Below are 56,313 nucleotides of genomic sequence, written 5' to 3'. Positions count from 1 at the left end.
TGGATCATCCTGCAGTGCGGACATATTGCCAGCAGGCACGTTTAATAGATGGTGTGGGCTACTCGTCCCGTATGCTAAACCGCGCGCCATTTTGCCAGAACGATTTACCAGTATTAATTCTGCTCCTTGCGGAGCATGTCTCATGAATTCAACCGCAGCTACAGTGCCACTGAATCCCGCGCCGATGATCACCACGCGCCTCATACATATTCCTCGACCTGATTTGCAGCTAAGTTCCACCAAAGGCAAAACAAGATTCGGTACCGACTGCCGCGGTTGGACCCCGCACGTCCCTTGGCCCCATATGAACAAATGACTCGTATTCCGGGCACATCAATCATCATGGCTGGTTTTCTCTTCCGATGAGGACCTCAGGATTTAAATCTACTTCCAGCCACAATTGATCCGACACATGCCAGCGTGAAGGCGATCTGGTCGCGGCGACGGCGGCGACACTTGCGGGCGGTCAACGCCAGCCATAGTCGTGAACTGGTATGTGGCGCACCATCGGGGTGACTATCTAGAAGCGATCCAACTATTGACACCTGAGCGAACCACCAACCGTTCAGGGCTTTCTTCGCGCGGGCGATTGCTGTGCTGAATCCAGCATTCACCCCAACCTGATTATCCGCATGCTGCCGATAATCCATCCCAGGCACTGGATCGATAAACCACGTAAACCCATGACTGCGCGCGTACGCATAACAAAACCAGTCATGCAACGCGACGTCCTGCACCCTCTCCCACTCATCCACGATCAGCTTCTTGAACCCCGCTGCGAGCCCAGGCTTGAGCACATACGTGCATCCCGGCCCCGCTGCTTCGAAGAGGTGATCCCATTGCACCTGAGGCTGGGCTTTGTCGACAAGCATTCTTCGCCCATCGGGCCAGAAGGCGACGACGTTACTGGAGTAACCGTCAACATCGTCCGAACGCAGTTTTGCAACCGCACGCTCAAGCTTGTCGGGATACCAGATATCGTCTTGGTCGGAGAAGGATACGAAGTCGAACTCACTCAAATCGACATCGCGTATCAGGCGGAAGAAGTTGCGTGCAGCGCCCTTGAATGGGCCTGCAGAAGGGAGCAACGTTACGTTCGGGTGAGTCGCCGCGTACTCGGCGCACCAGCCTTCGGTACCATCGGTCGAGGGGTCGACGCTGACGTAGATGCTGACGTGCACATTGGTCTGCGCGAGGATAGAGGCAATCTGCTCCTCTATCCACGACATGCCGTTATAGGCAGCCAACAGCACAGCGACTTCGGGTAACTCAAAAGACATGCTGTTGGCAGCCTATTCGTTCAAAGGTCTATCACGCGTTGCCGTGGTCAAGCATCTTTTGCAAGTACTGTCCGTACCCGGTTTTCTTCAGCTTTTCAGCTTGGGAAGCGACCTGCTCTTTGGTGATCCAGCCGTTGGTGTAACCGATCTCTTCGAGGCATGCGACTTTCCAGCCTTGGCGCTGTTCGATGGTGTGGACGAAGTGGCTGGCCTCCAGCAGCGATTCGTGGGTACCAGTGTCCAACCAGGCGAAGCCGCGACCCAGCATTTGTACAGTCAGGCTCTTTTGCTCAAGGTAGACACGATTAACGTCGGTAATTTCAAGCTCGCCCCGCTCGGACGGTTTGATGTTTTTCGCGATCTCGACAACCTGGTTGTCGTAGAAATACAGACCGGTCACCGCATAGCTTGATTTCGGCGCTGCTGGCTTTTCTTCGATGCTCAGTGCGCGGCCGTCCTTGTCGAACTCAACCACCCCAAAACGCTCCGGATCGTTGACGTGGTAGCCGAACACAGTCGCGCCTTCGGTCTGCTCGCCGGCGGCGCGCAGGTTGTCCGAGAAGTGTTGGCCGTAAAAGATGTTGTCGCCCAGGATCAGGCAGCAAGGGTCTTTGCCGATGAACTCTTCGCCAATGATAAAGGCTTGGGCGAGGCCATCCGGGCTAGGCTGTTCGGCGTAGGTCAGTTCGATGCCGTATTGACTGCCATCGCCGAGCAACTTGCGGAAGCTCGGCAAATCGTCGGGCGTCGAAATGATCAAAATTTCGCGCATGCCGGCCAGCATGAGCACCGACAACGGGTAGAAAATCATTGGCTTGTCGTAGATCGGAAGCATCTGCTTGGAAACGCCCAGCGTCAGCGGGTGCAGGCGAGTGCCCGAACCGCCGGCCAGAATGATTCCTTTACGATTGGTCTTGTTCATTTGTTCAGAGCTTCCATAAGCATGCGGGTTACGCCACTTTGCCAATCCGGCAAGTGTAGAGAAAAGGTCTCGCGTAGCTTGTCCGTCGCAAGGCGCGAATTCAACGGACGACTAGCGGGTGTAGGGTATTCGGTGGTTGCGATCGGGCTGATCGTCTCGACCGCCAGTACCTCGCCATGAGCGCGCGCGAAGTCGATGACATAGCTTGCGTAGGCGTGCCAAGTGGTCTCGCCGGCAGGAGCGAGGTGGTAAATGCCGCACAGCTCAGGGTTGACCAGCGCTTTCTGAAGCGCGGCCACCGCCACGTCCGCCAGCAGATCAGCGCCAGTCGGCACCCCGATCTGATCGGCGATCACGTTTAACGAGGTGCGGTCTTTGGCCAGGCGCAGCATGGTTTTCGCGAAATTGTTGCCACGCGCCGCATACACCCAGCTGGTGCGGAATATCAGGTGCTTGCAGCCCGAAGCGGCAATCAACTGCTCGCCTTCCAGCTTGGTGGCGCCGTAGTAATTGACCGGCGCGACGGCGTCCGTCTCTTTCCACGGCTTCATGCCACTGCCGTCGAACACGTAGTCGGTCGAGTAGTGCACCAGCAGCGCGTCGAGACGCTTGGCTTCTTCGGCCATCGCCTGGCTCGCCATCGCGTTGATGGTGTGTGCCAGTTCGCGCTCGCTTTCGGCTTTATCCACTGCGGTGTAAGCAGCCGCATTGACGATGACCTGCGGCGACACGCTACGGATGGCTTCGCGCAGACCGGCGAGGTCAGATAAATCGCCTACCAGCGTGCCGTAGGGAGTGGCGGCCGGATGGCGATCAAGTGCAATCACTTCGCCCAACACACTCAAGGCGCGTTGCAGCTCCCAGCCGACCTGGCCGTTTTTACCGAGCAGGAGGATTTTCATTCTTTGTCTTCGCGCTCTGCGTAATTCTTGTCGATCCACTGTTGATAGCTGCCGCTTTTAACGTGCGAAACCCACTCAGGATTATCGAGGTACCACTGCACGGTCTTGCGGATGCCGGATTCGAAGGTTTCTTCGGGAACCCAGCCTAGCTCACGCTGAATTTTGCTGGCGTCGATCGCATAGCGCAGATCGTGGCCCGGACGGTCCTGAACATACGTCAGCAGCTCAACGTGGGGACGGAACGCTGAATCAGGACGCAATTCGTCGAGCAATGCACAAACAGTGCGCACGACTTCGATGTTCTGTTTCTCGTTGTGACCACCGATGTTGTAGGTCTCGCCCACTTCGCCTTCAGTAACGACTTTGTAGAGCGCACGGGCGTGATCTTCGACAAACAGCCAGTCGCGGATCTGATCGCCTTTGCCATAGATCGGCAGCGGCTTGCCTTCCAGCGCGTTGAGAATGACCAACGGGATCAGTTTCTCGGGGAAGTGGAACGGCCCGTAGTTGTTCGAGCAGTTGGTGACCAGCGTCGGCAAGCCATAAGTGCGCGCCCAAGCGCGGACGAGGTGGTCAGAGCTCGCCTTGCTGGCCGAGTACGGCGAGCTTGGCTGATACGGGGTGGTTTCGGTGAAGAGGTCTTCCGGCCCATGGAGATCGCCGTACACTTCGTCGGTTGAAATGTGGTGAAAGCGGAAAGCAGATTTACGGCTCTCGTCCAGCGCTGACCAATAACCGCGTGCGGCTTCGAGCAACACGTAAGTGCCGATGATGTTGGTCTGAATGAACTCGGACGGCCCGCTGATGGAGCGGTCAACATGGGACTCGGCCGCCAGGTGCATCACGGCATCCGGCTGATGTTCGCGGAACACACGATCAAGGTCTTCGCGATTGCAGATGTCGACGTGTTCGAAGGCATAGCGCCCGTTCTGGTCAACTGTTTGCAGCGACTCAAGGTTACCCGCGTAAGTCAGCTTGTCGACGTTGACGACCGAATCGGTGGTGTTGGCAATGATGTGCCGTACGACTGCTGAGCCGATGAAGCCTGCGCCGCCAGTAACTAAGATCTTCACGCGAAATTCATACCCTGATTGTTGGCAACTTTGCGCGCTGCCGGGTCCATGGAAGCGAGGGTGCCAGAAATGGTCAGCCTCTTGTGCGAATCAACTGTCGGATAGGTCCGAAAACAGGTACCGACGATCAACGAAATGAACAGACCGCATTTTAACGGCAACGTCCATTATTACTACAGGGTGTTCAAGGCGCCTTAAGGCTTGCGCTTACGCGGCCCGGTATTAAACACCGGCACCTTCCGCACTGGCTTGACCGTCGGCACGTCTGCCGCTGCTTCGCCGCTATCGACCCATTTGCCCAGATTGCGTTTTCCACCTCCGCCGCTGGTTTTGGGTTTCTTTGGCTTTTTCGGCTTTTTCAGAATCTGCCCGGTCGCGTCGGTGGCCGGCACGCGGTGTTCCGGGATGAAATCTGGTTCTTCGCGGCGTTGCAGCGTCTGACGGGTCAGCATTTCGATGGCGCTGAGCAGGTCGACTTCGTCGGCGCACACCAGGGAAATCGCTTCCCCGGTCTGGCCGGCGCGACCGGTGCGGCCAATCCGGTGGATGTAGTCTTCGGCAACGATCGGCAGGTCGAGGTTGACCACGGTCGGGAGGTCGTCGATGTCCAGGCCGCGAGCCGCCACATCGGTCGCAACAAGGATCTGCACGTCGCCGCTCTTGAAGCGATCCAGCGCGCGCTGGCGAGTGGCCTGGGGTTTGTCGCCGTGAATGCCGTCTGCGTTGAGGCTCAGGCCTTGCAGGCGCTCTACCAATTGGTCGACGCCGACGCGGGTTTTCGCGAAGACCAGCACCTGACCCCAGCGATGCTTCTTGAGCAGATGAATGAACAGCTCGCTCTTGCGCTTTTTGTCGACGGTGACGATCCACTGCTTGACCGACGACGCCGCCACGTTGCGCGGGCTGACTTCGATGGTCAGCGGGTTGTCGAGCATCTGCCCGGCCAGCGCACGGATCGCATCGGAGAAGGTCGCGGAGAACAGCAGCGTCTGGCGGCGTTTCGGCAGCGCGGCGTAGATATCGCGCAGTTCTTCGGAGAAGCCAAGGTCGAGCATGCGATCGGCTTCGTCGAGGATCAGGGTCTGCAACTGCGAGAACTTCACCGCGTTCTGGCGATACAGGTCGAGCAGGCGGCCCGGCGTGGCGACCAGCACGTCAACGCCTCGGCGCAGTTTCATCATCTGCGGGTTGATGCTGACGCCGCCGTACGCCGCGTAAGTGGTGAGCGGCAGGTGCTCGGCGTATTGCGCGATGGCTTCGTGAACCTGCTCGGCCAGTTCGCGGGTCGGCACCAGCACCAGCGCGCGCACGGAGTTGGCGGCGACCTTCGGGCCTTCCATGGTCAGGCGTTGCAGCAATGGCAGCGCGAAGCCTGCGGTCTTGCCGGTGCCGGTCTGGGCGGCGGCCATGAGGTCGCGGCCTTCGAGCACGGGCGGAATCGCCTGGGCCTGAACGGGGGTGGGAGTCTGGTAGCCCAGTGTTTCGAGGGCACGCAGCAGGGGTTCGATCAGGCCGAGGGAGGCGAATGTCATTTCAGTACCGTTGGAAAAAGGTCAGCGCACAAGAGTCTGTAGAAGACAATGGCGCGCAGTTTACCCTTTCTACACCGGTTTCTGCTTGCGCCACTGCGGCAGGCCGATGAGCACGACGGCGCTGATGATGACCGCCATCGCCGCACCTTCCGCCCAGCCGATGTGTTCGCCGGCGAACAACACGCCCAGCAACACCGCCACCGCCGGGTTGACGTAGCAATAGCTGGTCGCGGCGGCGGGCCGCACGTTCTTCAGCAGGTACATGTAGGAGCTGAACGCGACGATGGAGCCGAACACCACCAGATAGGCCATGACCAGCCAGCCGGACAGGCCGGGAGACTGGGTCATGCGCTCGCCGCTGATGAAGCTGCCAAGCAACAGCACGGCGCCGGCCACCAGCATTTCGCAGGCGCTGGCCATCGGTCCGGCGGGCAATGGCAGGTAGCGGCTCCACACCGAACCGAACGCCCAGGTCGCGGCGGCGAAGATCACCAGCGCGGCGCCCATGGGGCTGGCCTGCAGGTTCGAGCCGAGGTTGAGCAAGGAAATGCCGACGAGACCGAGCAGGATGCCGGCCCATTCCAGACCGGTGTTGCGATGGCCCCAGAACAGGCCGAACAACAAAGTGAACAGCGGCACTGAGGCCACCGCCAGTGCAGCGACACCTGAAGCAACGCCTGCATGTTCCGCCAAGGTGACGCCGCCGTTGCCGCAGGCGAGCAGCAGAAAGCCGATCATCCCTGCGGCCTTCCACTGTTTCCAGGTGGGCATCGGCGCGCCACGAAAGCGCATGAAGGCAAACAGGATGGAGCCGGCGATGGTGAAACGCACCCCGGCCATCATCAGTGGAGGCCAGGTTTCAATACCGATGCGGATGGCGAGATAGGTTGAGCCCCAGATCACATAAAGCGCGAAAAAGGCCCCGATGAGCAGCAGGGGAAAACGGCGGGCGGCAGGCATGAAGGGCTCTAGTACAGTCGTTTATTGTGGGACTGATTCTAGAAATGTCAGGGCCGCTGGCGTCAGTTACAAATGAGGTTTATTCGACCCGTACACTTTCTCGGGGGCTGAAGCGGGGGTTTAGTGCGGCTGGCTGAAGCCAGTCCTTATGAACGCGTACACCCGTAGGACTGGCTTTAGCCGGGAAGGCGTCGGTTGTCACGCTGCAAATTTGATGTCGAGCACGCTGGCCTCTTCCCGGCTGAAGCCGGTCCCACTAAGGGCACGCGTTCATCCAGTAGGACTGGCTTTGGCCGGGAAGGCGTCGGTTGTCACGCTGCAAATTTGATATCGAACACGCGGGCCTCTTCCCGGCTGAAATCGGTCCTACTGACAGCACGCGTTCATCCGCCGCCCTACCGACCCGCCGCCAGCCCCCGGTGCTTGCTGATCGCATCCGCAATTTTCTTCGCCGGGACTTTTTGCAGGCTGCACAGCAACTGGTGGGAAACGCCGGCAAGGCCGTGCGTGTCGCGCAGTTGGTGACCCAGGTGCAGCGTGAGGTTGGCGGCCATTTCGGCATCGGCCATGGCCCGGTGAGCCTTGCCGGTGTGGGGCAAGCCGGCCCAGCTGGTGAGGGTGCCGAGCTTGTGGTTCGGCGCATGGGGCAGAAGACGTCGCGCCAGCAGCATCGAGCAGGCGAAGCTTTGCACGCGATTGCGCTTGATGCGCGACAGCTCGAAATCCCAGAACTTCTGGTCGAATGAGGCGTTATGCGCCACCAGGGGTGTCAGGCCGACGAACTCGGCGACTTCGTTCATGACCCGTTCAGCCGGGGGCGCGGTGCGCAGCATGCTGTTGCTGATGCCGGTCAGGGACTCAATGAAAGACGGGATGCGCACGCCAGCGTTCATCAGGCTTTGATAGCGCTCGACCATAACGCCCTGCTCCACGATCACCACAGCGATTTCCGTGGCGCGGCAGTAGCTGCTGGGGGAAATGCCAGTGGTTTCGAAGTCGATGACGGCGATACGTTCTTGCATGGAGGTGGCCTTAACAGTGACGATTTTTTTCGGAAAACGCGTGATGTTCAGACATCACACTGTTCTGCAGCAAACTCAATTCCTGTGGGAGCGAGCTTGCTCGCGAATAGTGCATTTCAGCCACGGAAGTTCTGGTGCGCATACCTGCCTCTTCGTGAGCAAGCTCACTCCCACAAGTCATTCGTCGTCAGTTGCATAGGCGACACAGACGCTCCTGCACCGAGGCGGTGCATCAGGTCTTGAGCAGCAACCCGCCCTCGATTGGCACATAACGACTGGCCGCGCGGATCAACGAATTGGCGGTCAACCCGGGCACGCCGTAGGCAATCGCTTCGACACCGTGCTTGCTGATGATGCGCTCCAGCAGGAGGTCAAAATCGCCATCGCCCGAGGCCAGCACAACCTCATCGACATTCGGCGCCACGTCCATGATGTCGATGGTGATGCCCACGTCCCAGTCGCCTTTGGCCGAGCCGTCGCTGCGCTGGATGTAGGGCTTGAGTTTGACGGTGAAACCGAGGTTGCGCAGGATCTGCTGGAATTGCTGCTGCTTGCTGTCGCCGCGGTCGATGGCATACGCATAAGCCTCGACGATCTGCCCGCGCTGGCTGATGTCAGCCCACAGGGCGGCGTAATTGAAGTGGCAACCGTGAGCCTGACGCACTGTGTAATAGAGATTCTGTACGTCGGCGAAGACCGCGATTCTTCTCACCCAAATTCCTCGATGCGCTGACAAGCGACAAGGGCCCGAAAACCGGACCGGCGCTCAGTATGCCAGTTTGGGGAAGGGATTGAAGGATTGGGTGCGAAGGCCCGCTAGTCAGCAACGCTGCAGATGCACGGGCCACGCTGGAATTAACTGTGGGAGCGAGCTTGCTCGCGAAAGGGCCGGGGCACACGCTGGATATTTAGCGTCTGATTCGTCGTCTTCGTGAGCACGGTGGAACGCCACCCCGGTCACTCCCACAGAGAGGGCATTAGTTAGGGGGTCTCAGACGAACGAATCGTCGTCGTCAAACATGCCACCACTGGTGTCGCTGCCGTAATCGGTATCGGCGAAGCCATTGGAATCACTGCCCCAGGCGTCATTGCCGGTACTGTCATTACCCGTCACGCGCTGCTGGTCGTCACCCCAACCGCCGCTGCCGCCCTGATCATGCTCGGCAGCAGGCTGGGCCGGCTGTTCCTGGATGATCTCGACGATTTCCTGCGGTTGGCTGTTGTGGTGGAACAGGCTGCTGATGCCTTCCGCCAGCATCACGCCGCCGGCCACGCCCGCTGCGGTTTTCAGCGCACCGCCGAGGAAACCACTGCCGACCGGTGCAGCCGGTGCCTGTTGCGGCTGGGCGTAATTTTGCTGTGGTTGAGCATAGTTTTGCTGCGGTGCGCTCGCCGGACCACTTTCACGCCAGCCGCCCGAGGAAGGCTGCGGACTGGAAGGACGGGAGAACGACGAAGCCGGCTGCTGAGCCTGTGGCTCGCGGGAACCGCCGCCAAAGATGCTCGACAGAAAGCCACCGCCATTGCCGGACTGCGCGGGTGCGCCGGATTTGGCCCGTTCCAGTTCAGCCCGCAGTTGTTGAATCTGCTCGTCGCGCTGCCGGCTTTGAGCCTCCAGCTGCTTGATTGCGACTTCCTGCACCAGAATCGACTGCGCCATGTAATAAGGCGCGGCAGGCTGGCGAGTCAGGTGCTCCTTGATCAGCGCTTCGGCCTGCGCATCACGGGGGGCCGATTCGGTTTCTGCTTGTTTGAGCTTGCCAAACAAGCCGTCGATCAGGGTTTGTTCTTCGCTGTTCATGGCGACCTCGTTAGATTGCCGTAGGAATTCTGTTCTGGGCCATTGTCCGGACACATCCAGTAATGGGGCTGTTCAAGGGCGTTTCAATAGGATGTACAAAAAGTTAAGAAGGACGGTCCGACGCCTCCGGTTGGCCCGTTTTACAGCTCTACGTTACAGTGTCGGCCTGCTTATCCTTGTGATCCGTTCATGAATCCGCTGACCATTCTGCAAGACTCGTTTTATTTCTTCCGACGCAACTTCGGCAGCATTCTTACGCTGTGCCTGCCACTGGTGGTGCTGGAGGCCCTGGCTAAACAGCTCATCGGTTTCGGCCAAAGCACCGGGGCCGCGCCACTGTTGATCGGGTTGCTTTTCTACCCGCTGTACACCGGCGCGCTCATTCTTTTTATGGACGCCAAAACCCGTGGCGAAGAGCCGGTCAAATCCAACCTGTGGGCCGTTGCGTTGCGCTTGTGGCCCACCTTCGCAGTGCTGACGGCGCTGAGCACGCTGCTGATCATGGCCGGCATGTCGCTGTTCATCCTGCCGGGCGTGTGGGTGATGATCAAACTGGTGCTGTCCGAATATCTGCTGGTGTTGCGCGGGATGGGGCCGCTGGAAGCGATGCGCGAAAGCTTCAGAATGACCCAGGGCCACGTCATGCGGATTTTCGCCTGCGTGCTGTGCGTTTACATCCCGCTGTCGCTGCTTGAGGCGCTGAGTTATTACGTGCTGCCGGACCAGCAAAGCCCGATGCTGTCGATTGCGGTGAACAGTGTTTCCAGCTTCCTGCAGTTGTTTATCAGCGTGGTGATGTTCCGGTTGTTCATGCTCATCGACCCACCCGCCCGGTCGGCCTGAATAGATGGCACGCCCGATGCGGTATCTGCTTTACCTCACGGTGGGTGCCGGGCTGTTCGCGGTATTGCTCTATGACATGACCTGGCACCCCGCCCGACAGGAGAGGGCGGCGGTGTCTTGCAACGCGAAGGACGGAAAGCCACCGGTATTGGCGCCCGGTCAGACGCTGAAAGTGATGACCTGGAACATTCAACACCTGGCCGGCAAGCGCTATGTCTTCTGGTACGACCTGCCCGACGGCACTGGCCCGGACGAGCGCCCGACGCCGGAAGACCTGGCCTTCAACCTTGATGAAGTGGCGCGGGTCATTCGCGATGAGCAACCGGACATCGTGTTGCTGCAGGAAGTCGACGACGGCGCGAAGAACACCGACTACGGCAACCAGCTCGCCCTGCTCCAGGCCCGTGTCGCCGACCTCTACCCCTGCAGCAGCGAAGCGTTTTACTGGAAGTCCGACTTCGTGCCGGATCGCCACATTTTCGGCAGTGTCGGCCGCAAACTGGCGACACTGAGCCGCTATCAACTGGACAGCGCCGAACGCCTGCAACTGCCCTCGCCTTCCGGGCTCTTCATTAGCCGTCTGTTTCAACCTCGGCCTGCAATGCTCGTCAGCTACCTGCCGTTGAGCGATGGCCGACGTCTGGCGGTGACCAATACACAGCTAAGCGATGCCCAATCAGGCGGCGACGTGCAACAGCGCCAAGTCGCGGCGGTTCTTGAGTTGCAGCAAGCCTTCGAACAGAACGGCACGCTGTGGATAAGTGGCGGGGATTTCAATCTGCTACCGCAGGGGCAATATCAGCGGCTGCCCGCCGAACAGCGCGCGCCGTATTCGGCAGAGAGCGAGCTGCGTGGCTTGTGGGAAAGCTTCCCGATGATCCCGAGCAATGAAGACGTGACCGGTGAGGATCGTCGCAAGTGGTACACCCGCTTCCCCAACGACCCCCGCATCAGCGGCCCGGACCGGACGCAGGATTTTCTGTTCTACAGCCCGAAGCTGCAGCGGATCGAAGCGAGGGTGAGGCAGGCGGACACGTTATTGATTTCTGATCACATGCCGGTGATTGCGCGATTGCAAGTGACCATGCCGGGCGAGTAAATGCTTAAGAAACCCTAGTGATCGCCGATAGCTTTTTCAAGAATGCCAGGGACCGAAGGCGTTTGACTCCCACTGGCGAACTATCATGCAGCTGCTCCCCTTTCAAAGCCTGCGGGCGAAGTTCGCAGTGGTTGTCGCGCTCGCCGTGCTGGTCATCACTTGCATCTTCGGCAGTGTGATTGGCGCGTCCGCCATATCCAGACACAAAGAGCAGACCGGACATCAGCTGGCGGAATATGCGGCCTCGATGATCGATCGACTTGATCGTGACATGCACAGCCGCGCCAAGGAGCTCAGCGTGCTGAGTGATCTGGAGGCACTGCGCAACCCCGCAAACGTCGCCGAAGCGCGAAGCCTGCTTAATCACCTCAACGCTCAGTTCCCGAGTTATTCATGGATCGGCCTCACCGACACCCAGGGCACGGTGGTCGCGTCCACGGGCCGTTTGCTTGAGGGTCTCAGCATCGCGCACAGGCCCGTATTCATCGAGGGGCAGGACAAAACCTTTGTAGGTGACGTGCATGAAGCCGTCATGCTCGCCAAGCTCTTGCCCAACCCATCGGGCGAGACGATGAAGTTTGTCGATATCAGCATGCCGGTAAAGGACAAGGCTGGAAACTTCATCGGCGTGTTGGCCAGCCACCTCTCATGGCAGTGGGCGGCAGAAATTGGGCGGACCATGTTCGAGCCGCTGAAGAAAAGCCTTCCGGGGCTGGAGTTTCTGGTCGTGAGCAAAGACGGCATCGTCTTGCTCGGCCCCAAACAGCTCATCGGCAAGCCCAGTGAGGCCGGCATCGACCATAACAGCGAGGCCCGCTGGACGGTGCGCGAGTGGCAGGACGGCAGAACATATGTGGTGGGCGCTGCCGAAAGCGCCGGTATCGATGGTTACCCCGGGCTGGGCTGGACCGTTGTGACGCGTCAGCCAGCAGAGGTGGCTTTTGCCGAGGCAAACGGGCTGCGGGCGGAAATCTTGCTGTGGGGCAGCTTGTTGTCCATCGCCTTCGCGGTGTTGGGATGGTTCGTGGCCGGCGTTATCACCCGTCCCCTCAACCAGATCACCGATGCCGCAATGCGCCTGTCCGAAGGCGATGACGTCGCCATTCCGCTCATAAAAGGCAGCCTTGAGGTTGAAAAGCTGAGCATGGTCATTCGACATCTGGTCGAGAGCCTGACTCAAAAGAAGGGTCAGTTGGCGCTTATCAAGGGCGTCGCCTACCGCGACACGGTCACAGGTCTGCCCAACCGTGCTGCGTTGGAAAACTACGTCAAGAGTGTGCAAGACGAGCCCGGGCCGCCGCCTGCTTTCGGCGTGCTATGCCTGGACCTCGATGGGTTCAAACCGGTGAATGACCGTTTCGGCCATGCGGTGGGGGACGCCCTGCTTCATTCAGTCGGCCTGCGCCTTTCCAGTACCGTGCGCGATGGCGACATTGCAGTACGCCACGGCGGTGACGAATTTGTGCTGCTGCTGCGATTGAAGACCGGCGAATCATTGGCCAGCGTGCAAGGCGCTGCTCAGCGCATCATCAAAAAGATTGCCGAGCCGGTCATACTGGCCGGCAAGGAAATCAGGATTGGTTGCAGCATTGGCGGGGCAGTGTGGACCGAGGGGGACTTTGCGGACGCGCTGGGCATGGCGGACAAAGCCCTCTATCGCGCCAAACGCGCGGGCAAATCCCAGGCGCAGTTTTGACCTCGCCGCGAACCTGACCTTCCTGACTGCTCCCCCTGTGCGGAAAAATTCCCCCGCCGGTCCATCGGCGGGGTAAGGCATCTTAATGCTGGTAGATCGTGGCCGAGTTGCCGCTGCCGCCCGTCTGGCTGACGTTGGCGACCATGTTGTTGCCGGTCTGAGTGACAGCGACCAGGTTGGTGGTGCCAGACAAAGCGCCGCCCAGGCCGGTCTGGCTGACCACGGCGCGGTTGTTGTTGCCGCTCTGTAGCAGGGTTTCTTCGTTAAAGGTGCCGGTCTGGGTGCTGGACGAATAGTTGTTGTTACCGCGCTGCTGGAAATCACCTTTCATGCCGCTGCCGGTCTGATACAGGCTGGCGGTGTTGAAGTTACCGCTCTGCAACATACTGGCGGAGCTCAACTGATTGCTGGTCTGCTGAATAGAACCACTGTTGCTGTTGCCGTCCTGCTGCAGAATGGCCGATACCCGATTCGAGTTGTACTGCTGCGAAATGGTACCGGTGTTGCCGTTGCCCGACTGTGTAACAGAACCGGTCACCGTATTGTTGTTGTTTTGTTGGGTAAGGTTACCAACGTTGTAGCTACCGGACTGAGTAATGCCGCCCCCGACGATAGTACTGTTATGTGCCTGATAAAGACTCGCTGTGTTATTACTGCCGCCGCCTTGAGTAATGCTGGCGCTTGTGCGGTTATTGCCATCCTGGGCGATAGTGGCGGTACTGTAGCTGCCGGACTGGTCTAGCTCAGCGACTTGAGGCAGCGAACTCCCGCCGCCCTTCTGCGTCACGCTTGCCGTATTATTGTTTCCGGCCTGCTTGGCCGAAGTGAAGTTGGAGAAACCATCCTGTTTGATGCTCAGAGTGCTGTAGGTCGCACTCTGGCGTACGCCTGTGCTGTTCCGGGTTCCCGTCTGATCAATGTTGACCTTTGACTGGGTCGCGCCTTGCTGCTCGGCATTCAAACTGTTACTTGTGCCGTCCTGGGTGGTATTGACGGTGCTGGAGTCCGCCACGGCGGCCCCCGATAGTGCAGCGAGGACTGCGAGGGACAGAAGTGTTTTACGTGCGTGCATGAAAAATCACCTTTATTTCAGCTTTATGATGGTTTGCGCGTTGCGACCCATGGCAGGGTCGCCAAAGAACGGAGAGCGTTGATCATCGAGAATGGCCCGAAACATCTGTGCTGCGGCATCAGCTTCAATATCAGGGGAGAACGTGCAGTGCGTATGCCGTTGCAGCAAACGAATGATCGGAAGGCCCTGAGGCCAGGGCCTCGGATGCTGGCTGTTATAAGCTCCCAACAGAATGGAGCTCTCGCTAGTTATATACGAGCTATCGCGCTTTGCCAGTCAATACAGCAAATATAAGTTCTCTATTTATTGGCGCCAACGATCAACTTTAATTGGCCCGACCGACTGACAAAAAAGTTATTTGGTCAGTGATCGGAAACATGACGCCACTTTCCTGCCTAGCGCCATTACCCCACATTCAAAAAGTTAATAACGAGTTGTCGAAAGACTTTGCATCGACGCCAGGCATATAACAGTCCTTGATTGGTCCGATTGATCCGCTAAAGAACTTGAGTCTTGTAACCCCGTTCATCCTTGAGACCAAATAAGCTAAAAATGTGTGCGCCGCCTCGACCCCAGAAATCATTTCCTTGGCTTCACCCGCGCGGTCGGTTCGGCGATCAACGGATCGTCCGGCCAATAGTGCTTCGGATACCGGCCCTTCAGATCCTTCTTCACCTCGGCATAGGTGCTGCGCCAGAAGTTGGCGAGGTCCTGGGTGACTTGCACCGGGCGGCGTGCGGGGGACAGCAGGTGCAGCTTGACGATCTGCCGGCCGTTGGCGATGCGCGGGGTGTCGGCCAGGCCGAAGAGTTCTTGCAGGCGCACCGCCAGAATGGGCGGGGACTCGCTGTAATCCAGGCGCACCGATGAACCCGATGGCACGGTCAGGTGGTGCGGCGCCAGTTCTTCCAGCCGCTGGGGCAAAGGCCAGGGCAGCAGATTGTGCAGGATCGATGACAGGTCGAGATTGCCGAAGTGGCTCAGTCGCGTGACCTTGCCCAGGTACGGCAGCAGCCAGCGGTCCAGCGTCTCCAGCAGCGCATCGTTGCTCACATCCGGCCACTCGCTTTCGCTCTGCGTTTGGAGATCCATCTGACGCAACAGACCAACGCGCGCCTGCCACTGACGCAGCTCCGGCGTCCACGGCAGTAACTCCAGCCCTTTGCGCCGCACCAGCGCCAGCAGCGCCTGCCCCCGCGCCGAATCGTCCAGTCCGGTGAGCGGCTCGCGGCTGATGATGAGCTCCCCGGCCTTGCGCTGACGTTCGGCGCGGAACACGCCCTCACGCTCGTCCCAGTCCAGTTGATCGAACGCGGTCACCTGTTCGGCGAGCACCGAGTCGAACAGGTCGGGATCGAACTCGGCGGCCAGATAGATCCGCTCTTCGCGCTGGCCCTGACGGCTGCCCAGATCAGCCACCACCAGCCACGGCTGCTTCATCAACGCGTCTGGCTCGGCGAATAGGGCAGCGCGACCGTTGGCGAGTCGATACTCCGCGCCGCCAGCACGGCGTTGCTGCGCGACGCGGTCGGGATAGGCCAGCGCCAGCAGCGCGCCAAGCCAGCGCGGGTGATCAGGGTCGACGACCGGCTTCCGGGCTGTGCCCCTCAGATACCCCCGATATTGCCGCGACAATTGCCGCGCCCGCTGCACGCCGCCTTGCGAGCCTTTCGCTGCGCGTTCTGACCCAGCCAGCAACGTGAGTCGGCTCTGGAGGTCGGCACCGGCGCCGCGCAGAATGTCCCGTTCACCGAGCAACGCGGCAACGTCGCAGGCCAGCGGACCCAGACCCAGTTCATGACCGCGCAACAGCAAGTGAGCGATGCGTGGATGCGCAGGCACCTCCGCCATCGACTGGCCGTGGGGCGTGAGTTTCCAGTCTTCACCCGGCTTGCGCGTGAGAGCGCCTAGCCGCGCCAGCAGGTCCTGGGCCTGGGAATAAGCAGCAGCGGGCGGCAGGTCCAGCCAGGTCAGTTGGGTTGGTTCGACACCCCAACGCGCCAATTGCAGCGCCAGGCCGGCCAGGTCAGCCTGAAGGATTTCCGCAGCACCGTAGGCCGCCAACTGATCGTGCTGCGCCTCGGACCACAATCGATAACACACGCCCGGCTCAAGCCGTCCTGCCCGACCCGCCCGCTGAGTGGCGCTGGCCCGGGAGATGCGTTGCGTGTCGAGGCGCGTCATGCCGCTGCCGGGATCGAAACGCGGCACCCGCGCCAGCCCGGCGTCGATGACCACCCGCACACCATCAATGGTCAGGCTGGTCTCGGCGATATTGGTGGCCAGCACGACTTTGCGTTTGCCCTTGGGCGCAGGTTCAATCGCCGCGCGCTGGGCGTTCAGGTCGAGCTCGCCGTGCAGCGGGCACAGCAGCACGTCGCTGCGATCGCCAATGGCATCGACCAACTGTTGATTGACCCGACGGATCTCGGCCTGGCCCGGCAGGAAAACCAGCACGCTGCCGGACTCGTTACCAAGCGCGTCGAGCACGGTTTGCACCACCCGCGGCTCGATGAATTCCCCCGGCTGAAACGGCCGCCCCCACTGCATCGACACCGGGAACATGCGCCCTTCGCTGCTGATAACCGGCGCATCATTAAGCAAGCTCGACAGCCGCGCACCTTCAAGCGTCGCCGACATCAGCAAGATCTTCAGCGGCTGCTCGTCACGAAACAGCGCGCGGCCGTTGAGGCTCAAGGCCAACGCGAGATCAGCGTCGAGGCTTCTTTCATGAAATTCGTCGAAAATCAGCAGCCCGACACCTTCCAGCGAAGGGTCTTCCTGCAGGCGCCGGGTGAGAATGCCTTCGGTGACCACTTCGATGCGGGTATTAGGGCCGACCTTGCTGTCCAGCCGAATCCGGTAACCCACCGTTTCGCCAACGCCCTCCCCCAACTCGCTCGCCAATCTTTCAGCAGCAGCACGAGCCGCCAGGCGCCGGGGCTCAAGCATCAGGATCGTCTGCCCCGCGAGCCACGACTCCCCCAACAGCGCCAGCGGCACGCGGGTGGTCTTGCCCGCGCCCGGCGGCGCTTCGAGCACGGCCTCGTCCCGGTTGGCAAGGGCCTGGCGCAAGGCGGGGAGAACGGCATCGATGGGCAGAGAATTCATGAGAGCTCCGGAAACAAGGCGACGATTATACGGCGAGCTGCTGCGGCTTTGTTCACCCTGCCAACGAACTGTCTTCCCCCACGGATACTCTTATTGATTAGGCATTTGCCTTGTATAGTTGCGACTTCTTATGAGGAGATCCCCATGCGCATTCCATCCCGTTTGATTGGCGGTGTTCTGGTTGCCACGCTGCTGACGCAACTGACCGCGTGCGGCAGTATTTTCTACCCGGATCGTCGCGGCCAGATTCAGGGCAGCGGCCGGATGGACCCGGCTATTGTGATACTCGACGCCATCGGCCTGTTGTTCTACATCATCCCCGGCGTGATCGCCTTCGGTGTCGACTTCGCCACTGGCGCGATCTATCTGCCAAGCGGCAATCAGGCGCAGATCGATCCGCAGAAACTTGAACCGGCAGTGCGCGCTGACGGCACGGTCGACAACCTCAAGCTGCAAGCCATCATTCAAACAGAGCTCGGCCGCACATTGCCGCTGGATGATCCCCGCCTGATCCAGCACAAAGGCAGCGTGCAGCAGCTTGCTGCTCTGGGCCTCGTCCCGTCCGCTTGAGATTTTGTGATTTAAGGAAGCGCCATGAGCACCAGCCCCGAACACGCCCGCTTATTGCGTCTGGCAACCCGTGCATCGCTTGCGGTGGCGAGCACTCTGATCGTTGCCAAGGCGGTTGCGTGGTGGCTAAGCGGGTCGGTGAGTCTGTTGGCCGGGCTGACGGACTCGTTGCTCGATGGCGCCGCCTCATTTCTCAATCTGCTGGCTGTGCATTACGCGCTGCGTCCCGCGGACGATGATCATCGCTATGGCCACGGCAAGGCCGAGGCGCTGTCGGGCATGGCCCAGGCGTTGTTCATTGCCGTGAGCGCGCTCCTGATCGGTTTTCAGGCGGTCGACCGCATCCAGCACCCGCAGCCCCTCGGCGATCCGGGTTTGGGTTTGCTGGTGATGGTGTTGTCGATTGGTCTGACGATCGCCTTGCTGATGTTGCAGCACCGCGTGGTGAAGGCAACCGGTTCGGCGGCGATCCGGGCGGACTCCCTGCACTACCGTTCAGACCTGCTGCTCAATTTCAGCATCATGCTGGCGCTGGGGCTCGCCTATTACGGCTACTCGCAGCTGGACGCCTATTTTGGTCTGGCGATCGCGTTCTACATTTTGTGGAGCGCGATTTCCATTGCCCGGGAGACGGTGTCGGTGCTGATGGACGCTGAATTGCCTGTGGATGTCAGCGCCAAAATGCTCGAACTGGCCGAGGGCGTAACCGGCGTACTGGGCGCCCACGACCTGCGCACGCGGATCTCGGGGAATCACTGGTTTGTGCAGTTGCACCTGGAGCTGCCGGGCACGCTGACGCTGTCAGTGGCGCACGACTTGTGCGAGCGGGTGGAGGCGGCAATTCAGGACGAATTCCCCAAGGCCGAAGTGCTGGTGCACGCGGATCCACAGGAAGTGGTGGGTCGCGAAGATGGACCGGTTTTGAATTGAAGGCGTCAGATGTCACGCGGCAAATATGAGGACGCTCAATCCGGCGTCTTCCCGGCTGAAGCCGGTCCCACTGACCGCGTGCGTCTAGTGGGACCGGCTTTGGCCGGGGAAGCGTCAGGCGTCACGCCACGAAATTGAGGATGTGGGTGCAGGCCTCTTCCCGGCTGAAGCCGGTCCTACTGACACAACGCGTGCTCTTAGTGGGATCGGCTTTAGCCGGGAAAGCGCCAGGCGTCACGCCACGAAATTGAGGGTGCTGGTGCAGGCCTCTTCCCGGCTGAAGCCGGTCCTACTGACACACCGCGTGCTCTTAGTGGGATCGGCTTTGGCCGGGAAAGCGTCAGGCGTCACGCCACGAAATTGAGAGTGCTGGTGCAGTCCTCTTCCCGGCTGAAGCCGGTCCTACTGACACACCGCGTGCTCTTAGTGGGACTGGCTTTAGCCGGGAAAGCGTCAGGCGTCACACCGCAAATCTGAGGGTGCTCAATCCGGCGTCTTCCCGGCTGAATCCGGTCCTACTGACCGCGTGCATCTAGTGGGATCGGCCTGAGCCGGGAAAGCGTCAGGCGTCACGCTGCAAATCTGATGGTGGTCAATCCAGCGTCTTCCGGGCTGAAGCCGGTCCTACTGACCGAGTGCATCTCGTGGGACCGGCTTTAGCCGGGAAAGCGCCAGGCGTCACGCCACGAAATTGAGGGTGCTGGTGCAGGCCTCTTCCCGGCTGAAGCCGGTCCTACCGACACATCGCGTGCTCTTAGTGGGATCGGCTTTAGCCGGGAAAGCGCCAGGCGTCACGCCACGAAATTGAGGGTGTTGCTGCAGGCCTATTCCCGGCTGAAGCCGGTCCCACTGACCGCGTGCATCTAGTGGGACCGGCTTTAGCCGGGAAAGCGTCAGGCGTCACGTTGCAAATCTGATGGCGCCCAAACCGGCCTCCTCCCGGCTGAAGCCGATCCCACTAAAGCAACATGCGCTTACCGCTACACACTCCCGCCCCTACTGCTGAACGCTATACCCGCGCCCCGCATAACAACTGGCCATTGCCTGACGGTACACGCCCAGCACTTCCGGTGCTGGTTGATACGCTGCGCCCGCCGGGTCGAAATTGCTTTGCTGGACGGCGTAGCGGTAGCAGTCGTAGCGGTCCTGTTCGACCTCCTGTTGCTGCTTGCCTTCGGGCGGATACGCGACAACGTCGTAGGGATTCGCGGCCTGCTGAACGGGCTGCGGTTGTTGAGGTGAATACACCGGCTCAACATTCTGCGGAGGCTCGGCGACTACGTACTCCTGGGTGTTCTGCTCGTAGGTGTAATAAGTGCCGGCGGCGACGAAGAACAGCGCGCTGCCAAGCCAGACCTGTTGCGCGTAGTCAGGCAGGTAGCGGACACGAACACCTCGTGGGGGCTGGACGACCACATAACGTGGGCCCTGTGGGCGATACCAGTAACCGCCTGAGTAGAAGTAATCGCCGCCGCGATAAGGCACCCGCGAATAGCCGCCCGGCATGCGATCAATCTCGTAACCCGGCCGATAGCGCGGGCCCGACCCCCAGCCGTCGCCATGACCACCAGGGCGGCCGGCCTGCCAGTTGCCGTTATCGGGACGACGGTCGCCGTCGCGCCAGCGGTTGTCTCGGGGCTGGTCGCGGTAAAAGCCCTGACGTGGCTCTTGCGTCTGCACGACAGTGTCCGGCCGACCCTGAATAGGCAGGCCACCCTGACGATCCTGCAACTGACGCTGTTGTTGCTGCTGCTCTTGCTGACGGCGCTGCTGGTCCTGCATTTGCTGGCGCTGTTGCTGCTGTTGCTGCTGTTGCTGCTGCTGTTGGCGCTGATCGTCGCGCAGGTTGCGCTCGCGTTCCTGCTGCTGGCGCTGCTGATTGGCGCGCTCTTGCTGGTTCTGCTGAATCTGCCGATTTTGCTGCAGCTGTTCCTGCTGGCGCTGCTGCTGTTGTTGCTGCGCCTGCTGCTGGCGTTGTTGCTGCTGCTGACGCTGCTGATCGTCGGCAAAACCGCGCTGGTTCTCTTGCTGCTGCCGCTGCATCTCGAAGCCGCGTTGTTGCTGTTGGCGCTGCTGCTGTTGCTGCTGCTGTTGCTGCTGTTGCTGCTGTTGATTATTGTCGTCGGCGAACACCTGAGCACTGATGCTCAAGGCCAAGAGACTGACACCTGCCAAACGCCAGATGCGCATGTTCATGCTTTCCTCACTACGGCGCGGATACCTATGGGATAGGACTGCGGGTCGGATGCGCCGTTCGCCGCACTCTATCAGCGTGGCGGATGAAACTGTAGAAGCGTGCACTCCGGCCCATACGGAAATTCAGGCACAAAAAAAGAGGGCTCAACGGCCCTCTCTGGAATGCTTCGTCCTGGCTCAACGCTTTTGACGTCGGCTCACCTCGCATCGTCTTCTGGACAGTGCGTAGCCCGGTGGCCTGGTCAACCCTGTCGGGCTGGAGGCCGCGGCTGGCCTGATTCGGCGGGCCGCGCTGGACGCTGTGTCCGGGCAGTGATTCTGGTTAAAGAATAGGCTTTGCCAGCCGGCACAGGATTGCGAATGTTGCTGATGAAAACATGACTTGCGCAATAATTCACTTCAGATGAATAATCCTGCGCAATCGATTCCATTAAGGCGCCTGACATGAGCAAGCTCGACAGATATGACTTGAGTATTTTGGCCGAATTGCAGAAGGACGCGCGCATCTCCAATCAGGAGCTGGCCGAGCGCATTGGCCTGTCGCCGTCACCCTGCTCGCGCCGCGTGAAGCAGCTGGAAGACGACGGTTATATCGTGGGTCAGGTTGCGCTGCTGGACCGCAAGAAGCTGGGCCTAAGCCTGACCGCCTACGTGCTGATCGGGATGGACCGCCACACACCCGACCGCTTCGAGAATTTCGAGCAGCACATTCGCAACCTGCCGCAGGTGCTGGAGTGCAGCTTGGTGACCGGTATCGACGCCGACTACCAGTTAAAGGTTGTCGTCCCGGACATGGATCACTATCAGAAATTTCTGCTGGGCCATCTAACCCGTATCGACGGCGTGACCAGCGTGCGCTCCAGCTTCGTGCTCAATCAGGTACTGGCGAGCACCGAATTGCCGCTGGTGCATTTGCGCGGCTGAACTGCATCCGACAGGAGCACCCCATGGATCCCGCATTGTTTGAAGAATGGATGATGACCCTGTTGATCACCGCCCTGGTCGGATTTATGGGTTTCATCGTCTGGGATCTGGCAAAAAAATCCAAAGCCGGGCGCTTAGGCACCATTCTGCTGTTCAGCGTTCTGGGCCTGGGGATTTTGGCGTTTGCGATCAAAAGCGTGGTGATCGCCTACCTGGAGCAGCCGCTCTAAATCAAAGCTTCGCCGGCACTTCCCGCCATTGACCCTGATCGAGCCCTTCCAGGCTCCAGTCGCCAATCCGCACGCGCACCAAGCGCAACGTCGGCAGCCCCACCGCCGCAGTCATCCGGCGCACCTGGCGGTTGCGGCCTTCCTTGATGACCAGCTCCAGCCAGCTGGTCGGCACGCTTTTACGAAACCGAACCGGCGGGTTGCGCGGCCACAGTTCCGGCTCGTCCAGTTGCCGCGCTTGTGCCGGCAAGGTCGGGCCGTCGTTAAGCTCCACGCCATTGCGCAACCGCGTCAACTGCTCTTCAGTGGGCTCGCCCTCCACCTGCACCCAGTAGGTTTTTGCCAGCTTGTGCCTGGGGTCGGCGATGCGCGCTTGCAGTTGGCCGTCGTTGGTCAGCAGCAGCAAACCTTCGCTGTCTCGGTCCAGGCGGCCGGCCGGGTAGATGCCGGGGACGTCGATGAAGTCCTTGAGCGTCGCCCGGCCTTCGCCATCACTGAACTGGGTCAGCACATCAAAAGGCTTGTTGAACAGAATCAGCCGAGGCTCGGCGGGCGGGGCTTTGGCGACACGCCGGGGCGCGCCCGTACGATCAGGCGAAGGACGGCGGGAATCGGGACGTTGATTGCGGGGCATGGGAAACCGGTGAAAAAATGACAGAAACAGAAAGAGCCACTTTAGTGGCCCTTTCGTTGAACGCCTAGCGCCTTAACGGAATGGCGGCTCGTCGAAGCTGCGCAGCTTGCGCGAATGCAGCGAGTTGAGCTGCGTGCGCATCAGGTCCAGCGCGGCGATACCGATCTTCAAATGCTGGGTGACCGCCCGCTCATAAAACGCGTTGGCCGAGCCCGGCAGCTTGATTTCACTGTGCAGCGGCTTGTCCGAGACGCAGAGCAAGGTCCCGTAGGGCACCCGCAGGCGATAACCCTGGGCGGCAATGGTGCCGCTTTCCATGTCCACCGCAACAGCGCGGGACAGGTTGATCAGCGGCCGTTCCTGCGCCCAGCGCAGTTCCCAGTTGCGGTCGTCGTAGGTCAGGACCGTGCCGGTGCGCAGACGCTTCTTCAAATCGTCGCCGCGTTCGCCGGTGACTTGCGCGGCTGATTCTTGCAACGCCATTTGCACTTCGGCCAGCGCCGGAATCGGGATGTTCGGCGGCAGCACGCGATCAAGGATACCGTCGCGACGCATGTAGGCGTGGGCGAGCACGTAGTCGCCGATGGTCTGCGACTGACGCAGGCCACCGCAGTGACCGATCATCAGCCAGCAATGGGGACGCAGGACGGCCAGGTGATCGGTGATGTTCTTGGCGTTGGACGGGCCGACGCCGATGTTGACCAAGGTCACGCCATGGCCGTCTTCGGCGATCAGGTGATACGCCGGCATCTGATAACGATGCCAGACCACGCCGGAGACAATGGCCTGGGCTTCGCCGTAATCCATGCTTTTGTCGACAATGACGTTGCCCGGCAGGACCATCTTCACGAAGCGCGGGTCGTCGCGCAGTTTTTCCAGGCCATGCACGATGAACTGGTCGACGTAGCGGTGGTAGTTGGTCAGCAGGATCCACGGCTGAACATGGCGCCAGTCGCTGCCGGTGTAATGCACCAGACGGCGCAGCGAGAAATCCACACGCGCGGCGTCGAACAGTGCGAGCGGCAGCGGATCGGTGTTGGCCCAGTCGTACAGGCCATCGGCGATGCCATCAGTGGCCGCCGACAAATCGGTGCTCGGGAAGACGCGGGCCAGGGTCGCAGCGGTGACGCCGGTCCCGGCCAGCTCATCGCCCTGCTCGACCACGTACGGGTAAGGGATGTTCTGCTCGCTGACGCCCACTTCCACCGTCACGGTGAAGTCGTTCATCAACGGCACAAGTTGTTCGAGCAGGTATTTGCGGAACGCCGCCGGGTGGGTGACGGTGACGCTGTAGGTGCCCGGCAGTTGAACCTTGGCGTACGCACGCGTGGTCAGCGGCACTTCGCCCTGGCAGTGGTAGGTCAGGCGCAGTTCGGGGTAGCGGAACGTCAGACGCTCGGCGGCATCCGGTTCGACGCGGTCTTTCAGGTAGCGCTTGAGCGCCTGGCTCAAGGCGGTGGTTGCCCGTGCGTGCAGCTCAGCGAGCCGGTCAACGGCGTGTTCGGCAGTTTCTACGACAATGAAAGCTTCGGTCACGATGCATATCCTTCTGATCTTGCAAGCGCGTATCTTGCCTGCAACAGATGACGAAGGCACGAGTTGCCTGCGGCCGACGCAGCAATGAACGCGTCAGACCTGCGGCGATGACCGCGCGACCAGCGCCTGAACATCCACCCCGCGCGGCAAGGCGCCGTAGACACGCCCCGGCCGTTCCAAACGTCCAGCGATAAACCCGTCGCTGACCACGGCATTGCCCGCTTCCAGCAGCAGTTTTGCCTGCAGCGCGACGGCGATGTCTTCTGTGAGTTGCCGGGCGCGGTACTGAATGTCGCCGGTGTCCTGAAACGCCTCTTTCAAGCCGTGAATATGCGCGGCCAGACGCTTGTCGCCATGGCCGTCGCCAAGCTCGTCGAACAGCGCGTCCAGCACGCCGGGCTCCTTGGACAACGCGCGCAGGACGTCCAGGCATTGCACATTGCCGGAACCTTCCCACGTCGAATTGACCGGTGCCTCACGATATAGGCGCGGCAGGATGGTGTCCTCCACATACCCTGCGCCGCCCATGCATTCCGCCGCTTCGTTGATCATTGCCGGCGCGCGCTTGCAGATCCAGTATTTGCCCACCGCAGTCACCAGCCGTGCGAAACGGGCTTCGTGGCCGTCATCCAGACGCTCCAGCGAGCGCCCCATGCGCAGGCTCAAGGCGAGGGCCGCTTCGCTTTCCAGCGCCAGATCGGCGAGCACGTTTTGCATGAGTGGCTGTTCGCTGAGCAAGCGACCGCTGACGCTGCGGTGGGCGCAATGGTGCGCGGCCTGGGTCAGGGCCTGACGCATCAGTGCGCTGGAACCGGTCATGCAATCGAAGCGGGTCATGCCCACCATTTCGATGATGGTCGGCACACCGCGCCCCTCCTCGCCCACCATCCATGCCAGGGCGCCGCGGAATTCCACTTCGCTGGAGGCGTTGGACCAATTGCCCAGCTTGTTCTTCAGTCGCTGTATGTAGAACGCGTTGCGGGTGTCGTCCGGGCGATGGCGCGGCAGCAGGAAACAGGTCAGGCCCTTGTCGGTCTGCGCCAGGGTGAGGAAGGCGTCGCACATGGGCGCAGAACAAAACCACTTGTGCCCGACCAGTTCATAGGCCTGACCCGGTCCAGGCTGGCCCACGGGATAGGCCCGGGTGGTGTTGGCACGCACGTCGGTGCCGCCCTGTTTCTCGGTCATGGCCATGCCGATGGTGGCGCCGGCCTTGTGCGCGATGCCGACGTTGCGCGGGTCGTAGTGGGTGGCGAGGATCTTCGGCAGCCAGGTCTCGGCCAGGTCCGGTTGCAGGCGCAGCGCTGGCACGCTGGCGAAGGTCATGGTCAGCGGACAACCGCTGCCCGCTTCGGCCTGGGTGTGCAAATAGCTCATCGCCGCGCGGGCAACATGGGCGCCTTCGCGGGGGTCGGTCCACGGCAGCGACGGGATGCCGTGCTCTACCGCCGTCTGCATCAGTTGGTGATAGGCGGGATGAAATTCCACGAGATCGATTCGATGGCCGTAGCGATCATGGCTGGCAAACACCGGCTTGTTCTGGTTGGCGAGGAAGCCCGCTTCCATCAGCGGGCCGCCGGCCAATGCGCCATAGGCGTCGATTCGGTCCTGGGCCCAGCCGGCACCGAAGCGCCGCGACCACTCTTGCAGCGGCAGGTCGATGCGGTACAGGTTGGTGCCGTCCAGGGACGGCGGCTGATTGGTGACCTCGTGGGTTTCGGCGAACTGATGCAGGTTGATGCGCTGGTCCATGAGGCGACTCCGGTCCGGGCAGCACGCGGCGGGCGTGCAGTTGACCTAGTGAATCACGCACCCCGCCCCGGCGACAGCGCCATAGAAGACGAAATCACGGCGGTTTTGCCTTGTCGACGCATGGCCTCGCAAATCAACTGTAGGAGTGACCGGGGTGGCGCTCCTACAAGGGGAACGCGGCAACCTTCACATCCAGGCTCAGGCGGAACTGGCTGCCATTACCCGGCTCGGACTGATGGCTCAGGCGCCCGCCCTGCAATTCAATCAATTGTCGGCAAATCGCCAGGCCGATGCCCAGCCCGCCGTATTCCCGCGTCGTCGAGCCGTCCACCTGGAAGAAATTGGCGTACAGCGTTTCTTCATCAAGACGGCTGAAGCCGATGCCGGTGTCGATGACGTCGATCACCAGCCGCACGTGTTCAGCGTCTGCGCGCTGGCCATTGACGCGGACTCTAATGGACCCGGTCTTGGTGAACTTGATCGCGTTGTCCAGCAGACACTCCAGGCACTGGCGCAACTTCACGCCGTCACCTTCGAGGCTGTCCGGCAGCGTCTCGTCCAGCTCAACACTCAGCGCCAGCGCCTTGTTGCGGGCCAGCGGTTCGAAGCCGCTGCGAAGCTGAAACAGCACATGACGCAGGCTGAACGGCTCGTTGCGCACGGTGATGCGGCCCGCTTGCAGTTCAGTCAGTGTGAGAATGCCATTGACGATGCCCATCATGTTTTGCGCGGAATCGGCGGCGGTCTGGCGATACAGCTCGATCTCGCTCTGCGCCGCGTCCATCTGCATCAATTCCAGCGAACCGATCACGCCGTTCATGGGCGTGCGCAGCTCATGGGTCAGCGTGGCGAGAAACTCGTCTTTCAATCGGTTACTCACCGCCAGTTGCTGGTTGAGGGTCTCAAGCCCCTGCCGCGATTCCGCCATGATCTGCGCCTCGCGCTCGCGCATGGCGTTGATGCGGTCGGCCAGCGCCAGCGACAGTAACGCCACCTCGATCACCGAGCCGATCTGGCTGGCGTACATGGTCCAGAAGTTGTTGGGCAGATGCCCGAGGAGCATGGTCGCGTTGACCACCCCGCCGATGAGGAACGCCGACCAGCCAATAATGAAATACCGCGCGACCCGCCGCCCCTTGAACCACGCCGCCACCCCGATCAACAGCACGACCGGCGTGAACAGCAAGACCAGCCCGGTCACCAGGCGCAGCGCGACACCGTAATCCATGCTCAACGCGAGCGCCATGATCACCGCGGCGCAGACCATCATCACCAGAAGCGGCACATCCAGCCAGCGACCGAGGCTCGGCGTCTGCAGGAATCTTCGTGTGAACTGGCTGGCAAACAGGATCGCGGCGGCAATCAGAAATGTCGTTGAGGTATTGGCCCACCACGGGTTGTTCGGCCAGAAATACTCGATCGCCGCGCCGTTAACCGACACCTGATACAGGCCGAAGAAGCTGATGTAGAGGATGTAATGCAGATACGCGGTGTCACGCACGCTGAGGTAGATGAACAGGTTGTAGACCAGCATCACTGCCAGCACGCCGTAGATCATGCCGAGGATGTACAGGCGCGACGGCTGCTCTTCTATATAAGCGTGACTGGCCCACAGATTGAGCGGCGCCTGCACCGAGCCGTGACTGGCGACGCGCAGGTAAACGGTCTTGGTTTCGTGGGCGTTCAGGTTGAGATCGAACACGTAGTTGTTCTGTTTAATCTGCCGACTGGCAAACGGCAGCATGTCGCCGGTTTGCCAAGCTAGGCTGGGGCGCGCATCGCCGTCGCCGAGGTACAGATCAACGTGGTCCATGGGCGGATAGGCGAGTTCCAGTAACCAGTCGGCGGATGCGATTGGGTTGGCGGGACGATAGGTCAGTCGCACCTTGAGCCAGAAAGCGGAGCGCGAGTACCCGGCGTTGAGCGACGGACCGACGAGGGGGCGAAAACGCGCGGCGCCCTCGGGGGACGAGACTTGCTGGATGGTGGCATCGCCGGTGGGGTCTTCGAACACCTGGGTGTGGCGCCCTAATGCCAGACTGCGGGTGTTCTCATCGAAATCGACGGCGCTGGCGAACATCGGCAACAGGCAGAGGAGCGTGATCAGCACCAGACGCATGGGACACCCCCTCGTCGCTGATGACGGGCGTGAGCCGCCGTGGAGTCGTGGGTCGGCTTCACAATTCTGCGAGCGACCGTTGTATCGGTCGAGGGGGTCAGCGGGCAACGCACTTGCATTTACTCTTTTGGCGGAACAGATCAAGCGCCACAGGATAGCGATTGATAGCTCGATGACACCATCTAAATCTGTGCATTGGGTGAGACGGGTTCGTTCACCTGCAGGACTGGCTTTGGCCAGAAAATTGCCAAGCAGTACAGGCTGATCGCAATGCACCCAGTGGGACCGGCTTTAGCCGGAAGGCGCCGGATGTCTCACCGCAAAATTGATGGCGTACGCACTGGCCCATTCCCGGCTGAAGCCGGTCCTACCAAAAGCACGGCGCGCACTCAGTGGGACCGGCAAAAACTTTAGTGGTAAGCTCGCGCACCATGAATATCTATAGCTCCCGCCCTGTTGTCCTCTGTCTCTCCGGCCACGACCCCAGTGGCGGCGCCGGCTTGCAGGCAGATATCGAAGCCCTGCTCGCCCAGGGTTGCCACGCCGCTCCCGCTGTCACCGCCCTGACCGTTCAGGACACCGTGAATGTCACTGACTTTCGGGTGCTGGATCGCGAGTGGGTGCTGGCGCAAGCCAATGCCGTGCTCAACGATTCCACCGTCGCGGCGGTGAAGCTGGGGATGTTGGGCTCGCTGGAGATGGTCGACACTATCGTCGAACTGCTGGCCGCTCATCCGCATCTGCCGATGGTCTGCGATCCGGTGTTGCGTGCCGGTGGCGGTGGTCGGCTGGGCAAGGACGAGGTGGGTTATGCCATGCGCGAGCGTCTGCTGCCCCTCGCTACCATCGCCACGCCCAACCTGCCGGAAGCGCGCATCCTCGCCGAGCTCCCCGAAGGCACTGCCGACGAGTGTGCCGAGAAGCTGCTGCCGTTCTGTGAGCACTTGTTGATCACCGGCGGTCATGGCGATGAGCACGAAGTTCACAACCGTCTGTACATCCGCGGCGGGCAGTCACGCACCTTTACCTGCCAGCGCCTGCCGGGCAGTTATCACGGCTCCGGCTGCACACTGGCCAGCGCGCTGGCGGGAAGACTGGCGCTGGGTCAGGACCTGATGGGCGCTGTGCAAATCGCGCTGGACTACACTTGGCGCACGCTGCGCGATGCCGAACAGCTGGGCCGGGGACAGTTCGTTCCGCGACGCCTGCCGCTGGATTTCTGCTCGTAACGCCACGAAAAAGAGGCACCTTGATGAGATTACGTGGCTTGTATGCCGTGACCGACAGCCAGCTGTTGGCCGGCAAATTCCTGTCTTACGTCGAAGCCGCCCTCGATGGCGGTTTGACCCTGCTGCAATACCGCGACAAATCCGGTGACGAGACCCGCCGCCTGCGTGAGGCCTCGGCGCTGCTCAAGCTGTGCGAGCGCTACAAGACCCGCCTGATCATCAACGACGACGCCGAAGTGGCCGCGCGCCTGGGCGTTGGCGTGCACCTTGGGCAAACCGACGGCTCACTGCCGGACGCCCGCGCCCTGCTCGGTCACAAAGCCATTGTCGGGGCGACCTGCCACGCGCAATTGGAGCTCGCCGACAAGGCCAAGGCCGACGGCGCCACCTATGTTGCCTTCGGACGCTTCTTCAATTCCCAGACCAAACCCGGCGCGCCCACCTGCAGCCTCGACCTGCTTACTCAGGCGCGCAAACGCATCAATCTGCCGATTGCGGTGATCGGCGGCATCACCCTGGAAAACGCCGCGCCGCTGGTGGCCCACGGCGCCGATCTGCTGGCCGTCGTGCACGGGCTCTTCGGCGCGGAAACCACCCAGGAAGTCACCCGCCGCGCCCGCGCCTTCAACGATTTGTTCAAGCCCGCCTGATTCTTGATCACGCCGGTTACGCACTCATTCATTTCCGATTCAAACAGAGACCTCATCATGTCCCGTTCTGAAACCCTCTTCGCCAACGCCCAGAAACACATCCCCGGCGGCGTCAACTCGCCGGTCCGCGCCTTCAAAAGCGTCGGTGGCACGCCGCTGTTCTTCAAACACGCGGTGGGCGCGTACGTCACCGACGAAGACGACAAGCGCTATGTCGATTACGTCGGCTCGTGGGGCCCGATGATTCTGGGTCACAGCCATCCGGACGTGCTGGATGCCGTGCGCAAGCAGTTGGAGCACGGGCTGTCGTACGGCGCGCCGACTGCGATGGAAACCGAGATGGCCGATCTGGTCTGCTCGATCGTGCCGTCGATGGAAATGGTACGCATGGTCAGCTCCGGCACCGAAGCGACCATGAGCGCGATCCGCCTGGCCCGAGGTTTTACCGGCCGGGACAGCATTATCAAATTCGAAGGCTGCTACCACGGCCACTCCGACAGCCTGCTGGTGAAAGCCGGCTCGGGCGCGCTGACCCTGGGCGTGCCGAGTTCGCCCGGCGTCCCGGCGGCGTTCGCCAAGCACACGCTGACCCTGCCGTTCAACGACATCGAAGCGGTCAAGACGATGCTGGCTGACGTCGGCCAGGAAGTGGCGTGCATCATCGTCGAGCCGGTGGCCGGCAACATGAACTGCGTGCCGCCTGCGCCGGGTTTCCTGCAAGGTCTGCGCGAGGCCTGCGACGAGCACGGCGTGGTGCTGATTTTTGATGAAGTGATGACCGGTTTCCGCGTCGCCCTCGGCGGGGCGCAGGCCTATTACGGCGTGAAGCCGGACCTGAGCACGTTCGGCAAGATCATCGGCGGCGGCATGCCGGTCGGCTGTTTCGGCGGCAAGCGCGAAATCATGTCGCACATCGCGCCGCTGGGCCCGGTGTATCAGGCCGGCACGCTGTCGGGTAATCCGCTGGCGATGGCAGCGGGCCTGACAACGCTGCGCCTGATCAGCCGTCCGGGTTTCCACGACGAACTGAGCGCCTTCACCACGCGCCTGCTGGAAGGCCTGCAACAGCGCGCCGACGCCGCCGGCATCCCGTTCGTGACCACACAGGCGGGCGGCATGTTCGGCCTGTACTTCAGCGACGCCAAAGAAATCGTCACCTTCCAGGACGTAATGACCAGCGACGCCAATCGCTTCAAGCAGTTCTTCCACCTGATGCTGGAAGGCGGCGTGTACCTGGCGCCGAGCGCGTTCGAAGCGGGCTTCACCTCAATCGCCCACGGCGACGCGGAGTTGCAGCAGACGCTGGATGCGGCCGAAAAGGCCTTCGCTCAACTGAAATGATGGGCTTAGCGGGCGGAACGGAGTCCGCCCGCCTACCTGCAGCCTGCTCAACCTCCCTGAATTCAGGGTAATCAAGCCCGCGCAGCAGAAAATCAGTAAAGACTTTGTAAGGTTGCCCCCGCTTATTTCATAATGCGCAGCCAGCACGTTTCGCTGGACGGGCATGCCCGCACCTTTTTCAGAGGTAAGTCGACTTCCATGAATCGCACCGGCCGCGCCCTTGCATTGGGCTGCCTGTTGCTTCTTCATCCCCTGCTGGCAAATGCAGGTGGCAACTCGTTGTTGATCCCGGCGGTGGGTCGTTGCACCCTCAATACCCAGCCAGACAACCTGCCAGCAGCGTTGTCCGCTTGTCAGCAGGCGGCTCAGGATGGGGATGCGCAGGCGCAATACGAGTTAGGGGAGTTCTACTACGAGGGCAAAGGTGCGCCGCGCGATCTGCCCCAGGCGCTCAACTATTTCGAAAAAGCTTCGTTGCAAGGACATGCTCAGGCGCAGTACCAACTGGGCTTGATGTTCTTTCGTGGCGAAGGGGTGCAGGCCAATAACATTCAGGCGTACATCGTGCTGAAGATGGCGGCGGTCAACGGTTCGGAAGATGCGCTGGATCAGGCGGATGAAGTGTCCGCGCAGATGAAGCGCGAAGATCTGGAAGTGGCCACCCAAGTGCTCGGGCAGATCTTCCGCAAATACCTGCTGGAGCTGCAGACCGCTGAAGGACGCACACCGTTTGCGCCCTTCCCTGACGACAGCGCCAAGCCTTAACCGGGATTACTTGTCCGGCATCGGCATCGGAAACGGCATGACGTTGCCGGTCTGACGCGCTTCGGAAATCTTCGCGGTGCCCATCCGCTCCACTTCATCGATCCGCACGATCGAGTGCATCGGCACAAAGCTGCGCACAACGCCGTCGAACTGCGCTTTGAGTTTCTCTTCGCTAGGGTCGACCACAACGGTGGTGCGCTCGCCGAAGACGAATTCTTCCACTTCCAGAAAACCCCACAGATCGCTCTGATAGATCTGTTTGGCGTACATCTCGAACACCTGTCCCTGGTTGAGAAAAATCACCTTGTAGATTGGAGCTTCGCGTTTGGTCATAACAGGCAGGCAGTGATCAGCGTTTTGAAAAGGGCGCGAACTATAGCATGCCGCTGGTTAGACGACGCTAGGAAGCCGGGGCCCGCATCCCTATAATGCGCGGTTCTTTGAATCACCTGATGAACCCCCGCATGGCCAAGAAGCTTTACATCGAAACCCACGGTTGCCAGATGAACGAGTACGACAGCTCGCGCATGGTCGATCTGCTGGGCGAACATCAAGCACTGGAAGTCACCGCACGGGCGGAAGACGCTGACGTCATCCTGCTCAACACCTGCTCGATTCGCGAGCGGGCGCAGGACCGGGTGTACTCCCAGCTTGGCCGCTGGCGCGAATTGAAGCTGGCAAATCCGGAAATGGTCATCGCCGTCGGTGGCTGCGTGGCGAGTCAGGAAGGCGCGGCCATCCGCGATCGCGCGCCGTACGTCGACGTGGTGTTCGGCCCGCAGACCCTGCACCGTCTGCCGGAAATGATCGACGCGGCGCGCATCACTCGCCTGCCCCAGGTCGACGTCTCGTTCCCCGAAATCGAAAAATTCGACCATTTGCCCGAGCCGCGTGTCGATGGCCCGAGCGCTTATGTGTCGGTGATGGAAGGTTGCAGCAAGTACTGCACGTTCTGCGTGGTGCCGTACACCCGTGGCGAAGAAGTCAGCCGGCCGTTCGACGACGTCATCAACGAGGTGCTTCATCTGGCCGAGAACGGCGTGCGTGAAGTGACCCTGCTGGGCCAGAACGTCAACGGCTACCGTGGCACGACCCACGACGGACGCCTTGCTGATCTGGCCGAACTGATCCGGGTGGTTGCCGCCATCGACGGCATCGACCGCATTCGCTACACCACCTCGCACCCGCTGGAATTCTCCGACAGCCTGATACAGGCCCACGCGGAAGTCCCGGAGCTGGTGAAGCATCTGCACTTGCCCGTGCAATCAGGTTCCGACCGGATTCTCGCGGCGATGAAGCGTAATCACACCGTACTCGAGTACAAGTCACGCCTGCGCAAGTTGCGCGCGGCGGTGCCGGACATCTGCATCAGCTCCGACTTCATCGTCGGCTTCCCGGGCGAAACCGAGAAGGATCACCTGCAAACCATGAAGTTGGTGGAAGACGTCGGCATGGATTTCTCCTACTCCTTCGTTTACAGCGCGCGCCCCGGCACACCCGCGGCCGATCTGGCCGACGACACTTCAGAAGAGGTGAAGAAAGAGCGTCTCAAGCAGCTGCAGGACCTGATCAACCGTCAGGGCCTGGACATCAGCCGCAAGATGGCCGGCACAGTGCAGCGCATTCTGGTCACCGATTACTCGAAGAAGGACCCCGGCGAACTGCAGGGCCGTACCGAGAACAACCGCATCGTCAATTTCCGCTGCGACAACCCCCGGCTGATCGGCCAGTTCGCTGATGTCTATATCGACAGCGCCCAACCTCACTCGCTGCGCGGGTCGTTGTTGCAATAAGCCAAAGCGCCCCAATGTAATCGCCACGCATGAGTGTTTGTGCGCAGGCCCGGGCGCTGAATCAGGTGCCGGACAGCAGCCATACGTCGGCTGCACCGGCGCGCGATTCAGTTCGCAAGTCCGGCAGGCTGTCTGTTAGAGGGCACCCTGCCGGGTGTCTGCGCACCTCATTTATCCATTCGTGAGTGAACCCTTCCGGACACTGCCTGCAGGGGTTATCCTTCACGTCACTTCACATTGCCGTCGGGCGGCCCAAAACCACTTTGAACGCACCTATCGAACCACATCGCTTCAGCCTCGAACCTATCGAGGCTCACCGCTTCGCCAATCTGTGCGGGCAATTCGACGAGCACCTGCGCTTGATCGAACAGCGCCTGAACATCGAGATCCGCAATCGCGGAGCCCAGTTCGAGATGATCGGCGAGCGCAAACAAACCACCTCGGCAGAAAACCTGCTGCGCCGGCTGTATCGGGAAACGAAAGCGACCGAACTGTCCCCGGACATGGTTCATCTGTTCCTGCAGGAGTCCGGCGTCGAAGAGCTGGACAACCACCCTGCTGCCGAAGTCGGCGTCGCTTTGCGTACCAAGAAAGGCATGATTCGCCCGCGTGGCTTGAATCAGCAGCGGTACGTGAAGGAAATCCTCGCCAACGACATCAACTTCGGCATCGGTCCGGCCGGTACCGGCAAGACCTATCTGGCGGTGGCCGCTGCGGTGGATGCGCTTGAGCGCGAAACCATCCGCCGCATCCTGCTGGTGCGTCCTGCCGTAGAAGCGGGCGAAAAGCTCGGCTTCCTGCCCGGTGATCTGTCCCAGAAAATCGACCCGTACCTGCGCCCGCTGTATGACGCGCTGTACGAAATGCTCGGCTTCGAATACGTCGCCAAGCTGATCGAGAAGCAGGTGATCGAAGTCGCGCCGCTGGCTTATATGCGCGGTCGCACCCTTAATAACAGCTTCATCATTCTCGACGAGAGTCAGAACACCACCGTCGAGCAGATGAAAATGTTCCTGACCCGTATCGGTTTCGGCTCCACGGCCGTGATCACCGGTGACGTCACCCAGATCGATCTGCCCAAGGGCACGAAATCCGGGCTGAACCACGTCATCGACGTGCTCAAGGACGTGCCGGGCATCAGCTTCACCCACTTCAAGCCCAAGGACGTCGTGCGCCATCCGCTGGTGCAGCGCATCGTCGAAGCGTACGAGCGCTACGAAGAACGCAACGACAACCCGGCCGTTCCCCAGGCTTCACGGGACACTCGCCGCGATGCTTGAGCTGGATCTGCAACGTGCGAGCGAAGCCAGCGCCCCAAGCGAAGCTCAGTTCCGCCTCTGGTGTGAAATGGGCCTGCGCCAGCGCTCGGCTGACTCCGAACTGACCGTTCGCCTCGTCGACGAAGCCGAAGGCCGAGAGCTGAACAACACGTGGAGGCACAAGGATTACGCCACCAACGTGCTGTCGTTTCCTGCCGACGTCCCCGACGAGATGCTGGACATTCCGCTGTTGGGCGATCTGGTCATCTGTGTGCCTGTCGTCACCCGTGAAGCCGCTGAACAAGGCAAGTCACCGGACGCCCATTGGGCGCATCTGGTCATTCACGGCTGTCTGCATCTGTTGGGCTACGATCACATCGATGATGACGAAGCCGAAGAGATGGAAGCGCTGGAACGGGAGTTGCTTGCAGAGCTTGGCTATCCGGATCCTTACGCCGACGACGAAACCGTCAACACCCCGCATTCCGACACACCCCATTTAGAAACATCAGCCAAGGACCACGAGTAAGGGCTATGAGCGAAGACCGATCGAGCAACGGGCAAAAGTCATGGTTGGGCAAACTGACCCAGGCATTTGCCCATGAGCCGAAAAACCGTCAGGAGCTGCTGGAGCTGCTGCGCGAAGCCCATCAGAACAAGCTGCTGGACAGTGAAGCGCTGGCCATCGTCGAAGGTGCCATCCAGGTCGCGGACCTGCAGGTCCGCGACATCATGGTGCCGCGTTCGCAGATGATCAGCATCAAGGCCAGCCAGACCCCACGCGAGTTTCTGCCAGCCGTGATCGACTCGGCGCATTCGCGCTACCCGGTCATCGGCGAAAGCCACGATGACGTGCTGGGTGTATTGCTCGCCAAGGACCTGCTGCCGCTGATTCTCAAGGAAGACGGTGGCAGCGGCGACGTGAAAAGCCTGCTGCGCCCGGCGACCTTCGTCCCTGAGTCCAAGCGCCTGAACGTGCTGTTGCGGGAATTCCGCGCCAACCACAATCACATGGCCATCGTCATCGACGAATACGGCGGCGTGGCGGGTCTGGTGACCATCGAAGACGTGCTTGAGCAAATCGTCGGCGACATCGAAGACGAGCACGACGTCGAGGAAGACAGCTACATCAAGCCGCTGCCCAGTGGCGACTTCCTGGTCAAGGCGCTGACCCCGATCGAGAGCTTCAACGAGTTCTTCGACAGCGGGTTCTCCGATGACGAATTCGACACCGTGGGCGGTCTGGTGATGAATGCGTTCGGGCATCTGCCCAAGCGTAATGAAATCACCGAAATCGGCGCGTACCGTTTCCGCATCCTGAATGCCGACAGCCGTCGTATTCACTTGCTGCGCCTGAGCCCGATCAACCGCACGTAACGCCCTACCCGCTTTAAGGAATGTAAATGCGCTGGATCACCCGCCCCGGCTGGCCCGGTAACCTGCTGGCCATGGTGGCCGGCGCGTTGATTACCCTGGCCCTGGCACCGTTCGATATCTGGCCACTGGCAATTGTCGCGCTGGTGGTTTTCTATCTCGGCCTGCGAGACCTCACACCCCGTCAGGCCCTCTGGCGCGGCTGGTCCTACGGGTTTGGCCTGTTCGGCGGCGGCACCAGCTGGATTTACGTCAGCATCCACACCTACGGCGAGGCGCCGGTCTGGCTTGCCGTGTTCCTGATGGTGCTTTTCTGTGCGTCGGTGGCGTTCTTCTTCGCCCTTCCGGCCTGGATCTGGGCCCGCTGGATCCGCCGCAACGAAGCCCCGCTCGCCGATTCACTGGCCTTCGCGGCGCTGTGGTTCGGCCAGGAAATGTTTCGCGGCTGGTTCCTCACCGGTTTCCCCTGGCTCTATTCCGGCTACAGCCAACTGGACGGTCCCCTCAAAGGCCTCGCGCCAGTGGGCGGCATGTGGCTGATCTCCTTCGTGCTCGCGCTGAGCGCCGCTTTGCTGTGCAACTTGCCCCGCTTGCGGACGCGCGCGCCAAAGCTGGCGGCTGGCATCGTGTTGCTGCTGGCACCCTGGGTCGCCGGGCTGGCGCTTAAAAATCACGCCTGGACCGAGCCTTCCGGTCAGCCACTGACCGTCGCGGCCATGCAGGGCAACGTCGAGCAGAGCATGAAGTGGGACCCGGCGGCGCTGAACGCGCAACTCGCGCTGTACCGTGACATGACGTTCACCTCGAAAAAAGCTGACCTGATCATCTGGCCGGAAACAGCGGTGCCTGTTCTGAAGGAGTCGGTCGAAGGTTACCTGTCGGTGATGGGCAAGTTTGCGGCCGACCGGGATTCGGCGCTGATCACCGGCGTGCCGCTGCGTGAGAAAGGCACCCATGGGGAATACCGTTACTACAACGCCATTACCGTCACCGGCGAAGGCGATGGGACTTACCTGAAACAGAAGCTGGTGCCGTTTGGTGAGTACGTGCCGCTGCAGGACCTGTTACGCGGGCTGATCGGTTTTTTCAATCTGCCAATGTCCGACTTTGCCCGCGGGCCGTCCGGGCAAGCGCTGCTGCAGGCGAAGGGCTATGAAATCGCGCCGTTCATTTGTTATGAAGTGGTGTATCCGGAGTTCGCCGCAGGGCTGGCGGCGCAAAGCGATCTGCTGCTGACGGTCAGCAACGATACCTGGTTCGGCACCTCCATCGGCCCGCTGCAGCATTTGCAGATGGCGCAGATGCGCGCACTGGAAGCCGGCCGCTGGATGATCCGCGCCACCAACAACGGCGTCAGCGCGCTGATCGACCCGTTTGGCAAAATCACCACCACCGTGCCGCAATTCGAACGCGCGGTGATGTACGGCGAAGTGACACCGATGCAAAACCTCACGCCGTACCTGCACTGGCGCTCGTGGCCGTTGATTGTTCTGTCGCTGCTGCTGATCGGCTGGGCATTTTTTGCCGGCAGGATGGCGAAGGCGGTGTGAGCCAGTTGCTGGCTCTCTGCAATAGAGGTCACGGCGTCCTGACACAGCACCGTCGCGCAGCGAACGCAACCCTGTGGGAGTGAGCTTGCTCACGAAGAAGGCATTTCAGCCACCGAAAATTTCCGGATGATCGGACCTCTTCGCGAGCAAGCTCGCTCCCACATGGACCGCGCCTGCTGCGCCACCGTGGATCTTCCACGACGCCAAGGCAATTCTGTCACCGGTAAAACAGCCTATATCCCACCAACCCCGCCGCTTCGTTGATCAGTTGCCCGTTCTGCCACACTGCCCTCGCCTCCGGCGTCCAGCCACCGAACGGGCGGGCGTTGTCCACGCTGAGGAATCCCACAGGCGCCGGGACCACGGTGAATCCGGCCTTCTCGAAACTCCAGACCGAACGCGGCATGTGCCACGCCTGGGTCACCACCACCACGCGTTTGATGCCTTGGGGCAATAACATCGCGGCGGTCATGTTGGCGTTTTCCCAGGTCGTGCGGCTTTCACCTTCTTGCCAACGGACACTCACGCCAAAGTCGTCGCGCAGAGAATCGGCCATGATCGCCGCCTCGCTCGGCGGCTCACCGTAATGCAGCCCGCCGGTGGTAAGAATCGGCAAACCGGACGCCTTCGACAGACGCGCGGCGTATCGCATGCGCTCCAGCGCAACGCCCGTCGGGATGTCAGTGCCCCAGCTCGGGTCGTTGCGCTCACGGCCTGACCCTAGAATCACGATCGCGTCTGCCCGCTGCGCCAGCGTTGCCCACTCGCTCTGCGGCAGCGGCGGAATGCGCTCGATACCCTTCGCCGACCACTCCACCACGATTGGCAGACTCATCGCGGCCATCCCGCCAACGCCCATCACAAACAGCACCCGCGCCAACACTGGCCGGCGATTTCTCAACCACCAGGCAAGCACTAATATCAGCAGGAACAGGCCCGGAGGCAGCAGCAGGTTTTTAATGAAGTAACGAAAGGGCATCGGGCATCTCCAAAGATGCCCGAAGCCTAGAAGCAATGACGCTAAGCAGCAATGCTCGATTGGCCGGGGTCAGCCCCCGCAGAAGTTAACGCTTGAAATGTTTGGTGGAACTGTAGCGACTCAACTTTGCCGACACTTTGGCTCGGCGCTGATCCTTGAGCCAGATGACATTGGCGTGGGGATGGGGCGCTCGCATCGGCTCGGAAGGCTCCCGTGAGGTGCTGGAACGTGCCCTCGTGACGATCGGAAAATCTTCTTTGAGAGCGACTTCGGTTCTGCCCAGATAAGCCTCGATCAGCTGAAACTCGGCGTGACTCAAGCCACGCAACTCAAGCTCGGCGGGGGATTCGTTCCGAAGCCGCACCGCTGTTTTTGCCGTGTCCAGAGCCAGGCCCAGACGATCGATCAAACGGTCATACACATCAGGTTGCTCTACTTCATGCTGCAGCTCTGCCATCCGTTCACCTCACTGAAGATAAACACTTACCCCCGTCAGTGAGCTTAGCGCCGCTGCAAAAACCGGCGCGATGCCGCGACCAACGGCGGATGCCGCAGATGCCGAGTCTTGAGCACGCAATCAGGGTTTCCCTCGGCTTGGTAGCCTCATGTATGCTACGGCGCTTCCTGTAAATCCACTTCCGCCCAACCGGGCAGGGATGCATCGCAATGCGGACGGCCTCGTCTGGCATGCGAAGGCCTCCTGATCCGGTCACGCCGAGAAGCGGTCAAGGGTCACTCATTTCAGCCAAAAGTAGCCATGCACGAACTCTACCAGCCCCGCGAAATCGAAGCCGCCGCCCAGACCTTCTGGGACGAGCAAAAGTCTTTTGAAGTCAGTGAACAGCCAGGCAAGGACACCTTTTACTGCCTGTCGATGTTCCCTTACCCCAGCGGCAAGCTACACATGGGTCACGTGCGCAACTACACCATCGGCGACGTGATCGCCCGTTATCAGCGCATGCAGGGCAAGAACGTGCTGCAGCCCATGGGCTGGGACGCATTCGGCATGCCGGCGGAAAACGCCGCGATGAAGAACAACGTCGCCCCTGCCAAGTGGACCTACGAAAACATCGCCTACATGAAGAACCAGCTCAAGAGCCTGGGTCTGGCGATCGACTGGTCCCGCGAAATCACTACCTGCAAACCCGATTACTACCGCTGGGAACAATGGCTGTTTACTCGCCTGTTCGAAAAAGGCGTGATCTACCGCAAGAACGGTACCGTGAACTGGGACCCGGTCGACCAGACCGTCCTGGCCAACGAGCAAGTCATCGACGGGCGCGGATGGCGCTCGGGCGCGGTGATCGAAAAACGCGAAATCCCGATGTACTACTTCAAGATCACCGCCTACGCGGATGAGCTGCTGGAGAGCCTCGACGAGTTGCCGGGCTGGCCTGAACAGGTCAAGACCATGCAGCGCAACTGGATCGGCAAATCCCGCGGCATGGAAGTGCAGTTTCCGTACGACCAGGCGTCCATCGGCGAAGTCGGCACCCTGAAAGTCTTCACCACCCGCCCCGACACATTGATGGGCGCGACCTACGTGGCCGTTGCCGCCGAGCACCCGCTGGCGACTTTGGCTGCGCAGAATAATCCCGAGCTGCAAGCATTTATCAACGAATGCAAAAGCGGCAGCGTTGCCGAAGCCGACGTCGCCACCCAGGAAAAGAAAGGCCTGCCGACCTCGCTGTTCGTCGAGCACCCGCTGACCGGCGAGAAGCTGCCGGTGTGGGTCGCCAACTATGTGCTGATGCATTACGGCGACGGCGCGGTCATGGCGGTTCCTGCCCATGACGAACGTGATTTTGAATTCGCGACCAAGTACAGCCTGCCCATCAAAGCCGTTGTGCGCACCAGTGCGGGCGATGAAACCCCTGCACCGTGGCAGGACGCATACGGCGAGCACGGTCATTTGATCAACTCCGGTGAATTCGACGGCCTGGACTTCGCCGGCGCATTCGACGCCATGGAAGCCGCGCTGCTCAAGAAAGAGCTCGGCAAGTCCCGCACCCAGTTCCGCCTGCGCGACTGGGGCATCAGCCGCCAGCGCTACTGGGGCTGCCCGATCCCGATCATTCACTGCGACACGTGCGGCGACGTGCCTGTCCCGGAAGATCAACTGCCGGTCAAGCTGCCTGAAGACGTGGTACCGGATGGCGCGGGCTCACCGCTGGCGCGCATGCCCGAGTTTTACGAGTGCAGTTGCCCGACCTGCGGCGCACCGGCCAAGCGCGAAACCGACACCATGGACACCTTCGTCGAGTCCTCGTGGTATTTCGCCCGCTACGCCTCGCCTCATTACGAAGGCGGCATGGTCGACCCGAAGGCCGCGAATCACTGGCTACCGGTTGATCAGTACATTGGCGGTATCGAACACGCGATCCTGCACCTGCTGTACGCGCGCTTCTTCCACAAGCTGATGCGCGACGAAGGCCTGGTCAGCTCCAACGAGCCGTTCAAGAACCTGTTGACCCAGGGCATGGTCGTGGCCGAGACGTTCTACCGTCTGGAAGCCAACGGCAGCAAAACCTGGTTCAACCCGGCAGACGTCGAGTTCGAACGCGACAGCAAAGCCAAGATCATCGGCGCCAAGCTGATTGCCGACGGCCAGCCGGTTGAAATCGGCGGCATCGAAAAGATGGCCAAATCGAAGAACAACGGCGTCGACCCTCAGTCGATGATCGACCAGTACGGCGCCGACACCTGCCGCCTGTTCATGATGTTCGCCTCGCCGCCCGACATGAGCCTGGAATGGTCTGACTCTGGTGTGGAAGGCTCGCACCGCTTCCTCAAGCGCGTCTGGCGTCTGGCTCAGGCCCACGTGACGGCGGGCGCTGCAAGCGCACTCGACAAGACCGCGTTGAACGACGACCAGAAGGCCATTCGCCGCTCGATTCACCTGGCCATCAAGCAGGCCGGCCAAGACGTTGGGCAGCATCACAAATTCAACACCGCCATCGCGCAAGTGATGACGCTGATGAACGTGCTGGAAAAAGCGCCGCAGGTTTCGGCTCAGGACCGCGCGCTGTTGCAGGAAGGTCTGGAGACGGTCGCGCTGTTGCTGGCGCCGATCACCCCGCACATCAGCCACGAACTGTGGGCTGCGCTGGGCCACTCCGGTCCGATCATCGACGCCGGCTGGCCTGTGGTCGATGACTCGGCACTGGTGCAGGACACGTTGCAATTGGTGATTCAGGTCAATGGCAAGCTGCGTGGCCACATCGAGATGCCGGCCAGCGCCACCCGCGAAGAAGTCGAGGCTGCCGCACGGATCAACGAAAACGTCCTGCGCTTCATCGACGGCCTGACGATCCGCAAAGTGATCGTGGTGCCGGGCAAACTGGTTAACATCGTCGCCAGCTGACGCAATCGGGCGCCTGCCTGCAGGCGCCGCATCAATTTCAAGAACCCGGGATGCCGGGTTCTAACGGATTCAAGGGAGCAACAAGATGATCAAACGCAATCTGCTGGTAATGGGACTCGCGGTTCTGCTGAGCGCCTGCGGTTTCCAGCTGCGCGGCACCGGCACCAACGCCCTGTCGATCAAGGAACTGGACGTGAGCGCGCGCGATGCTTACGGCGACGTCGTCACCCAGCTGCGTCAGACCCTGACCAGCAGCGGCGTGCACGTCTACACCGGCGCGCAGTACAAGCTGTTCATTGCCCGTGAAGACGAGACCCAGCGCACAGCCAGCTACGCAGGTTCCGGCCGCTCCGCCGAATACGAGCTGACCACCGTGCTGAAGTACGAAATTCACGGCAGCAAAGATGTTCTGCTGCTCGATGACTCCGTGCAGTCGCAGAAAGTCTTCGTCCATGACGGCAACAACCTGATCGGCTCTGACCAGGAAGCCGCGCAGATCCGTAAGGAAATGCAAAGCGACCTCGTGCAAAAAGTGCTGGCCCGTCTGCAGCAACTGACACCTCAGCGCCTCGACGAGCTGCAAGCTAAAGCCGACGCCGCCGCCCGCGCCCAGGCTGACGCCGAAGCCGCTGCTCAACGCATTCGCGACGAGACGCCACAACAGTCGCCTATCGAAATCCCGTCCAAGTGACGGCATCGGGGCCGGTTCGCCGGCCCTGATCATTTCTGACCCATGAAACTCGCCCCCGCCCAGCTTTCCAAACACCTGCAAGGCACCCTTGCGCCCGTCTACATCGTCAGCGGCGATGACCCGCTGCAATGTCAGGAGGCGTGCGACGCCATCCGTGCGGCTGCGCGTCAGCAAGGCTATGACGAGCGTCAGGTGTTCAGCGCCGACTCGAGCTTCGACTGGGGCACCCTGCTCCAGGCGGGCGCAAGCATGTCGCTGTTCGCCGAGCGCAGACTGCTGGAGTTGCGCCTGCCGTCCGGCAAACCCGGCGACAAGGGTGCTGCCGCATTGCTGGAGTACTGCGGCCGTCCTGCCGAGGACACGCTGCTGCTGATCAGCCTGCCCAAGCTCGACGGCTCGGCGCAGAAAACCAAATGGGGCAAGGCGCTGGTCGAAGGGCCACAAACCCAGTTCGTGCAGATCTGGCCGGTGGACGCCAGCCAGTTGCCGCAATGGATTCGTCAGCGCCTGTCACAGGCCGGCCTCGCAGCCACGCCGGACGCCATCGAACTGATCGCCGCGCGGGTGGAAGGCAATTTGCTGGCGGCTGCGCAGGAAATCGAAAAGCTCAAGCTCATGGCCGATGAAGGCCAGATTACGGTCGAGACGGTGCAGGCTGCGGTGGCCGACAGCGCGCGCTTCGATGTCTTCGGGCTGACCGACGCGATCCTCAATGGCGAAGCGGCGCATGCGCTGCGAATGCTCGAAGGCCTGCGCGGCGAGGGCGTCGAACCTCCGGTCATTCTCTGGGCGCTTTCTCGCGAGCTTCGTGTGCTGGCCAATCTGGCGTTGCAGTTCAGTCAGGGCATCCCGCTGGACAAAGCCTTCAGCCAGGCGCGGCCGCCCATCTGGGACAAGCGCAAGCCGTTGATGAGCAAGGCCCTGCAACGCCACTCCGCGCGACGCTGGGGTCAGCTGTTGATGGACGCGCAACACATCGACGCGCAAATCAAAGGCCAGGCGCAAGGCTCGGTCTGGAGCAGCCTGAGTCGACTGACGCTGCTGATGGCAGGGCAACGGTTGGCATTGCCGGCGGAATAAACGGTAACGGTTCGATAGCTCAGGTTAATTGGACAGCGGCGCCGAACTGGCAGAATATCCCCGCTGCTCCATCCCACCACTTGAGCGAGAACGCCATGAGCAAAGCCAAAAAGCGGCCGAACAAGGCCAAATCCATCATCGCCCAGCCACTGTTCCGCAGCCGTCAGGAACAACCCGGCAAAGGCAAAGGCAGTTACCGCCGCGAAGCCTTCCAGTCTAAAAGCTGGGAGGCTTCTTCCGTTAGGGCGGCTTGAAAACTTCAGGTTACTGACTGACGCCCCACCAGCAGGGCCGGCATGTTAAGGTCTGCACCTTCCGGTTTAGCCCTGTGGACCCCAGAATGCCCCCAAGCTTTCCCCGTCGCTGGCACCTTCGCCAGTTGATCGCCGCCTCCAGCCTCTTTGCGCTGGTTGCCTGTGCCGAGCAGCCTACCGCTGCCGTTGCCACCCCGCTCCAGGCCGCACCCGCGGCGCAAGTCCTCAAAAGTCTGCCCGCGCCCTCAGGCGCTGTTGCGCAGCCTGACGACGGCAACTTTGAAATACAGCCCGCAATGACTTTCAGTGAGTGGCAGAGCCAATTCCGTACTCTGGCGCTGAACGCCGGTGTGCGCCCGGAGGTGTTCGATAACGCCTTTGCTGGCATCACGCCCGACATGAGCGTGGTCAAGGCCGATCGCAGTCAGCCGGAATTCAGTCGCCCGGTGTGGGAATACCTCGACGGCGCCATGTCTGCCGTGCGCGTGCGCAAGGGTCAGGCCCTGCTCAACCAATACGCCGACGCGCTGAGCGCCATCGAGCAGCGTTATGGCGTTGATCGGCAGGCACTGGTCGCCGTGTGGGGCATGGAGAGCAGCTTCGGCCAGTTCCAGGGCACTCAGTCGGTGATTCGCTCACTGGCGACGCTGGCCTACGAGGGACGCCGACCACAGTTCGCCCAGGACCAGTTGATTGCCGCCCTGCAGATCATTCAGCACGGCGATATCGATGCGCCGAGCATGCTCGGCTCGTGGGCCGGCGCCATGGGCCAGACGCAGTTCATTCCGACGACCTACAACACCCACGCAGTGGACTTCGACGGCGACGGGCGCCGTGATATCTGGAACTCTCCCAGCGATGCGCTCGCTTCCACTGCACATTACCTGCAAAGCTCCGGCTGGCAGAAAGGCCAGCCTTGGGGCTTCGAAGTGCAATTGGCTCAAGGTTTCGATTACGCACTGGCCGACGCTTCAACCCGTAAACCCATTAGCGAATGGCAACAGCTGGGGCTGAAGCTGCCGAACGGTTCTGCGCTGCCGGCCAACGTGCTGCAGCAGCAAGCCGCCTTACTGCTGCCCGCAGGCTACAAAGGTCCTGCGTTTCTGGTGATGGATAACTTCCGCGCCATCCTCAAGTACAACAACTCGTCGTCCTATGCACTGGCCATCGGCTTGCTGTCCGAGCGCTTCAATGGCGGCGGTTATGTGCAGGGCAGCTGGCCGCGCGGCGATCGCCCGTTGAGCCGCTCCGAGCGCATTGAGTTGCAGACGCTGCTGTCGGCCCGACAGTACGACGCAGGCGCGCCGGACGGGATCATCGGCGCCAACACGCGTAAGGCGATTCGCAGCGCGCAGCAATCCTTTGGCTGGCCGGCGGACGGGTATCCGACCCAGGAGTTACTGCAGCAGTTGCGCCAGCCGTAACTGCGCAGAATCAAACGCAACACAACAAAACGGGCCGGATATTTCTATCCGGCCCGTTTTTTTTGCATTTACGACGCTGTGATCAGCCTGCTGTAAGCAATGACTTGACCAGCTTGGCTTGTTCGTCCGCGTGGTACGAGGAGCGGACCAGCGGGCCGGAGGCGACGTTCTTGAAGCCCATTTTGTAGCCTTCTTCGGCGAACCAGTCGAAGACGTCCGGGTGCACGAAGCGCTGCACCGGCAAATGGTTGCGCGACGGTTGCAGGTACTGGCCCAGGGTCAGCATGTCGATGTTGTGCTCGCGCATGCGCTGCATGACTTCGATGACTTCTTCGTCAGTCTCGCCCAGCCCCAGCATCAGCCCGGATTTGGTCGGCACGTGGGGGACCATTTCCTTGAAGCGCTTGAGCAAGGTCAACGACCACTGGTAATCCGAACCCGGGCGCGCAGCCTTGTACAGGCGCGGCACGGTTTCGAGGTTGTGGTTGAAGACGTCTGGCGGCGTCGCGGCGGTGATTTCCAGCGCGATGTCCATGCGGCCACGGTAATCCGGGACCAGCGTCTCCAGCTGCACGTTTGGCGACAGCAGGCGAATCTCGCGGATGCAGTCGGCAAAGTGCTGAGCACCGCCGTCGCGCAGGTCGTCACGGTCAACGGAGGTGATCACGACGTATTTGAGTTTCAGGTCAGCGATGGCGACGGCCAGGTTCTTCGGCTCATCGGTGTCCAGCGCTTTCGGACGTCCATGACCGACGTCGCAGAATGGGCAGCGACGGGTGCAGATGTCACCCATGATCATGAAGGTCGCGGTGCCGCCAGAGAAGCACTCGCCCAGGTTCGGGCAAGATGCCTCTTCGCACACGCTGTGCAGCTTGTGCTTGCGCAGCAGCGCTTTGATACGGTCGACTTCCGGCGAGACCGGGATGCGCACGCGAATCCAGTCCGGCTTCTTCGGCAGATCGACCGTCGGGATGATCTTCACCGGGATGCGCGCGACTTTTTCCGCGCCGCGCAGCTTCACGCCCGCCTCCACTTTCGGACGGGCCACACGCTCAGGCGTGGCCACGCTCACTGTCGGGATCAGGGTCTGTACGGCATTCTCTGTATTCACGACAGTGTCAGCTGCCTCATACGCGGTAGTCATATCAATCCATTCCGCCCGTTAGGGTCGTCTGCTCAGCGTAGTCGAGGTGGTTGACGAGCTGCGCACGCAGCCGGGCACTAACCTCGGCAAATTCAATCGGACCTGCCTGTTCGCGCAGCTGGGTCATCGCCAGCCCCGCATACCCGCAGGGATTAATCCGTTTAAAAGGGTCCAGATCCATATCGACGTTCAACGCAAGGCCGTGAAACGAACAGCCATTGCGGATGCGCAGCCCCAGTGAGGCGATCTTGGCGCTATCGACGTACACACCCGGCGCGTCAGCCTTGGCGGCTGCGTCTACGCCGTAACTGGCCAGCAGGTCGATCAGGCTGTGCTCGATCCGCGTGACCAGGTCGCGAACGCCAAAGCCCAGACGGCGCACGTCCAGCAGCAAGTAAGCGACCAGTTGGCCGGGGCCATGATAAGTCACTTGGCCGCCGCGATCGACCTGTACCACCGGGATATCCCCCGGCAGCAACAAATGCTCGGGCTTGCCAGACTGGCCCTGAGTGAACACGGGCGGATGCTGCACAAGCCAGACCTCATCGGCGGTGTCGCGGTCGCGACCATCGGTAAAGCGTTTCATGGCCTGCCAGGTGGGCTCGTAGTCGGTCAGCCCGAGTTCACGAAAGCCCAGAACCGCGCCCATCACAGCACCATGTGCACGAAGCCGGTGGCCCGCAATTCGCTGTTGATGTCGTAAAGCTGGTCTTGCCCGGTGGCAATGATATGCAGCTGAACGGTGGTGTATTTGCCGTTGCTGCTCTGGCGCTCGGCCAGGGTTTTCATGTCAACAGTCGCGTGTTTCTCAAGAATCTCAATGACTCTGTCTTTGAAGCCCACGCCCGTGTCGCCGATGATCTTGATCGGATAGTCGGCGCAGGGAAATTCGATTTTTGGCGCTTTTACTTCGGAATCTGTCATGGCAGTAACGGCCTCGTAAGCCGGAAAACGGACAGGCCCCCGGCGCGATCAGCGACGGGGGCGTACGGAGCAACGGTCAGCTTTGATCATTCGTTGATCAGTTGAACAGACCGTAGAAGAACAAGCGGATGCTATCCCACAGGCGGCGGAAGATGCCACCCTCCTCGACGGCGTCGAGGGCGATCAGGTTGGCGCTGTGCACGACCTTGTCGTCCAGCTTGACCTCAACCTTGCCGATAACGTCGCCTTTGGCGATCGGAGCAACCAGCTGTGGATTCATGGTCATGCTGGCGGCCAGCTTCTTCAGCTCACCTTTAGGCATGGTCATGGTCAGGTCTTCTGCCAGACCGGCTTTGACTTGACGCTCGGTGCCCTTCCAGACCGGCGCTTGAGCCAGCTCGGTGCCTTTCTGATAGAAGGTCTGGGTTTCGAAGAAGCGGAAACCGTAGGTCAGCAGCTTCTGGGTTTCGGCAGCACGCGCTTGCTCGCTGTTGGTGCCGAACACCACGGCAATCAGACGCATGCCATCACGGACGGCCGAGGACACCATGCAGTAGCCGGCTTCCTCGGTGTGACCGGTTTTCAGACCGTCGACGGTCTTGTCACGCCACAGCAGCAGGTTGCGGTTTGGCTGCTTGATGCCGTTCCAGAAGAACTCTTTCTGCGAGTAGATCGCGTAGTGAGCCGGGTCTTCGTGGATGATCGCGCGGGCCAGCAGGGCCATGTCATGGGCGGTGGCGTAGTGATCAGGATTCGGCAGGCCTGTCGGGTTCATGAAGTGGCTGTTGACCATGCCCAGGTCGGCAGCGGTCTTGTTCATCAGGTCGGCGAAGGCGTCTTCGCTGCCGGCGATGTGCTCGGAAAGCGCAACGCTGGCGTCGTTACCCGACTGAATGATGATGCCGTGCAGCAGGTCGCTGACGGTGACCTGGCTGCCCACCTTGATGAACATCCGCGAGCCGCCGGTGCGCCAGGCGTTTTCGCTGACGGTCACAGGGTCGTTTTCGCCGATCTGGCCGCGACGGATTTCCAGCGTGGCGATGTAGGCGGTCATCAGCTTGGTCAGACTGGCCGGTGGCAGGCGCTGGTCGCCATTGTTTTCGACCAGAACATTGCCGCTGTTGGCGTCCATCAGCACATAAGCCTTGGCAGCCAGTTGCGGTGGCGATGGCGTCATCTGTTCTGCCGCAAACACGGCAGGCGCGGTGAATAGCGGGATAAGCAGGCAAAGGCGTTTTGCAAAGCTGGTGATGTTCATCCGTCTCTCGAAAATGCTAATGGGCAAACATGCCCTTGCGGGCAAAGCGGGTGCCGGGCTACCCCGGCAAACGGGCTCACATTCTACAGAACATGCCGTGAAAAGCTGCTGACAACGACGAACCCGGTCGGCACGTCGTCGGTCAGGCAGCGAAATCGCCTCCGTTCCCGGGGCGGGTATCGCTGATAAAAGCGTTACTGGTCCGACGTGACGACGCTTGGCGAGCCGAGGTTGGCCGACCTTACGCTGTTTTGCAGTTGCTGGGCTTCACCCGGCGTGTCGACCGGTCCCATCCGCACGCGATAGAGCGTCTGTTGATTGCGTGCGATCGAACTCACGAACACCGGCGCTCGGACCATCCCGCTCAATTTCGATCTCAGGAGTTCCGCAGCGTCCGGGTTGGCGAAGGCTCCCACTTGGAGAAACAGCCCAGACGCTTGTCCGGAAGCGTTTTTTTTTGCGTCGATCGGCACGGGCGTGACCGGAGCGGCGTGCTGCTGCGGCGGCGGCGTCCATTGCTCGATCGTGCCCGCAGATGCGGTGATCACCGGAGCGCCCGGTTGAGGCTGACGTGGCGGCGTGTTGCTCGCCACTTGCGGCTGATCCAGCATCAGCGGCGCCGGTTTGCCGCGCTGAGCCCAGTACTGAGAAGGATCGATACCTTCGACTTTTACACGGGCCGTGCCGGTTTCGGCATAACCGAGTTTCTTCGCCGCCGCGTAGGACAAGTCGATGATGCGATCGGAATAGAACGGGCCGCGATCGTTGACCCGCAGGATCACCGTGCGGTTGTTGTCCAGATTGGTCACGCGAACGTAGCTGGGCAGCGGCAGCGTCTTGTGCGCCGCGCTCATGCCGTACAGGTCATAGACCTCGCCGTTGGCGGTGTTCTGGCCGTGGAATTTGGTGCCGTACCAGGACGCCGTTCCCGTCTGGGAATAGGTCTTGGAATCGCTGAGCGGGAAATAGGTCTTGCCCAGCACGGTGTACGGGTTGGCTTTGTACGGGCCGGTGTGCAGGGTCGGAATGGCGTCGGGGATGCGCGAAACGTCAACGTCCCACCAGGGCGCGCCGTCTTTGTGCGCCCTATTGATGTCCAGCCCCGGCTGCGCGCGGATCACGTTGCCCTGCTGCCGCTGCGTCGAGGTCGTCGGGCGGCTGGTTGAGCAACTGACGATCAGCAAAGTCAGCGCCGTGAAGGCCATCAGTTTCAATGGTTGTTGCATCGGCAGTGACCGCATTACTTGACGTCCCGGGCTTGAACAAGCATTTCAGACAGCTGATGCACGGCCATGGCGTACATCACGCTGCGGTTGTATCGCGTGATTGCGTAAAAATTCTTTAAACCCATCCAGTATTCAGGGCCTTTGTCCCCATCGAGGCGAAACGCCGTGACCGGCATGTCGTCGCGCAGCGCATCATGACTCGCCCAGCCCAACGCTCGCAACTCCCCAACGTTTTTCACAGGATCAATGCCAGGGCTCAACCCCTCGTCGACACGGTCACCGCGCACGTCCGCGCGGCTCACAACCGGCTGGCCGGCCACCCAGCCGTGACGCTGGAAATAGCTGGCCACGCTGCCGATCGCATCATCCGGGTCGTTCCAGATATTGATGTGGCCGTCGCCGTCAAAATCCACGGCGTAGGCGCGAAAGCTGCTCGGCATGAACTGAGGCAGCCCCATGGCCCCGGCGTACGAGCCTTTGAGCGTCAGCGGGTCGACCTGCTGATCGCGGGACAGCAGCAGGAACTCACGCAGCTCCTTGCGGAAGAAATCAGCCCGCGGAGGATAGTCGAACGCCAGCGTCGATAACGCGTCCATCACCCGGTAATTACCGGTATTGCGGCCGAAAAACGTTTCTACCCCGATAATCGAAACGATCACCTGGGCCGGTACGCCGTACTCTTGCTCGGCGCGCGCCAGGGCGGCCTCGTGCTGACGCCAGAAGTCGACGCCCCGGGCAACGCGCGCGTCGGTGAGGAACATCGGTCGATAATCCTTCCACGGCTTGACGCGCTCGGCGGGCCTTGAAATGGCATCGAGAATCGCCTGCTTGCGCTGCACATCGCGGAACACATCTATCAGTTGCTCGCCCGCAAAACCATAATCGCGGGTCATTTCGCTGACGAAATGGGCGACTTGAGGAGAGCCGTCATAGTCACCGGCAAGTGATTCCTGCACTGAGCCGAAGATGCCCATCAGACCGACCAGCGGCGCATATCGAGCAGCCCAGCCACGCACTACTTGCATTGAGTTCTTCACCTTAATCAAACCTGAGCGATCCATTTGCGATGCGTGTGGATCGACATCAAAACACCAAACGCTGACAGCAGCGTCACCAGCGAAGTTCCGCCGTAGCTAATGAAGGGCAACGGCACGCCTACGACCGGCAGCAGACCGCTGACCATACCGATATTGACGAAAACGTAAACAAAAAAGGTCATGGTCAGGCTGCCCGCGAGCAGCTTGCCGTAGAGCGTCTGTGCCTGGGCAGTGATGACCAGCCCACGGCCGATCAGTAACAGGTAGATCAGCAGCAGCGCGCAGATTCCCACGAGTCCGAATTCCTCACCGAGCACCGCAATAATGAAGTCGGTGTGGCTTTCCGGCAGAAAGTCCAGGTGCGACTGCGTGCCCATCAGCCAGCCTTTGCCGAACACGCCGCCCGAACCGATCGCCGCCTTGGACTGAATGATATTCCAGCCGGTGCCGAGCGGATCGCTCTCCGGGTCGAGGAAGGTCAGGATCCGCTGCTTCTGGTAGTCGTGCATGAAGAAGAACCACATGCCGACCGCCACCGGGACCGCTGCCGCCACCACGCTGATGATCCAGCGCCAGCGCAGGCCGGCCATGAACAGTACGAAGGTGCCGGACGCCAGAATCAGTAGCGAGGTGCCGAGGTCCGGCTGACGCACGATCAGAATGAACGGCAGACCAATCAGCCCGAGGCTCACCGCCACATGCTTGAGGTGCGGCGGCAGCGTGCGCTTGGACAGGTACCAGGCGATGGTCGCCGGCATGATGATCTTCATGAATTCCGAGGGCTGAAAGCGGATAACCCCGGGAATGTTGATCCAGCGCGTGGCGCCCATGGCGTTGTGACCCATGACGTCCACCGCCACCAGCAGCAAAACGCCGATCACGTAGGCGGCGGGCACCCAGCGGGCCATGAATCGGGGTTCGAGCTGGGCGATGACGAACATCGACACCAGGCCGATGCCGAAGGAGGTCGCTTGTTTGATCAGCAGGTCCCAGCTCTTGCCGCTGGCTGAATACAGCACGAACAGACTGCCCGCTGCCAGCGTCAGCAGCAGGATCAGCAATGGGCCGTCGACGTGAATTTTCTGCAGGAACGTGGCGCGACGGCGCATCACATCTTCGCTGGACAGGATGCGGTCGAAATTACTCTTCACGGGCCGCGGTCTCCGGAGGCTGTGCATTGCTGGCGTATTCGGGTTTCAGGTGGCCTTGGGGATCGAGCAGCCAGGCGTCCATGACCTGTCGCACCACCGGCGCGGCAACACCCGACCCGGACTCGCCGTTTTCAATCATCACCGCAACGACGATCTTCGGGCTGTCGGCCGGCGCGAAGCCGACGAACAAGGCGTGGTCGCGGTGGCGCTCCTGGACTTTCGAGCGGTCGTACTTTTCACCCTGCCGAATGGCGACGACCTGGGCTGTACCGCTCTTGCCAGCGATGCGGTACTGCGCACCAATCGCCGCCTTGCGCGCAGTGCCGCGGGCGCCGTGCATGACTTGCTGCATGCCGTGGTTGACCTTGCCCCAGTCAGAGGGGTCGCGCAGGACAATGTCCGGCATCGGATTTTCGTCCACCGGCTTCTGCCCTTCGACGGTCTTGGCCAGGTGCGGACGGTTCCACTTGCCCTTGTTCGCCACCAGGGCGGTGGCCTGGGCCAACTGCAGCGGGGTGGCCTGCATGTAGCCCTGACCGATCCCCAGAATCAGTGTTTCGCCCGGGAACCACGCCTGACGCCGGGTGACGCGCTTCCAGTCACGAGACGGCATCAGGCCGGGGGATTCTTCGAACATGTCCAGCGAGACTTTCTGGCCGATGCCGAACTTGTTCAGGTACGCCGACAGCCGATCGATCCCGACCTTGTGGGCCAGATCGTAAAAGTAGGTGTCGTTGGAGCGCATGATCGCCGTGTCCAGATCCACCCAGCCGTCGCCGGTGCGGTTCCAGTTACGGTACTTGTGATCGTAGTTCGGCAGCATGTAATAGCCGGGGTCGAAGACCCGCGTACTCGCCGTAATCACGCCAGTGTCGAGACCGGCAATCGCCACGGCGGGCTTGATGGTCGAACCCGGTGGATACAAGCCCCGCAGGATACGGTTGAACAGCGGGCGGTCGACCGAATCGCGCAGCTCGGAGTAGGCCTTGAAGCTGATGCCGGTGACAAACAGGTTCGGATCGAAGCTCGGCTGGCTGACCATCGCCAGCACCTCGCCGGTGCTTGGGTCCAGCGCCACCACCGCTCCACGACGCCCGGCCAGCGCGGCCTCGGCGGCTTCCTGCAACTGGATGTCGAGGCTCAGGACGATGTCCTTGCCGGGCACCGGATCGGTCCGTTTGAGCACGCGCAGTACACGGCCGCGGGCGTTGGTTTCGACTTCTTCGTAGCCGACCTGACCGTGCAGCTCGGGTTCGTAAAAACGCTCGATACCGGTTTTGCCCATGTGATGGGTGCCGCTGTAATTCACCGGATCGAGGCTTTTCAGCTCTTTCTCGTTGATCCGGCCCATGTAACCCACCGAGTGCGCGAAGTGCTCGCCCTGGGGATAGTGGCGAACCAGCTGCGCCACCACTTCAACGCCCGGCAGGCGGAACTGATTAACGGCGATGCGGGCGATTTGCTCTTCAGTCAGCTCGAACAGGATGGGCACCGGTTCGAACGGCCGACGGCCCTGCTTCATGCGTTTTTCGAAGATGATCCGGTCGTCAGGCGTCAATTCAAGCACCTGGACGATTGTGTCCAGCACTTGCGTCCATTCGCCGGAACGTTCGCGGGTCATGCTCAGGCTGAAGCTTGGCCGGTTGTCGGCGATGACCACGCCGTTACGGTCGTAGATCAATCCGCGACTCGGCGGGATCGGCTGCACGTGAACGCGATTGTTCTCGGACAGCGTCGAGTGGTACTCGTACTGGATGACCTGCAGGAAATACAGCCGCGCGATCAGCACGCAGATCAGCACGACCACCGCGACTGCACCGACCACGACTCGGCTGCGCACCAGGCGTGCGTCCTTTTCGTGGTCTTTCAGGCGAATCGGCTGAGACATTTAGGGCAGGTTCACAGTGAAGGCAGCGGCGCTACTTGTGATAAGGGTGACCGGACAGCACGGTCCAGGCACGATAAATCTGCTCACCGATGAGGATGCGCACCAACGGGTGCGGCAACGTCAGCGGCGACAACGACCAACGCTGCTCGGCCCGGGCACAGACTTCCGGCGCCAGCCCTTCCGGACCGCCGACCATCAGGTTGACCGTGCGCGAATCCAGACGCCAGCGATCAAGCTCGCCCGCCAGCTGCTCGGTGCTCCATGGCTTGCCATGCACTTCAAGCGTGACGATCCGCTCGCCCGGCTGCACTTTCGCCAGCATGGCCTCGCCTTCCTGACGGATGAGGCGTGCCACGTCGGCGTTCTTGCCACGGGTGTTGAGCGGAATTTCCACCAGGTCCAGCGCCAGTTCGGATGGCAGACGCTTGGCATATTCATGCCAACCCTCTTCCACCCACTTGGGCATGCGGGAACCGACGGCGATCAGACGCAAACGCACGACGAAGCCTTAGGCCTGGTCTTTGTTCAGCTTGTCGAAATGCTCGTGAGCGTTTTCCGGGCTGTGGTGTGCAGCGCTGGCCGAACGGCTCTGCTCGGCACCGGCCCACAGACGCTCGAGGTCGTAAAACTGGCGAGCGGAGGCGGTCATCATGTGAACGATGGCGATGTCCAGGTCCAGCAGCACCCAGTCGCTGTCGCCCTTGCCTTCTTCGCCCAGCGGCTTGAGGCCCTGCTTTTTGACTTCTTCGCGGACCTTGTCGAGCATCGCGTTGATCTGGCGGTTTGAGGTACCGGTCGCGATGACCATGTAGTCGGTGATGCTTTGCTTGTCACGAACGTCCAGCACCTGAATATCCTGGGCTTTGACGTCTTCCAGGGCAGCCCTGATGACTTCGATGATTGGGTTTACAGCGCGTTTGTCAGTCATAAAAAACTCTTTCAACTCGTATGTTTGGGCGTTTCTTCGCGCACTTGGCTGCGTAGCAACACACCTTCAGTTCGACGCACGGTACAGCCCGTGCGTATCGATATAGGCCAGTACCGCGTCTGGCACCAGAAAACGTACCGACTTACCGCTGGCCAGCAGTTGACGGATCTGGGTGGCAGACACCGAAAGCGGCGTCTGCCAGACGAACGTAATCTTTCCGCCGGGCCCTTTAAGGGCCTTCGGATCACTGACGGCACGTCCCGCGAGCAGATTGCGCATCGCATCCGGGGACTCGCTGTCGGCGTCCGGGCGTTGCAGCACCACGATATGGCAGTGCTCCAGCAACTCTTCCCACCGATGCCAGGAAGGCAGCCCGCAAAAGGCGTCCCAACCCAGCAATAAAAATAGCTGGTCATCGGCCGCCAGTTCCGCGCGCAACGACTCCAGCGTGTCGATCGTGTACGACGGCTTGTCGCGCAACAGCTCGCGATCATCCACCGTCAATGGCGGCACGCCGGCGACCGCGCATCGGACCATCGCCAGACGGTCCTGCGCCGAAACGCTCGGCGTGTCGCGATGAGGCGGTCGGGCGCTGGGCGTCAGACGCAACTCATCGAGTTTCAGCTGCTCGGCGACTTCCAGTGCGCCACGCAAATGGCCAATGTGCACCGGGTCGAACGTGCCGCCGAGTATGCCAATGCGCCTGGCCACCCGCGCAGTGCTCAACGGAACTGCGACTGGATCGGCCACTGCCTGCGCGCCGCTGCCTGAGGGCTGACCGATGTCGGCCAAGTCAGGCC

The 56,313-nt window shown here is 61.1% G+C and carries 54 protein-coding genes (2 of these 54 running past the window's edge); 22 read left to right on the top strand and 32 right to left on the bottom strand.

The genetic code is table 11. The features are described from left to right. The 10 genes from AC3ISG_RS03065 to AC3ISG_RS03020 form a co-directional block, all read right to left on the bottom strand. Positions 1-204: the 5' portion of an FAD/NAD(P)-binding protein gene (locus AC3ISG_RS03065; protein WP_489298481.1), read on the bottom strand. The gene continues 1,173 nt to the left of window position 1, outside the view; 204 of the gene's 1,377 nt are visible here — the first part of the coding sequence; the start codon lies at positions 202-204; its stop codon lies off the left edge, out of view. A 167-nt stretch (positions 205-371) separates the two neighbouring features. Beyond that, positions 372-1,280, bottom strand: a complete 909-nt coding sequence (locus tag AC3ISG_RS03060) for a glycosyltransferase family 2 protein (protein WP_489298480.1) — start codon at positions 1,278-1,280, stop codon at positions 372-374. Positions 1,281-1,311: 31 nt separating this feature from the next. Beyond that, positions 1,312-2,202, bottom strand: coding sequence for a glucose-1-phosphate thymidylyltransferase RfbA (gene rfbA / locus AC3ISG_RS03055; RefSeq protein WP_489298479.1), 891 nt, complete (start codon positions 2,200-2,202; stop codon positions 1,312-1,314). After that, complete coding sequence (gene rfbD / locus AC3ISG_RS03050; RefSeq protein WP_489298478.1) at positions 2,199-3,104, bottom strand: dTDP-4-dehydrorhamnose reductase; 906 nt, start codon at positions 3,102-3,104, stop codon at positions 2,199-2,201. The genes rfbA and rfbD overlap by 4 nt, the downstream gene beginning before the upstream one ends. Further along, the gene (gene rfbB / locus AC3ISG_RS03045) at positions 3,101-4,177 is read right to left on the bottom strand and encodes a dTDP-glucose 4,6-dehydratase (protein ID WP_122536924.1); all 1,077 of its coding nucleotides are present in this window, start codon (positions 4,175-4,177) and stop codon (positions 3,101-3,103) included. The genes rfbD and rfbB overlap by 4 nt, the downstream gene beginning before the upstream one ends. A 194-nt stretch (positions 4,178-4,371) precedes the next feature. Continuing rightward, on the bottom strand, positions 4,372-5,709 hold the full coding sequence (rhlE1, locus tag AC3ISG_RS03040; protein WP_122536923.1) for an RNA helicase RhlE1: 1,338 nt from the start codon (positions 5,707-5,709) through the stop codon (positions 4,372-4,374). A gap of 69 nt (positions 5,710-5,778) precedes the next feature. Continuing rightward, the gene (yedA, locus tag AC3ISG_RS03035; protein WP_489298476.1) at positions 5,779-6,669 is read right to left on the bottom strand and encodes a drug/metabolite exporter YedA; all 891 of its coding nucleotides are present in this window, start codon (positions 6,667-6,669) and stop codon (positions 5,779-5,781) included. Between the two features lie 395 nt (positions 6,670-7,064). Continuing rightward, a complete protein-coding gene (locus tag AC3ISG_RS03030) occupies positions 7,065-7,691 on the bottom strand; it encodes a 3'-5' exonuclease (protein ID WP_489298475.1) in 627 nt (208 codons plus the stop codon). A gap of 232 nt (positions 7,692-7,923) precedes the next feature. Beyond that, entirely contained in the window at positions 7,924-8,403 is a 480-nt protein-coding gene (locus tag AC3ISG_RS03025; RefSeq protein WP_108121635.1) for an NYN domain-containing protein, read from the bottom strand. A gap of 279 nt (positions 8,404-8,682) precedes the next feature. Next, on the bottom strand, positions 8,683-9,492 hold the full coding sequence (locus tag AC3ISG_RS03020; RefSeq protein WP_122624024.1) for a DUF2076 domain-containing protein: 810 nt from the start codon (positions 9,490-9,492) through the stop codon (positions 8,683-8,685). A gap of 189 nt (positions 9,493-9,681) precedes the next feature. Here AC3ISG_RS03020 and AC3ISG_RS03015 point away from each other — a divergent pair, with 189 nt between their 5' ends. The 3 genes from AC3ISG_RS03015 (at position 9,682) to AC3ISG_RS03005 (ending at position 13,130) form a co-directional block, all read left to right on the top strand. Further along, entirely contained in the window at positions 9,682-10,335 is a 654-nt protein-coding gene (locus AC3ISG_RS03015; RefSeq protein ID WP_489298474.1) for a YciC family protein, read from the top strand. 16 nt (positions 10,336-10,351) lie between these two features. Then, on the top strand, positions 10,352-11,434 hold the full coding sequence (locus tag AC3ISG_RS03010; protein ID WP_489298473.1) for an endonuclease/exonuclease/phosphatase family protein: 1,083 nt from the start codon (positions 10,352-10,354) through the stop codon (positions 11,432-11,434). A gap of 85 nt (positions 11,435-11,519) precedes the next feature. Then, on the top strand, positions 11,520-13,130 hold the full coding sequence (locus AC3ISG_RS03005; RefSeq protein WP_241072755.1) for a diguanylate cyclase domain-containing protein: 1,611 nt from the start codon (positions 11,520-11,522) through the stop codon (positions 13,128-13,130). An 82-nt stretch (positions 13,131-13,212) separates the two neighbouring features. Here AC3ISG_RS03005 and AC3ISG_RS03000 read toward each other — a convergent pair whose 3' ends face one another. Together AC3ISG_RS03000 and hrpB are read right to left on the bottom strand one after the other, a co-directional pair. After that, positions 13,213-14,202: a hypothetical protein gene (locus AC3ISG_RS03000; RefSeq protein ID WP_489298472.1), complete on the bottom strand. Its 990-nt coding sequence runs from the start codon at positions 14,200-14,202 to the stop codon at positions 13,213-13,215. A 579-nt stretch (positions 14,203-14,781) separates the two neighbouring features. Further along, a complete protein-coding gene (hrpB, locus tag AC3ISG_RS02995; protein ID WP_489298471.1) occupies positions 14,782-17,313 on the bottom strand; it encodes an ATP-dependent helicase HrpB in 2,532 nt (843 codons plus the stop codon). 144 nt (positions 17,314-17,457) lie between these two features. Here hrpB and AC3ISG_RS02990 point away from each other — a divergent pair, with 144 nt between their 5' ends. Beyond that, positions 17,458-17,883, top strand: coding sequence for a polyribonucleotide nucleotidyltransferase (locus AC3ISG_RS02990; RefSeq protein ID WP_122536914.1), 426 nt, complete (start codon positions 17,458-17,460; stop codon positions 17,881-17,883). 24 nt (positions 17,884-17,907) lie between these two features. Next, on the top strand, positions 17,908-18,813 hold the full coding sequence (locus AC3ISG_RS02985) for a cation diffusion facilitator family transporter (protein ID WP_489298470.1): 906 nt from the start codon (positions 17,908-17,910) through the stop codon (positions 18,811-18,813). Between the two features lie 996 nt (positions 18,814-19,809). Here the strand turns inward: AC3ISG_RS02985 and AC3ISG_RS02980 are convergent. Then, the gene (locus tag AC3ISG_RS02980; protein WP_489298469.1) at positions 19,810-20,493 is read right to left on the bottom strand and encodes a DUF6515 family protein; all 684 of its coding nucleotides are present in this window, start codon (positions 20,491-20,493) and stop codon (positions 19,810-19,812) included. Here AC3ISG_RS02980 and AC3ISG_RS02975 point away from each other — a divergent pair. The 3 genes from AC3ISG_RS02975 to AC3ISG_RS02965 all read left to right on the top strand — a co-directional run bounded on the left by AC3ISG_RS02975 (position 20,482) and on the right by AC3ISG_RS02965 (position 22,163). Then, positions 20,482-21,045 (top strand): hypothetical protein, encoded by a 564-nt coding sequence (locus AC3ISG_RS02975; RefSeq protein ID WP_489298468.1) that lies wholly within the window; start codon positions 20,482-20,484, stop codon positions 21,043-21,045. The two genes, AC3ISG_RS02980 and AC3ISG_RS02975, sit on opposite strands and share 12 nt — an antisense overlap. A gap of 408 nt (positions 21,046-21,453) precedes the next feature. Then, positions 21,454-21,933, top strand: a complete 480-nt coding sequence (locus tag AC3ISG_RS02970; protein WP_074893299.1) for an Lrp/AsnC family transcriptional regulator — start codon at positions 21,454-21,456, stop codon at positions 21,931-21,933. 23 nt (positions 21,934-21,956) lie between these two features. After that, positions 21,957-22,163 (top strand): DUF2788 domain-containing protein, encoded by a 207-nt coding sequence (locus AC3ISG_RS02965; RefSeq protein ID WP_489298467.1) that lies wholly within the window; start codon positions 21,957-21,959, stop codon positions 22,161-22,163. A gap of 1 nt (position 22,164) precedes the next feature. Here AC3ISG_RS02965 and AC3ISG_RS02960 read toward each other — a convergent pair whose 3' ends face one another. From AC3ISG_RS02960 to AC3ISG_RS02945, 4 genes are all read right to left on the bottom strand, one after another. Then, positions 22,165-22,797, bottom strand: coding sequence for an rRNA large subunit pseudouridine synthase E (locus AC3ISG_RS02960; RefSeq protein WP_122624014.1), 633 nt, complete (start codon positions 22,795-22,797; stop codon positions 22,165-22,167). A 72-nt stretch (positions 22,798-22,869) separates the two neighbouring features. Further along, positions 22,870-24,333: an AMP nucleosidase gene (gene amn, locus AC3ISG_RS02955; protein WP_122536909.1), complete on the bottom strand. Its 1,464-nt coding sequence runs from the start codon at positions 24,331-24,333 to the stop codon at positions 22,870-22,872. A 93-nt stretch (positions 24,334-24,426) separates the two neighbouring features. Beyond that, a complete protein-coding gene (locus tag AC3ISG_RS02950) occupies positions 24,427-26,073 on the bottom strand; it encodes an acyl-CoA dehydrogenase family protein (RefSeq protein WP_489299446.1) in 1,647 nt (548 codons plus the stop codon). A 175-nt stretch (positions 26,074-26,248) separates the two neighbouring features. Next, positions 26,249-28,204 carry a sensor histidine kinase gene (locus AC3ISG_RS02945; RefSeq protein WP_489298466.1) on the bottom strand — a complete coding sequence of 652 codons (1,956 nt, stop codon included), beginning with the start codon at positions 28,202-28,204 and terminating at the stop codon, positions 26,249-26,251. Between the two features lie 431 nt (positions 28,205-28,635). Between AC3ISG_RS02945 and AC3ISG_RS02940 the strand changes: the two genes are divergently transcribed. From AC3ISG_RS02940 to AC3ISG_RS02925, 4 genes are all read left to right on the top strand, one after another. Further along, entirely contained in the window at positions 28,636-29,433 is a 798-nt protein-coding gene (locus tag AC3ISG_RS02940; protein ID WP_489298465.1) for a hydroxymethylpyrimidine/phosphomethylpyrimidine kinase, read from the top strand. A gap of 23 nt (positions 29,434-29,456) precedes the next feature. Next, complete coding sequence (thiE, locus tag AC3ISG_RS02935) at positions 29,457-30,083, top strand: thiamine phosphate synthase (protein ID WP_122536906.1); 627 nt, start codon at positions 29,457-29,459, stop codon at positions 30,081-30,083. Positions 30,084-30,140: 57 nt separating this feature from the next. After that, positions 30,141-31,424, top strand: a complete 1,284-nt coding sequence (hemL, locus tag AC3ISG_RS02930; RefSeq protein ID WP_122536905.1) for a glutamate-1-semialdehyde 2,1-aminomutase — start codon at positions 30,141-30,143, stop codon at positions 31,422-31,424. Positions 31,425-31,622: 198 nt separating this feature from the next. Beyond that, the gene (locus AC3ISG_RS02925; protein ID WP_122536990.1) at positions 31,623-32,189 is read left to right on the top strand and encodes a tetratricopeptide repeat protein; all 567 of its coding nucleotides are present in this window, start codon (positions 31,623-31,625) and stop codon (positions 32,187-32,189) included. A gap of 6 nt (positions 32,190-32,195) precedes the next feature. On the opposite strand, the gene AC3ISG_RS02920 is transcribed toward AC3ISG_RS02925, so the two are convergent. Further along, entirely contained in the window at positions 32,196-32,522 is a 327-nt protein-coding gene (locus tag AC3ISG_RS02920) for a DUF1820 family protein (protein WP_081569306.1), read from the bottom strand. A gap of 131 nt (positions 32,523-32,653) precedes the next feature. On the opposite strand from AC3ISG_RS02920, the gene miaB reads away from it, so the two are divergent. The 5 genes from miaB (at position 32,654) to lnt (ending at position 38,165) form a co-directional block, all read left to right on the top strand. Beyond that, positions 32,654-33,982, top strand: a complete 1,329-nt coding sequence (gene miaB / locus AC3ISG_RS02915; protein WP_346631221.1) for a tRNA (N6-isopentenyl adenosine(37)-C2)-methylthiotransferase MiaB — start codon at positions 32,654-32,656, stop codon at positions 33,980-33,982. A gap of 263 nt (positions 33,983-34,245) precedes the next feature. After that, the gene (locus AC3ISG_RS02910; RefSeq protein ID WP_489298464.1) at positions 34,246-35,262 is read left to right on the top strand and encodes a PhoH family protein; all 1,017 of its coding nucleotides are present in this window, start codon (positions 34,246-34,248) and stop codon (positions 35,260-35,262) included. Next, entirely contained in the window at positions 35,255-35,770 is a 516-nt protein-coding gene (ybeY, locus tag AC3ISG_RS02905; protein ID WP_489298463.1) for an rRNA maturation RNase YbeY, read from the top strand. Before AC3ISG_RS02910 ends, ybeY begins: the two co-directional genes overlap by 8 nt. A gap of 5 nt (positions 35,771-35,775) precedes the next feature. After that, positions 35,776-36,618, top strand: coding sequence for a CorC family transporter (locus AC3ISG_RS02900; RefSeq protein WP_065988361.1), 843 nt, complete (start codon positions 35,776-35,778; stop codon positions 36,616-36,618). A 26-nt stretch (positions 36,619-36,644) separates the two neighbouring features. Beyond that, on the top strand, positions 36,645-38,165 hold the full coding sequence (gene lnt / locus AC3ISG_RS02895) for an apolipoprotein N-acyltransferase (RefSeq protein ID WP_122536901.1): 1,521 nt from the start codon (positions 36,645-36,647) through the stop codon (positions 38,163-38,165). Between the two features lie 217 nt (positions 38,166-38,382). Here lnt and AC3ISG_RS02890 read toward each other — a convergent pair whose 3' ends face one another. Both AC3ISG_RS02890 and AC3ISG_RS02885 read right to left on the bottom strand, forming a co-directional pair. Continuing rightward, complete coding sequence (locus AC3ISG_RS02890; RefSeq protein WP_122624010.1) at positions 38,383-39,144, bottom strand: YdcF family protein; 762 nt, start codon at positions 39,142-39,144, stop codon at positions 38,383-38,385. Positions 39,145-39,229: 85 nt separating this feature from the next. After that, positions 39,230-39,601: a hypothetical protein gene (locus AC3ISG_RS02885; RefSeq protein WP_122536898.1), complete on the bottom strand. Its 372-nt coding sequence runs from the start codon at positions 39,599-39,601 to the stop codon at positions 39,230-39,232. A 300-nt stretch (positions 39,602-39,901) separates the two neighbouring features. Here AC3ISG_RS02885 and leuS point away from each other — a divergent pair, with 300 nt between their 5' ends. From leuS to AC3ISG_RS02860, 5 genes are all read left to right on the top strand, one after another. Then, complete coding sequence (gene leuS, locus AC3ISG_RS02880; RefSeq protein ID WP_489298462.1) at positions 39,902-42,508, top strand: leucine--tRNA ligase; 2,607 nt, start codon at positions 39,902-39,904, stop codon at positions 42,506-42,508. An 85-nt stretch (positions 42,509-42,593) separates the two neighbouring features. Further along, positions 42,594-43,199 carry an LPS-assembly lipoprotein LptE gene (locus tag AC3ISG_RS02875; RefSeq protein WP_346627664.1) on the top strand — a complete coding sequence of 202 codons (606 nt, stop codon included), beginning with the start codon at positions 42,594-42,596 and terminating at the stop codon, positions 43,197-43,199. A 42-nt stretch (positions 43,200-43,241) separates the two neighbouring features. Beyond that, positions 43,242-44,279: a DNA polymerase III subunit delta gene (gene holA / locus AC3ISG_RS02870; protein WP_172609817.1), complete on the top strand. Its 1,038-nt coding sequence runs from the start codon at positions 43,242-43,244 to the stop codon at positions 44,277-44,279. Positions 44,280-44,374: 95 nt separating this feature from the next. Next, positions 44,375-44,533: an alternative ribosome rescue factor ArfA gene (arfA, locus tag AC3ISG_RS02865; protein ID WP_122536894.1), complete on the top strand. Its 159-nt coding sequence runs from the start codon at positions 44,375-44,377 to the stop codon at positions 44,531-44,533. 86 nt (positions 44,534-44,619) lie between these two features. Then, the gene (locus tag AC3ISG_RS02860; RefSeq protein ID WP_489298461.1) at positions 44,620-45,957 is read left to right on the top strand and encodes a lytic murein transglycosylase; all 1,338 of its coding nucleotides are present in this window, start codon (positions 44,620-44,622) and stop codon (positions 45,955-45,957) included. 82 nt (positions 45,958-46,039) lie between these two features. Here the strand turns inward: AC3ISG_RS02860 and lipA are convergent, their stop codons facing one another. The 12 genes from lipA to AC3ISG_RS02800 form a co-directional block, all read right to left on the bottom strand. Beyond that, positions 46,040-47,101: a lipoyl synthase gene (gene lipA / locus AC3ISG_RS02855; protein WP_122536892.1), complete on the bottom strand. Its 1,062-nt coding sequence runs from the start codon at positions 47,099-47,101 to the stop codon at positions 46,040-46,042. Position 47,102: 1 nt separating this feature from the next. Then, the gene (gene lipB / locus AC3ISG_RS02850) at positions 47,103-47,750 is read right to left on the bottom strand and encodes a lipoyl(octanoyl) transferase LipB (RefSeq protein WP_122536891.1); all 648 of its coding nucleotides are present in this window, start codon (positions 47,748-47,750) and stop codon (positions 47,103-47,105) included. Next, positions 47,750-48,025: a DUF493 domain-containing protein gene (locus AC3ISG_RS02845; protein ID WP_122536890.1), complete on the bottom strand. Its 276-nt coding sequence runs from the start codon at positions 48,023-48,025 to the stop codon at positions 47,750-47,752. The genes lipB and AC3ISG_RS02845 overlap by 1 nt, the downstream gene beginning before the upstream one ends. Positions 48,026-48,122: 97 nt before the next feature. Further along, the gene (locus tag AC3ISG_RS02840) at positions 48,123-49,283 is read right to left on the bottom strand and encodes a D-alanyl-D-alanine carboxypeptidase family protein (protein ID WP_122536889.1); all 1,161 of its coding nucleotides are present in this window, start codon (positions 49,281-49,283) and stop codon (positions 48,123-48,125) included. 194 nt (positions 49,284-49,477) lie between these two features. Further along, complete coding sequence (locus AC3ISG_RS02835) at positions 49,478-50,524, bottom strand: septal ring lytic transglycosylase RlpA family protein (protein WP_122624005.1); 1,047 nt, start codon at positions 50,522-50,524, stop codon at positions 49,478-49,480. Then, positions 50,524-51,534: a lytic murein transglycosylase B gene (gene mltB / locus AC3ISG_RS02830; protein WP_489298460.1), complete on the bottom strand. Its 1,011-nt coding sequence runs from the start codon at positions 51,532-51,534 to the stop codon at positions 50,524-50,526. The genes AC3ISG_RS02835 and mltB overlap by 1 nt, the downstream gene beginning before the upstream one ends. A gap of 17 nt (positions 51,535-51,551) precedes the next feature. Continuing rightward, positions 51,552-52,655, bottom strand: a complete 1,104-nt coding sequence (rodA, locus tag AC3ISG_RS02825) for a rod shape-determining protein RodA (RefSeq protein ID WP_163022102.1) — start codon at positions 52,653-52,655, stop codon at positions 51,552-51,554. A gap of 31 nt (positions 52,656-52,686) precedes the next feature. Next, positions 52,687-54,585, bottom strand: coding sequence for a penicillin-binding protein 2 (gene mrdA, locus AC3ISG_RS02820; RefSeq protein WP_122536885.1), 1,899 nt, complete (start codon positions 54,583-54,585; stop codon positions 52,687-52,689). A 31-nt stretch (positions 54,586-54,616) separates the two neighbouring features. After that, positions 54,617-55,084 (bottom strand): 23S rRNA (pseudouridine(1915)-N(3))-methyltransferase RlmH, encoded by a 468-nt coding sequence (gene rlmH, locus AC3ISG_RS02815; protein WP_065988377.1) that lies wholly within the window; start codon positions 55,082-55,084, stop codon positions 54,617-54,619. A 9-nt stretch (positions 55,085-55,093) separates the two neighbouring features. Continuing rightward, positions 55,094-55,513 (bottom strand): ribosome silencing factor, encoded by a 420-nt coding sequence (gene rsfS, locus AC3ISG_RS02810; protein WP_065988378.1) that lies wholly within the window; start codon positions 55,511-55,513, stop codon positions 55,094-55,096. Positions 55,514-55,579: 66 nt separating this feature from the next. After that, on the bottom strand, positions 55,580-56,224 hold the full coding sequence (gene nadD, locus AC3ISG_RS02805) for a nicotinate-nucleotide adenylyltransferase (protein ID WP_489299445.1): 645 nt from the start codon (positions 56,222-56,224) through the stop codon (positions 55,580-55,582). Between the two features lie 82 nt (positions 56,225-56,306). Further along, on the bottom strand, positions 56,307-56,313 hold the final stretch of the coding sequence (locus tag AC3ISG_RS02800) for a glutamate-5-semialdehyde dehydrogenase (RefSeq protein ID WP_489298459.1). It continues 1,268 nt past the right edge of the window; 7 of the gene's 1,275 nt are visible here — the last part of the coding sequence; its start codon lies off the right edge, out of view; the stop codon is at positions 56,307-56,309.

It is taken from the genome of Pseudomonas sp. GL_135, from assembly GCF_057834665.1.
This window is presented reverse-complemented; position numbering and strand designations above follow the sequence as displayed.

Excerpts from the sequence above, each read along its gene's own strand:
- rfbA (WP_489298479.1), bottom strand. The coding sequence starts at position 2,202 with ATGAACAAGACCAATCGTAAAGGAATCATTCTGGCCGGCGGTTCGGGC.
- holA (WP_172609817.1), top strand. The coding sequence starts at position 43,242 with ATGAAACTCGCCCCCGCCCAGCTTTCCAAACACCTGCAAGGCACCCTT.
- AC3ISG_RS02860 (WP_489298461.1), top strand. The coding sequence starts at position 44,620 with ATGCCCCCAAGCTTTCCCCGTCGCTGGCACCTTCGCCAGTTGATCGCC.
- AC3ISG_RS02925 (WP_122536990.1), top strand. The coding sequence starts at position 31,623 with ATGAATCGCACCGGCCGCGCCCTTGCATTGGGCTGCCTGTTGCTTCTT.
- AC3ISG_RS02970 (WP_074893299.1), top strand. The coding sequence starts at position 21,454 with ATGAGCAAGCTCGACAGATATGACTTGAGTATTTTGGCCGAATTGCAG.
- AC3ISG_RS03030 (WP_489298475.1), bottom strand. The coding sequence starts at position 7,691 with ATGCAAGAACGTATCGCCGTCATCGACTTCGAAACCACTGGCATTTCC.
- AC3ISG_RS02845 (WP_122536890.1), bottom strand. The coding sequence starts at position 48,025 with ATGACAGATTCCGAAGTAAAAGCGCCAAAAATCGAATTTCCCTGCGCC.
- AC3ISG_RS03010 (WP_489298473.1), top strand. The coding sequence starts at position 10,352 with ATGCGGTATCTGCTTTACCTCACGGTGGGTGCCGGGCTGTTCGCGGTA.
- hrpB (WP_489298471.1), bottom strand. The coding sequence starts at position 17,313 with ATGAATTCTCTGCCCATCGATGCCGTTCTCCCCGCCTTGCGCCAGGCC.
- AC3ISG_RS02985 (WP_489298470.1), top strand. The coding sequence starts at position 17,908 with ATGAGCACCAGCCCCGAACACGCCCGCTTATTGCGTCTGGCAACCCGT.
- AC3ISG_RS03015 (WP_489298474.1), top strand. The coding sequence starts at position 9,682 with ATGAATCCGCTGACCATTCTGCAAGACTCGTTTTATTTCTTCCGACGC.
- leuS (WP_489298462.1), top strand. The coding sequence starts at position 39,902 with ATGCACGAACTCTACCAGCCCCGCGAAATCGAAGCCGCCGCCCAGACC.
- AC3ISG_RS02835 (WP_122624005.1), bottom strand. The coding sequence starts at position 50,524 with ATGCGGTCACTGCCGATGCAACAACCATTGAAACTGATGGCCTTCACG.
- AC3ISG_RS02920 (WP_081569306.1), bottom strand. The coding sequence starts at position 32,522 with ATGACCAAACGCGAAGCTCCAATCTACAAGGTGATTTTTCTCAACCAG.
- AC3ISG_RS02840 (WP_122536889.1), bottom strand. The coding sequence starts at position 49,283 with ATGAACATCACCAGCTTTGCAAAACGCCTTTGCCTGCTTATCCCGCTA.
- AC3ISG_RS02940 (WP_489298465.1), top strand. The coding sequence starts at position 28,636 with ATGAATATCTATAGCTCCCGCCCTGTTGTCCTCTGTCTCTCCGGCCAC.
- mrdA (WP_122536885.1), bottom strand. The coding sequence starts at position 54,585 with ATGTCTCAGCCGATTCGCCTGAAAGACCACGAAAAGGACGCACGCCTG.
- AC3ISG_RS03005 (WP_241072755.1), top strand. The coding sequence starts at position 11,520 with ATGCAGCTGCTCCCCTTTCAAAGCCTGCGGGCGAAGTTCGCAGTGGTT.
- AC3ISG_RS02890 (WP_122624010.1), bottom strand. The coding sequence starts at position 39,144 with ATGCCCTTTCGTTACTTCATTAAAAACCTGCTGCTGCCTCCGGGCCTG.
- AC3ISG_RS02875 (WP_346627664.1), top strand. The coding sequence starts at position 42,594 with ATGATCAAACGCAATCTGCTGGTAATGGGACTCGCGGTTCTGCTGAGC.
- lnt (WP_122536901.1), top strand. The coding sequence starts at position 36,645 with ATGCGCTGGATCACCCGCCCCGGCTGGCCCGGTAACCTGCTGGCCATG.
- AC3ISG_RS03020 (WP_122624024.1), bottom strand. The coding sequence starts at position 9,492 with ATGAACAGCGAAGAACAAACCCTGATCGACGGCTTGTTTGGCAAGCTC.
- AC3ISG_RS02990 (WP_122536914.1), top strand. The coding sequence starts at position 17,458 with ATGCGCATTCCATCCCGTTTGATTGGCGGTGTTCTGGTTGCCACGCTG.
- AC3ISG_RS02960 (WP_122624014.1), bottom strand. The coding sequence starts at position 22,797 with ATGCCCCGCAATCAACGTCCCGATTCCCGCCGTCCTTCGCCTGATCGT.
- miaB (WP_346631221.1), top strand. The coding sequence starts at position 32,654 with ATGGCCAAGAAGCTTTACATCGAAACCCACGGTTGCCAGATGAACGAG.
- rhlE1 (WP_122536923.1), bottom strand. The coding sequence starts at position 5,709 with ATGACATTCGCCTCCCTCGGCCTGATCGAACCCCTGCTGCGTGCCCTC.
- rodA (WP_163022102.1), bottom strand. The coding sequence starts at position 52,655 with ATGCGCCGTCGCGCCACGTTCCTGCAGAAAATTCACGTCGACGGCCCA.
- AC3ISG_RS03000 (WP_489298472.1), bottom strand. The coding sequence starts at position 14,202 with ATGCACGCACGTAAAACACTTCTGTCCCTCGCAGTCCTCGCTGCACTA.
- rfbD (WP_489298478.1), bottom strand. The coding sequence starts at position 3,104 with ATGAAAATCCTCCTGCTCGGTAAAAACGGCCAGGTCGGCTGGGAGCTG.
- arfA (WP_122536894.1), top strand. The coding sequence starts at position 44,375 with ATGAGCAAAGCCAAAAAGCGGCCGAACAAGGCCAAATCCATCATCGCC.
- thiE (WP_122536906.1), top strand. The coding sequence starts at position 29,457 with ATGAGATTACGTGGCTTGTATGCCGTGACCGACAGCCAGCTGTTGGCC.
- AC3ISG_RS02965 (WP_489298467.1), top strand. The coding sequence starts at position 21,957 with ATGGATCCCGCATTGTTTGAAGAATGGATGATGACCCTGTTGATCACC.
- yedA (WP_489298476.1), bottom strand. The coding sequence starts at position 6,669 with ATGCCTGCCGCCCGCCGTTTTCCCCTGCTGCTCATCGGGGCCTTTTTC.
- AC3ISG_RS02885 (WP_122536898.1), bottom strand. The coding sequence starts at position 39,601 with ATGGCAGAGCTGCAGCATGAAGTAGAGCAACCTGATGTGTATGACCGT.
- hemL (WP_122536905.1), top strand. The coding sequence starts at position 30,141 with ATGTCCCGTTCTGAAACCCTCTTCGCCAACGCCCAGAAACACATCCCC.
- mltB (WP_489298460.1), bottom strand. The coding sequence starts at position 51,534 with ATGCAAGTAGTGCGTGGCTGGGCTGCTCGATATGCGCCGCTGGTCGGT.
- AC3ISG_RS03060 (WP_489298480.1), bottom strand. The coding sequence starts at position 1,280 with ATGTCTTTTGAGTTACCCGAAGTCGCTGTGCTGTTGGCTGCCTATAAC.
- lipB (WP_122536891.1), bottom strand. The coding sequence starts at position 47,750 with ATGGGCGCGGTTCTGGGCTTTCGTGAACTCGGGCTGACCGACTACGAG.
- lipA (WP_122536892.1), bottom strand. The coding sequence starts at position 47,101 with ATGACTACCGCGTATGAGGCAGCTGACACTGTCGTGAATACAGAGAAT.
- ybeY (WP_489298463.1), top strand. The coding sequence starts at position 35,255 with ATGCTTGAGCTGGATCTGCAACGTGCGAGCGAAGCCAGCGCCCCAAGC.
- rsfS (WP_065988378.1), bottom strand. The coding sequence starts at position 55,513 with ATGACTGACAAACGCGCTGTAAACCCAATCATCGAAGTCATCAGGGCT.
- AC3ISG_RS02945 (WP_489298466.1), bottom strand. The coding sequence starts at position 28,204 with ATGCGTCTGGTGCTGATCACGCTCCTCTGCCTGTTGCCGATGTTCGCC.
- AC3ISG_RS02900 (WP_065988361.1), top strand. The coding sequence starts at position 35,776 with ATGAGCGAAGACCGATCGAGCAACGGGCAAAAGTCATGGTTGGGCAAA.